Genomic DNA, 56,158 nt, shown 5'->3' with positions numbered 1-56,158 from the left:
GTACTTTGCCCCATTATAAATAAACGGAGAGTCCACAGAGTCAATTGTCGTTCCCGCAACATCAGAAACGATCATGCGATTGGAACCAAGAATGCAGTTACAGATAGAACTCTTACCAACGTTCGGCTTACCGACGATAGCGATGTTCATACCTTCTTTCACTGTTCCTGGATTTTCTGGAACTTGGTTTACGATCCACTCAAGGATCTCACCCACGCCTCGACGTTGTTCAAAGGAAGCCGCGATGATGTCGACACCGAACTCATAGAAGTCCGCTTTAAACATGTCTTCTTCAAAGACTTTGTCGACTTTGTTGATCACAAGCAAAAACGGTTTTCCCGTTTGTTTCGCGACACGAATGATGTCACGATCTTCAGGCACAAGTCCTGCGCGACCATCCATCACCGCCACGATCAAATCCACAGAGTGCAAAAACTCTGTGACTTGTTCACGGATGAGTTTAGAGAAAATATCTCCCGCTTCCGTGATACCGCCCGTATCAATTAAATCGAATTGTTTTCCCCAGATATCCACAGGCTCGATGATAATATCACGAGTCACTCCGGCTTGGTTTTTCACCACGGCTTTACGGCTGTCAGTAATGATATTAAATAACGTCGACTTACCTACGTTGGGACGACCGATAATCGCCACCTTCGGCGAAAACTCAGCCCTCTGATTTTGTTCCATAGCCCAACTCCTTCATCATTCTCTTATTCTCAAACCAGTCTGGTTTGCTGATCACTTGGAGGTCTAAGAAAATCTTCTCCCCCATCAGTTTTTCAATTTCTTTACGTGCTTCCATTCCGATTTGTTTGATCACTTTTGCTTCTTTACCAATCACGATCGCTTTGTGATTGTCTTTCACGACGATGATCTCGGCATGGATCTTTGGAACCGGCGCTGCGTTTTCATCAAATTTTATGATACGCACAGCCAGTGAGTACGGAATCTCTTGATGAAGAATCTCAAAACACTTTTCGCGAATCACTTCGCTAGCCATTTCACGCACGTTTTCGTTTGTGTAAAGCTCTGTATCGTAAAGAGGTGCTGGAGATTCAGGAAGAAGCTCAAGGAACTCAATAAGCATAGCTTCACGCTCTTCATTGTCACCTTCCGAATCTTTTACAGATACGGACATGGCTTTACCGCCCTTTTCTTCGATCATCTTTTTAAGAATCAAAACGCGGTGAGCTTTTTCTTCAATATCCGCTTTTGTGATCACGCCCATCCAAGGTTTGCCGCTTTTAGAAACCAGTTCGATCACTTTTTCAGCGTCTTCCGGTTTTTGTTCATCAATGCTGATCACCGCTAAAAGCGCGTCGGATTCAGAAATCACGTCTTCAGCTTCTTTTGCCAAGAAACCATTGAGGCCCTTATCTGCTTTGATAATTCCTGGAGCATCGACAAAAACGATTTGTCCTTGATCCGTGCTCCAAATACCTAAGATACGACGACGAGTCGTCTGAGGTTTTGCCGAAACGATAGAGACTTTTTCATCTACAAGGTAATTCATCAAGGTGCTTTTGCCAGCATTCGGCTGCCCGATGAGTCCTAAAAATCCCGCTTTATATCCCATTAATGAGTCTCCTTACATTTAACTTCCAGGGCGTTTTTCGCTGCTGATTGTTCCGCATTTTTTTTACTGCGCCCGCGCCCCTGGGCCCACACTTCTTCTTTTACTTTCACACACACTAAGAACTCACGATCGTGAGGAGGTCCTTCTTCCGCCAGAACCTCGTACTTCGGAGTCTCTTTCAAAGACTTTTGCACCAGTTCCTGCAAGCGTGTTTTATAATCTTTCTCAAAATCCTCACTGCCACAAACTCGCGCCGTGAGAGTTTCAAATTCGCGACGAATAAAATTCTTCGTCACTTCAAAACCACCGTCCAAATACAAAGCTCCGACAATGGCTTCAAATGAAGAGGCTGTCAGACGAGGCTTCTGCGCGCCTCCGGTCAAGGTCTCCCCTTTTCCTAAGTGCATGAGCTTATTCAGTCCCATATCGAGTGCGAGTTCAGAGAGAACTTCTTCATTCACGATACTGGCGCGTTTTTTAGACAAACCACCTTCGGTGTCGTTCGGGAATTTTTCAAAAAGAAATTCTCCGACAACTAAATCCAAAACAGCATCGCCTAAGAATTCCAACTTTTCATTGTGCTCCGTCGGACTTTTAAGCTCATTGGCAAAGCTTTTATGAGTGAGCGCTCTTTCTAAAAGAGCCGCATTTTTAAACTGGTATCCCAGTCTCTGCTCTAACTCCTTCATGATAGAACCTCGCCAATTAAGTGTCCTTCCATGTGCTGTTTATTAGAGTGATCATAGCCCGTGATTTTAACATCAATTTCTTGTCCCGCCCAATGCTCCAGGAAGCTTTCTGCTCCTGAAATGTCGACAGGCCAATAGTCGTGACTTAAACCTTGCCCGCCTTTGGCAGCATTTTTTAGAATCAAAACTTTTTTAATTGTTCCTAATTGAAGTTTTGCTTGTTCTTCGTAACGAGCAATACTCAAATCGCGTAAACGAGCCGCGCGCTCTGCACGAATGTGAGGATAAACCGAAACATCCATGGCTGCCGCACGAGTTCCCTGTCTTTCGCTATAAGGGAAAACATGAAGCTTCGTCCAAGGAAGTTCTGCAAGAGTTTTATACGTGTCTTCAAATTGTTCGTCAGTTTCTGTCGGGAAACCTGTGATCACGTCCATTCCGACAAAAGAACCTGGAACGCGCTCAGCAATAGCGTTGAGAGATTTACGAACGTCGTCTTGCGTATACTTGCGTTTCATATGGAAAAGCACGTCCGTATTCGCACTTTGAATACTCATATGGAAATGCGGGCACATGCGTTTGTCTTGATAAAGCTCCAAAAGTCTTTCAGAAACTTCGACAGGCTCTAAGCTTGCCAAACGGAAGCGCGGCACTTTTGTTTTTGCCAGAAGATTTTCAATCAAATCTTCCATAACATATTTTTTGCCACCGACTTCGTCTTCGTAATCACCGATATGAACTCCCGTTAATACGACTTCGCGGGAGCCTTCCGCATAGAGATCATTAATACGCTGAACAAGGTCCACCACCGGAATAGAACGGCTTTTCCCGCGCGCATAAGGAATAATGCAGTAAGTGCAAAAGCTATTGCAGCCATCTTGAATTTTTAAGAACGTGCGTGTGTGGGATTTTTCAATACCACCACCAGCTTCCAAATCTTCTTTTTTAAAGATATTGGACTTAAAGACTTTTTCAGTGAGTTCGCCTCTGAAGTGTTTTGTTAAAAGCTCCGGCAAAGATCCTTTGTGGGAATTTGCCACAATCAAATCAGCGCCCGGCAAACTTGAAAAGGAGCCGGTATCAACTTGTGCTGCACAACCTGTTACAACAACAGTGCAGAACGGATCTTTTACTTTAAGACGACGAATATAGCGAACCGCCTCTTTCGTCGCTTCGGCAGTCACTGCACAAGTATTAAGAACATGAATGCGCGCATCTTTCTGTCCTGAAACCACAGGAGCAAAACCATTCGCATTTAAATTCTTCTGGATCAAACCTGCGTCGTAAGTATTCACCTTACAACCAAAGGTGTGAACTTGATATTTTAGAGAGTGATCCATCCGCCTCCCACAAGTTCTTTGTCACGATAGAACACAGCTGCTTGACCTGGGGTCACCGCTCTTTGTGGCTCTTGGAATTTCAACTTATAGCCCGTCTCTGTTTTAAAGACTTGCGCCAAAGAACCTTTATGTTGATAGCGGATTTTTACGCTCATAAATTCGCCGTCTTGAACTTCACCCAAAAGTTTTGGATCAACCACATCCACTTCGTGAGCAAACAAGTGACTTTCGTCGCCCACCCATACCGTGTTGTCAGCGGCATCGATTTTAATCACGAAAAGTTTTTCGTGATGATCCATGCCAAGACCCTTGCTTTGTCCAATTGTGAAGTTGTGAATGCCGTCGTGATTCGCCATCACCTCACCTTGAGGATAGCGTTTGATTTTACCGGCTTTAGACGCCAACACCGTTTTATCCACTTGGCCTTTGATAAAATTCTGATAGCCCATATTCCCCACAAAGCAAATGCCTTGGGAGTCTTTCTTACGAGCCGTCACAAGACCGCGGCTTTCAGAGTAAGCACGCACCTCGGGCTTTTTCATATCGCCCACAGGGAAAAGAAGTTTTGGTACAAGCTCTGGATCAATCGTGAAAAGGAAATATGTTTGGTCTTTCCAGTCATCCGTGGACGTGTGAATCGCCGCTTTGCCATTTTCATCGTAAACGATTTTTGCATAGTGACCTGTTGCCAGGTAATCACACTCAAGCTCTTTCATCTTTTTCACAAGATGATCGAATTTTAGATAGGTATTGCAGTTCACACAAGGAAGTGGCGTTTGTCCTTCCAAGTAGGCCTTTAGGAATGGATCAATCACAGCCGCGCGAAATTTCGCTTCGCAGTTTAAAACATAAAATGGAATTCCCAAACGGTCTGCAACCGCACGAGCATCATCCACGTCGATGCTAGAACAGCATGTGCCGTTTCCTTCTTCGATATCGCATGTGGAATAATCCCACACTTGCATCGTAGCACCGATCACTTCATAACCCTGTTCGACCAAGAGCGCAGCCGCGGCAGAACTGTCCACGCCTCCGCTCATAGCAACAAGGACTCTCCCTTTAGACATGACAAGAGTCTCCTTCATTGTTGTTCAGTGAACGCAACCTTGCGACCACCACTTTTAATGCTTCAATAAAACCATTTACTTCTTCAGCCGTGGTCTCCCAACCAAGACTGATGCGCAAACTGTTTTGCGCTTCTTCACGAGTCAGCCCCATCGCTAAAAGCACAGGGCTGGGCTCTGGATTTCCGCTCGAACAGGCTGCTCCCGTAGAAACTGCGTAGCCTTTGATATCCAAAGACATCAGCATTGTTTCTCCGTCAGCCCCCTTCACCACCAAAGAACTTGTGTTAGGAAGACGAGGTGTTTCACCGGCTGTCACTGTGACGTCCGGAATTTCAGCAAGAATGCGGGCTTCCATGTGATCGCGAAGTTTTGCTAAAGCTTCCGCTTTTTCCGCAATCAAACCCACCCGCTTTGCAACCACTCCCAAACAACCGATACCCAACGTGTTTTCAGTCCCCCCACGACGGTGACGTTCCTGACCGCCACCATTGATCAAAGAGCTAAAGTTAGATCCTTTTTTTGAATACAAAAATCCAGATCCTTTGATCGAATAAAATTTGTGACCCGAGAAAGAAGCGAAATCAACCCCAAGCTCTTGCAAATTTACCGGCACTTTTCCAAAGCCTTGAACGGCATCGGTGTGGAACAAAGCCCCTTTTTTGTGAGCCATCTCCGCCATTTGTTTTATTGGAAACAATGTGCCTGTTTCATTATTGGCAAACATCACAGAGACCAAAGCGGTTTCTTCGCTAAGGTGCGCTTGATAAAATTCCAAATCAATTTCTCCGCGACGATTCACGGGAATAAAATCCACGCGGGCGCCCAGAGACTGAATGTGCTGCATGGCTTTGATCACGGCCGGATGTTCAACGGCTGAACACATGTAGTGCGTGCGCAGACGTTGCTCGGGAGTGAGGAATTGAGCTGTTTGATAATAATCAAAAAGACCTTTGATCACGGTGTTGTTTGCTTCACTTCCGCCGGAAGTAAAAACGATTTCAAGCGGACTGCTCGCGCCCACCGCATCGGCCACGGCTTTTCTTGCATCACGAAGAATATTCTTCGGCTGTCGACCGCCCCAGTGAATGGAACTTGGATTGCCCCACGCCTTCGCCAATTCTGGCAAAGCCTCAAGGACTTCTTTGCACACAGGGGTCGTGGCATTATGGTCGAAATAATGAAACACTTTTGACTGGATCATAGGTCGCAGGAAGGTAGCACACTTCTTAAGTATTGAAAACTTCTAAGAATATTTAAGCACTTAGGCTGTCTATCTATTCGCCTAGGCTGGAAATTATTCATGCGCGCTTGGCGCAGGAGGCTGCCGCCCGAAGGGCAGAAGCTGGACTAGACCTCGGATTTCCTTATGTTTTACCCCAATCTACCGATAAACAAAGAGATGAGTCATCACGTATGGTTTGAACATTTTAAAGAGCAACTTCAAGGACTTACAGAATCATTTGAACAAAGTGGTTCGCCTTTAAGTCTTTTAGGGTATGCCTTGAAGGAACAACGCCTCCGCTCGGATGATTATTTACCGTGGGCGATGACTCACTACAAACTACCGAAACTTCAGTCACGATTTTTTACAGAGACTCCTCTTTCCCAGGAAATGTTCGCAAAGTGGGCGACCCATTACCCGTGGTCTGTGGAGTGTCTGCCTGTGGCGGAGTGGGACGGTTCACTCATCGTAGCATGTCTTCAACCGCCACAGGATTTCCCTTCCACTCCTTCAAGCGTTATTGTCTTAGCAAGTTTTGAAGACTTGCAAGAGGCTTGGAGAAAACTTCATCCTGAAAAAACTGTGGCACCGGCTCCCGTTTCGTCGGCTGTTGAAGATGCACCGGAAGGCATTGATCTTTCTTTAGCGACCGTGACGAAGCATGGCGCTTCGGACAGTTTCTCGTTTGATGATCTTGGTGTTGATGAAGAAAAAGCTCCGGCTGCTCTTGATGAATCAGCCGAAAAGTCAGAGAGCATGGATGGTCTTTTTGACGGACCGACCGTGATTCGCTTAGAGGCATTATCTTCAAAAGAAGAAACTCCTCAGGCAAATTCAAATCCTTCTATTGAAGTCGTTTCTTCAACTTCCGATGCTGCTTTACAGGAATTTTCTGCGGAACTAGAGCCAAAAACACAAGTCGATGAATTGGTTTTAAGTGAAGATAAAACGCCGATTCCAGTTCCTATCGCGGCAGCCCCTGCTGCGGCTTCACCTGTTGCAGATTCTTCGGCGCCGAAAAAAGTTCCACCGCCTCCTCCAAAATCGGAGATGCCTCCGCCTTTTGAAGACAGCTTTGGAAACAAACCGATTCCTATCGTTCCCCGTCCTGCAGGCGTTGCTAAACCAACGATCAATCCTGTGGCGAGTGGAAATTTCTCGTTAGAGAAAATGAAAAAGAAAAATACCGCTTTGATGAACGAAAAGGTGAAACAAGCCTTGAGTGAAATGAAAGTGCATTTTGAAAAATCCATGATTTTGACTTTGGACGATCAAGAAACGCAATTGACGGCTTTTGCTTGGGATGAAAATTTCCAGGGAATGAAAGACACGTCAATGCGCGTTCCTTTGAAAACGCCAAGTATTTTTAATATCGTAGCTTCTACACAAAAATCCTTCCATGGCTATATCTCTTTAAACGAGATCAATGAAAAATTCTTTGAAGGCTGGAACCAAGGTCGTATTCCAGATCACGTGACGATTTCCCCTATTATTGTGAATGAAAAACTGGTGGGAATGCTCATGGGATTTGCGGAAAAATCTGCTTACAATAAAGTCTCCTTGAATTTGGCTGAAAAATTATCGACCGATTTTGTCAAAGGATTGCAGGCAGCTTAAAAACAAACAGGAGTTTCGGTGACGTTCTTTCTCCTCCTCATCAACTTAGTCTTCGCTCAAGGACAAAACGCCTGCTCCCAACACAATCCCATGAGTTCTGATGTGCCTGCATGTCCCACGACAGGCAGCACTCTTCTTTCCGAAAATTATCCGATTATGGCAGCCACAGTTTCTGACTACGAAGGCGGTCCTGAGTGGGTGAAGTCTTATGTAACAAAAGTCATGAAGGCCCAACCGCAAAAACCTCCGCAGTTTTTTCTTCATGTGACACCTGAAACTTATGAGTCCGTTGTTGCCGAACTTCGCAAACAAGCTCCTTCACCGCAAGTCGCCGACCAGTGGATCAAAGGTTTAACACGTGTTGAAGGAAACAATCGCTGGAACTGGCAGCAAGATTATTTCGACAACTTTTATAATCCTAAAACGGGCCAACCTGTTCTTCGTGAGGTTCAAGGTTACGGACGCCATGGAGATTCTTACACTTCCATGATCAACTCCACCGCCAAAGAATGTAATATTCATGCCGGCGTATTATTGGAAAATGCTCAGTACAAATCCGGTCACAGCGGTGGAAACATTGAGGCCGTCAATGGACTGTGTCTTTTAGGAGCGGATCACTTCAACAACAATGAATGGGACTCTTACGCTAAATCCACTTGCACTAACATGGACGCCGCAGTGAAAACGCCTTCTGATTTTCTTAAGGTGGGTCATACCGATGAGATGTTTAAAACTCTCAAAGATCCTTCGCAAAAACCACCTTGCGATTTTGCCTTGGCCTTTGCAAGCCCTAAAAAAGGTCTTGAAGTTTTAAAGGGAAATCCCGACGGAAAAGTTTTCGATTTCCCCGGTGTTTCTGGCGAAGAACTTATCACTCGTGTCAGACAATCGGGATATCGCGAAATTTGTGCTGCTTACACAGCCAGCAAGAGATCACAAAATCTGCCTCCTTCCCCAGGGAAAACCCGCTCAGGAAAAGGCGTTTCGCAACTGCTTTGGGATCTGTCGATCACAAAAGCTTTTGCCGGAGTTCTGTCAATCACAGATCCGAAAGTTGAAAACCTCTACAAAGAGCTTCAGGCCCTTGATGATATGGAACCGAAATCTGTGGAAGAAAGACAGCGACTTCTTGCTCGCAAAAATGAAATCCTCAACAAAATACAGCAGCAGATGAAAAAAGCAGGCTATTTGAAATCAAAGGCAAAAATGGATGAAGCTAAAGAGTGCCTTGAAATGACGAACAAGGATTTGGCGAAAATCATTGAGTCAGACAAAGAATTTAAAGATTTCAATGAGTCCGTTGAAAAAGCCATTCAACAATTCAAAAAAGATCTTTTAGCGAAACTAAAACAAAAATATCCTCAGTGCTCTCCAAAGACTCTCGATATTCCCGATATCTATCAAGGCATGATGGACTACGATAAACAACCAGCCTCGTATGCCATGGGTACAGGCCTTTCCTTATTTCCGAATCCTACAAATGGTGAAATTGTCGGAAATACCTACATCATGCCTGAGCCCGTGAATCCCGCGTTTAAAGCCGATATAGACAATCAAATAAAAGGTCTCGGATTAAAAACAGATTACATCGACACCCATTTCGCTCACGTCCAACAAGGCAACTTGCATTGTTCAAGTCACGCCATTCGCTACTGCCGTCCTCAAGGGGGTAAGAAATAATGAAAACCGCTCTCAGTACTTTTCTTTTCTTGGGGATTCTTAATACCGCCTCGGCCGCAGAGACGCTTTACTCTTGCAAAATCAATGATGCTTGGTTGGAAAAACAAAATCTTTCCGGCTTGGTGAACGTCAGCGATTTGGATCATGCGGAAATTAAAATCACTTCGTCATCTGACACCGTCACCTGCCCCATGGCTGTTGAAAGTGTGCAGGACAGTTCTTCGGGTAAAATTTCCGAAGTCATTTTTAAAACAATTCCGGAAGCTTGCAGTCCCTTTGAAAAATCGTTCAATCGTCATCTTCGCAAACGCATCACTTTAAATGTTTCCACTCAGCCCGGAGTACCCCCGTCTGCACAGATTGCTTGGCGAAATCGAACTGGTTATTCCGACTGTAAAGAAGTCACCAATAATCTGAAAGATCACGGAATTGGCGCCCGTTTTCCACAGTCACAGAAAAATCCTTTGAACAAAAGAAGCAAAGGCAGCAAGTAAAGCGTCGGTTTTTTAGACACTTTAGTATTTCCTACTGACTTAGAAGCCTCGTTTTAGAGGCTTCTTGCGTTTCCGGGTTTCGCGAATTAAGACTGCAATTTATGAATTACCTACGCAGTCTTTTATTATTGATCCTTCTTTTCCCTGCCACTCTTTTTGCTGAAGGCATTCGCTTGAAAGTTGTGAGCGTTCACGATGGCGATACTCTGACGGCTGTCGGCGTTGATGACGACGAAAGATACAAAGTGCGTTTGATGGGTGTGGATACCCCTGAAGTCGATTTCTATAAGAACACACAAGGTGACGTTTCCTTGAAAGCTCGCGACGCTTTAAGAGCGATGGCGCCTGAGGGTTCTATTCTTATTCTGTCTGAAGACAGTGACGTTGATAAACACGGTCGCATCTTAGGTCGTCTCTTAAAGGACGGAAAAGATTTGAATGAAGAAATGCTTCGCCAAGGTTGGGGCCTGATTTACTTCATCTACCCTTTTGATAAAGGTGTCGTGAGCAAGTTCAGCAAAGCCGCGAAAGAAGCTTTTGACAATAAACGTGGCGTTTTCTCGAATGAATATAAAGAAACGGAAGCTCCGTACTTATTCCGTTTAAGAGTTCGCAAGCAAGTAGGAAGAAATCCCGTGGGAGATTTCGAACTTAAAAAAGTTCTCTCTCCTGAAGACATCGAACAAATTCCAGTGTGGAAACGCGTTTTCTTTCCTGACTATGATTTAGCTTATAAAAACGGATACAACTAACGCAAGACAATGCAAAAAGGTACGGCGTACCTTTTAGATAGTTCGGCAGAGGATTTTTCGCGACTCTGCCGATGTTTTTTCAAACTTCACTTCGACTCTTTGCCAATTCAGTGGCAAATAATCAAAATCCAGGCGATTCGCCCATTCGATAATGATCAATCCTTGTTTCGGTGCGAAGAGATCCCAGAAGCCTGAGCTTTCCAAATCATCATCGTCTTTCAGACGATACAGATCGATATGATCTAAAGATTTTCCTTCGGCATTTTCATAACGCAGATGAATCGCAAATGACGGCGACTGAACATCGCGCATACCGAGAATTTCAGCGATCATTTGTACGGACGTTGTTTTGCCGGCACCGACGTCACCGCTCATCAGTAAAATGCAGCGCTCACTTAAGTGGGGCAAAAATTCTTTCCAGAACTCTTTAAGCTCAATGAGATTATTCACTGTTCTTTCCGAGTTCAGGATTTTCGACATTACTTTAAGATCTTTCTCATCTTACGAACAGAATCTTCAAGACCGTCTTCAAGAGCGTAACAGATCAACGAGTGACCGATATTCACTTCCTGAAGGTAGGGAAGCTTGTTGATAAGTTTTGAATGGTGATAATCAAGACCGTGACCCGCGTGAACATTAAGGCCCAAGTAATTAGCCCACTCCGCTGTATCTACCAGGCGATCCCATTCTTTTTGCTTACGAGGACCTGTGAGGTGAACCCATTTTCCCGTGTGAAATTCAACAGCATCAGCACCAATTTCATAAGACGCTTCAACTTGTTCCATGGAAGGCTCAATGAACATTGAGATCTCAATGCCGATACGTTGAAGTTTTTCAACCATCGGAGCCATTTTCTTAAAGCCTTTCTTTACATCAAGGCCGCCCTCGGTTGTAAGCTCCGCTCTTTTTTCAGGAACAAAGCACACCCAATCAGGACGATATTTTTTTGCAAACGAAACCATTTGTGGAGTCGCTGCCATTTCAAGATTTAAAGGCACGGGGCAAGCCTTCGAGAGAACCTTTAAGTCTTCCAATTGAATATGGCGACGGTCTTCACGAAGATGGATTGTGATTTGCTCAGCGCCACCTTTTACGGATTTTTTCACCATGTCCAAAAGATTTGGATAAGGTGTAGTTCCACCTCGGACCTGACGTAGGGTCGCTACGTGGTCCACATTCACACCAAGACGGATTTTATGTTTCATACTATGACAGCTCTTTTTCTAGGAAGGAGGCGATCTCTTCGGCAAACATACTGATTTGCGCTTTATCAGGTCCCTCGACAAGAACACGGATCACCGGCTCTGTGCCTGAGAAACGAACGAAAACACGTCCATCGCCATTGAGTTTCTTTTCAATTGTACGGATAAGGTCGTTGTAACCCGTCAGCTCGTGAAGCTCTGTACGACGTTTTACCCGGCAGTTGATAAGGACCTGAGGCACGTCTTCAAAAACGCGGTTCAGCTCACTCATCTTCTTGCCCGTTTGTTTCATTACCGCAAGAACTCCAAGGGCCGCTATACAACCATCCCCTGTTGTTGTGTGATCTAAGAAAATGATATGACCTGATTGTTCACCGCCCAGGTTGTAACCATTTTTTCTCATCTCTTCGACAACGTATTTATCACCGACACCTGTTTTCACAAGTTTGATGCCGGCTTCATTCATGCGTTTTTCAAGACCGAAGTTCGACATCTGTGTTGCCACCAATGTGTCACCTTTCAGAAGACCACGCTCTTTCATGTGCAGAGCGCAGATCGCAAGAATACGGTCTCCGTTTACGATTTCGCCTTTTTCATCCACCATGATCACGCGATCAGCGTCACCATCAAGACTGATACCGACATCCGCGCGATACTGTTGAACCGCTTCAGAAAGTTTTTGCGGATAAAGGGCTCCGACTTTGTCGTTGATGTTTGTGCCATTTGGATCATCACCCAACTGAATCACTTCCGCACCCAACTCTTGGAAGACGGAAGGAGCTACTTTGTAGGAAGCTCCATTGGCTGTATCAAGAACGATGCGCATTCCATCAAGTGTATACTCAAGTGGGAAAGTGCCCTTCACGTATACGATGTAACGACCTTGAGAGTCTTCAATACGTTTCGTGCGGCCGATTTCTTTGCTCGCTGGCAAAAGAGTGCTTAAGTCTTCTTCAAGAACCAGGCGTTCGATTTCTCTTTCCATCTCTTCGGAAATTTTAAAACCATCCGCACCGAAAACTTTAATACCGTTATCATGAAACGGATTGTGAGAAGCAGAAATCACGATTCCTGCCGCCGCTCTCATTGTGCGAGTGAGATATCCAATACCCGGAGTTGGAAGGGGGCCGACAAGTTGAACGAAAATTCCCATGGAATTCAAGCCACTCGCAAGAGCCTGTTCGATCATGTAACCAGAAAGACGCGTGTCTTTTCCGATAACGACTTTGCGAGACGCCGCTGGCACATTCAGAGATTGTTTTTGCAGAATATAACCAATCGCCTGACCGATTTTAACTACCATATCCGGAGTCATAGGCCACTGATTGGCAGTGCCACGGATGCCATCCGTACCGAACAACTTTGTAGATTTCTTATCAACCACTTTACTGACCTTTTTGTTCGTCATGAGTTGGGCCTTTCACTTTGACTACTTCCGCCTGAATCTGATTAGGACGGACACCCAGAATTCTTACACCAATGGGCACTTCTATTTTATTCAAAGGAATATCGACATAAACGACCCCTTCGCCCCTTTGTGAAATATCAAGAGAAATACTCTGAGATAAAGAACTCTCCAAGAACTTTTTTAGAGCCGATCTTGGGCCCGAAACTTTTACCTTGATGTGGTCTGTAGTCTGCGCCACGACATGGGTTCCTGGAGCTGTTACAAGCTCAATATCAATGTTTTTGCTTAGGACAAAGTCCCTGCGCCCTAGAATAGTGAGCCAAAGGATCAGGGAAATAAAAAGAGCGACGACTTTATAGCTGAAATTTTCAGTCAGCATACTCGACCAACGACGCTTCATTACGACACCTCCCCTTGCTGAGAGAAGGCTTTGTATTTAAGACCGAAAGTCTCATAGAGGGCTTTGCGAATGTCACCTAGTTCCACGTTCGGGCTCAAGTGGCCCCCTTGAACGATACCGATGGATTTATTTTCTTCAGAAACCACAAAGACTAGAGCGTCGGTTTCTTCTGTTAAACCAATCGCAGCTCTGTGGCGCGTTCCCAGGTTTTTATCAAGAGCTGGATTTTTACTCAGAGGCAGGAAACAACCCGCCGAGTGAATTTTTCCGTTACGAATCAAAACAGCCCCATCATGCATGGGGCTTTCCGGATGGAAGATGGAGGCTAAAAGTTCCGCTGAAACTTTTGAATCCATTTCAGTTCCGAACTCGATGTGATAGTCGATCACGATCTCACGCTCAACCACCACCAAGGCTCCGAAACCTTTTTGCGCTGTGAGGATCACACCTTTTGCGATCTCTTCGATCACCTGAGTTTCTTGAATTGTCGAAGCATCGCTAAAGAACGGATTGCTTCCGATATGAGCCAAGGCACGACGAATCTCCCCTTGGAACAAGACAACCACGATCACAAAAAGATTTGAGAAGAATTTTTCTAAGATCCAGTTAAAGGTGAAAAGCTCAAGCCAGATACTTAAGATGTATCCGATCGCGAGAACGCCTAGACCTGAAAGCATTTGGATGGTGCCGGTTCTTTTGATCAGAACCAGGATGCGATACACAACCATCCACACCAGAAGCATATCTATCGCGTCTTGAACGCGCAGATGCTGGACGATGAATACCAAGTTGTCGACAAACTGTTGCAACATCAAGATGCCTCTAAAACGTTAAAAGGCCCAGGCGATGTGCCTGAGCCGTTGTCTGCAAATTATTAAATTGTCACAGGACCAGTGTTACCAACGGGGTCGCCGGAAGTGTCCTTCTTAGGAGTCACCGCCACGCCCAGGCCGCCGTCCTTTTTGCTGTTACGGTATTTTTCAATCTCCGTCACAGCAGCACCGTTCACAAGCATTTCTACTTCGTGACCGTCGATAGTTTCGTACTCAAGAAGAGCTTGCGCCAATCTTTCCAAAGCGTCTTTGTAATCAGTCAAGATACGCACGGCTGTTTCATAACCGTGATCGATAAATTTAGAAACTTCCGCGTCGATTTCTTCAGCTTTTGACTCTGAATAATCTTTATGACCTTGATGACCGTATTGCATTCCCAAGAACACTTCGCCACCACGTTTTTCAAATGCCAAAGGTCCCAATTTACTCATACCCCATTCACACACCATACGGCGCGCGATATCAGTGGCACGTTCAATGTCGTTTCCAGCACCTGTTGTGACATCTTTAAAGATCACTTCTTCCGCGGCACGGCCACCGAACAAGAAAGCAATCATGTTTTCCGCTTTGCTCTTAGACAAAGACACGCTTTCTTTTTCAGGCAATGTTTGTGTCACACCCAAAGCCATTCCGCGAGGAATGATCGTCACTTTGTGAATAGGATCAAGACCCGCCAGTTTTTTACCAACAAGCGTGTGACCTGCTTCATGATAGGCCGTCACTTTTTTATCTTCATCCGAAATCACCATCGATTTTCTTTCAGAACCCATGATGACTTTGTCTTTGGCTTTTTCAAAGTCTTCCATCTCAAGATATTTTTTATCTGTGCGAGCTGCGATCAAGGCCGCTTCATTCACCAAGTTCTCAAGGTCAGCACCTGAGAAGCCTGGAGTTCCGCGGGCAATTTTCGTTGCTTCCACATCAGGACCCAATGGCGTCTTACGCATGTGAACGGCAAGAATTTGCTCACGACCTTTAAGGTCTGGCTTATTCACCACCACACGGCGGTCGAAACGACCTGGACGCAACAACGCAGGATCTAGAACGTCAGGACGGTTTGTCGCTGCGATTAAGATCACACCTTCAGAAGATTCAAAACCATCCATCTCAACAAGCAATTGATTCAGAGTTTGTTCACGCTCGTCATGACCACCCCCCATGCCAGCACCACGATGGCGACCTACGGCATCGATCTCGTCGATAAAGATCAAACACGGAGCATTTTTCTTACCTTGTTCAAATAAGTCACGGACACGGCTCGCACCGACACCCACGAACATCTCAACGAAGTCAGAACCAGAAATTGTAAAGAATGGCACACCTGCTTCACCCGCCACTGCGCGTGCAAGCAACGTCTTACCTGTTCCCGGAGGACCTACAAGCAAAACACCTTTAGGAATACGACCACCCAATTTTGTATATTTTTTTGGATCTTTAAGGAAGCTCACGATTTCTTGCAAATCTTCTTTCGCTTCATCCACACCAGCGACTTCTTTGAACGTCACACGGTTTTTATGCTCTGTCAGAAGACGCGCACGGCTTTTTCCAAAAGACATCGCTTTACCGCCGCCAACTTGAATTTGGCGCATGATAAAGAGGAACATCGCTACGATAAGAATCAATGGCAACCAATTCACAATAAATGTTTGGAAGAAGCCACCGCTATCGGCGCGTTCATAGTTTGGAGTGATTCCGTGTTCTTGAAGGAAGGCAAGGCCCTTATCGCCCGTGTTACCCACGATCGCAAAGTGCGTTCCGTTGTATTTCTTTTCGAATTCTGGTTTTAATTCGCCGACAATTTCACTTGTGTCTTGGCGGAATGTGACAGAAGCCACTTCACCAGATTTCACCGCTTCAGAAAATTTCGGGTAGTTAAAATCAGTGATCACTTTTTGGTGCTTACTCTCATAGGCTTGAAATAGAAAAACAGCCATGATGATCAGGAAGAACCAGAGAGCCAGCGTTTTCTGAGTTGATCGCATTACAGTTCCTTTCGGTCAGAGGTCAAGTCACCCTCAAGGGTAACACGGATGCCATCTCAAAAAAAGAAACTTCGCAAAGAGAATGACTCCCTCTCAAATCAGGACTGGACCTTGACTTGCTCTGCGTTAACTTCCCAGTGACAGCCACCTACTTTGAATGTGATCACTTTTTGTGACTTGTCCAGGCGCTTTTGAATTTCTTCAAGATGAGATTGGGAAAAATCGCGTTTTCCGAGGGCAAAAAGGTACTGCGCCAACAATCTTTTTTGTTCAAACGGGCTTAAAGTGAGATAAAAACCACGCGAAAGCCCCTGTGTCTTATAAGACTCATTTTGACTCAGGAGATCACCCCACGGACGATTTTCAATTTCAAGCGCAATAGTTTCCAGTGAGCGTGCTAAGGCCGCCGATGCACCTCGCGCGCGACGTTCTAACTCCTTTAACCACTCTTCACGAATCCAATTACGCAAAGGGTCCAGTTTGGAGTTCGAAGGATCCTCAAAAATGCGTAATTTTTCTTCACGCAAATATTTTTTCAGTTCTTTTTTTGTGATTTCTAAAAAGGGACGGAAGACGCTGTCTTTAAAAACGTGCATTGCTTGAAAACCTTGCGCGCCCGTTCCGCGAATCAATCTTAACAAACGCGTTTCTAAAAGATCATCCCGATGATGTCCCGTCGCTAAAATCTGAAATTTCTCGTCTTTCATCAAGCGATCCAAAGCTTCATAGCGAAGCTCTCGATACTCCGCTTCCGACTTGGCAAGCATCGAAGATTTCAGAGGGAAAAAGCTAATTCCCAATTTTTTGCAGAGCTTTTCGCAGAAAACCTGTGCTTCTTTGCGATACTCTTGATTGGAATCTTCACCATGATGGAAATAACAAGCACCGAGCAATTCTTTTTTATGAACTTTTGAAAGCACACGAAGAAGAGCAACAGAATCCGTGCCGCCGGAAAGAGCAACCAAGATCTTTTTTTCCTGTAAGGAGTGAAGTTTAATCAATTTCCAAACATGATGATCAAGATCCTGCTTTGCTCTTAGTAACTTCACTTCATTTCCCCTGCGACGGCCACCGTTTTAATATTGACGAACTCGAGAATTCCAAAATGTCCCAATTCCCGACCGTAGCCTGACTCTTTCACGCCGCCAAATGGAATGCGCGGGTCGGACTTCACATAATCATTCACCACGACAAATCCAGCCTGCAACTCTTTTTCTATGAGTTCTTTTCCTTTTTTAAGGTCGCGCGTGAAGATCCCACCGCCAAGTCCATACGGAGACGAATTCGCCGCTTTCAAGGCCTCCTGCGTGTTTTTCACAACAAGAATTGAAGCCACAGGTCCGAACACTTCCATTTTATGAAGCTCAGGATGGTCCTTTTCAAAAACAATCACGGTCGCAGGATAAAAAGCGCCTGCGCCCTGCGGAGCCGATCCGCCAAGAACCACTTTACCGCCCCAGGATTTTAGTTTTTCAACTTGCTCCATGATTTGTTTTTGAAATTTCACACTGGCCAACGGCGCGATTTCCGCTGCCTTCATTTCCCTTACGAAAATATCAATGAACTCTTTAGAGACTTTTTCATCAACAATAAATCTTTTTCCCGCAACACAGCTTTGTCCGCAATTCACAAGACGCGCTTTCACACAAGTTTTTGCGGCCATTTCTATATCGGCATCATCAAGAACCAAATAAGCATCACTGCCACCTAATTCCAAAACGATCTTTTTTAAATTTTTAGCTGCTTCAGTAGCAACAGCTCGCCCGCCAGCACTGCTTCCTGTGAAGGTCACTCCTCGCACATTGGCGTCGGCAATCACTTGCGCTGCCACTTCGTGATCCACTTGAATATTGCGCAAAAGTTTATAGTTGGGAGTGATGTCCGCAAAAATTTTCCCCAGCAACTCGGCTGTTCCCGCAGTGAGATCGGCGTGCTTTAAGACGATCACATTTCCCGCCATCAAGGCTGGCGCCGCAAAACGAATCGTCTGCCACACAGGGAAATTCCAAGGCATGATACTAAAAACAACTCCCAAGGGTTGAAAGCTGACTTCAGCAGAAGTGTAAGGCGAAGACACCGCCGGTTGATTGCGCAACATTCCCGGAGCTTCTTTCGCATAAAATTCGCAAGTGACAGCGCACTTTTCGATTTCTGCCTTGCCTTCACTTAGAAGCTTTCCCATCTCTTGATTCATCATCTGCGCAAATTCGGTCTTATGCTCACGCAACGCCGCCGCCAGCTTATGAAGAGCTTGCGAGCGCTCTTCCCAAGAAGCTTTTCGCCAAATTTGAAAATCTTGAGACGCGGCTTGAATCGCTTTCTGCGCTTCATCCCAAGTGACGTGTTGATAAGTTTTAAGGGTGTCTCCGGTTGCAGGATTGACAGTTGAAAATGAGCTCATAACAACCTCCAAGAAAAGGCTGCCATAAACAAAGCCCCAGGTAAACCGCGGAGCAGTAGAGATGTAATTAGAGAGCTGTAAAGACTTGTTGAAAGGACACAACAAGACCCACAAGGAAAGCACCTGTCATAGCACCCCAAGCGACAGACTTGTAGAACTTGCCAAGCTGCATTGCTGCACGCGCATAAGGTCTTTCAGAAGCCAGAAGCGGGATGGGTGTCACGATAGTTTTGATAAACTGGTGACAGCATCCGCAAAACAAAACGACTGAAATAAGGCTTAAGAGTTCGTGTTCCATCATAGAACTTATCGGCCAAAAGCGTCTCAACTTGAGATCGCCCTTGGTCGAGTTTTAGAGTTTTTCTGAAGGGTCTTTTTTAACGATATCGATTTCAGCTGTGATTTTAAACTTATGAGTTTCTGCAAACTTTGAAGCTTCTTTCACGAAATCGATTTTTTGAATGATACCGACGATTTCTTTTGTCACTCGTTGAGTGATTTCGTCCTTGGATTTATTTGCTCCCTGCAAAAGCAAATTCAAAGCTTCTTTCGGGAGTTTCAATTCAGAAACATACGCGCGCAAGCTTTCTTCAGTCATGAAAGCCGCACTGACCCCCGCCGTAAAAACCTTTTTTACGGTGTCACCCAGAAGACCTTTAAGATCTCCGGGTTGGTCTTTTTCGTCTTTCTTTTGACTGTCATCAGACGCCATAAAGCTGCTTTACTCTCTTGTGATAACTGCTGATCATATTCGGAAGATTCACGCTGACCAACGCATTTGCAATCGGGCCGGGAACAAACATACTGAACGTCGCTTCCACGGTGTAAGTCGCGCGCGTTTTACCAGCTTCATTATCAAGCTTCCAGGAACCGACAGAGGTTTTAAAAACATCGCCAGAGGCAAACTCCCAAGTGATACTGTTCGGGGCATTCTCCGTCATCCACAAATTGTATTTGAAAGATTTGATAACTTGAACGCTGTATTCCACAAGTTTTCTGTTGCCTTCGGTTTTTAAAACCGTGCACTTTTTCACTTCCGGAAGAAACTCGTGATACTTTTCGTAGTCAGAGATGATTTTAAAAAATTGCTCAGGAGTACAATTGAAAACTTCGGTGGTTGATGCTTTTGCCATAGGCTTTTAGTGTGTCTTTACAGTAACACTGAGTCAATCGCGAGCTGGACCATAAAGCGATTATGTTACATTTAAAATTCATGCGGACAACTGACATATTTCGTAGGAAGCGCTTGCGAGCACTCACTAACGGAAGCAAGCTTCGAGTGAAATATTTTTCGGAGGTGTTTATGAAGGTCGCAAGAATTTATTCTTATGGAAATTCAGATGAAATCAAAATCGAAGAATCACCACAACCCCAGGTGCATAGCGAAGACATTCTCGTGAAAGTTCACGATGCCGGTGTGAATCCCGTGGATTGGAAAATCCGCGAAGGCTTTATGAAACAAACAAGTCCGCACTTCCCTATCACGCTGGGACAAGATTTCGCTGGAGAAATCGTCGCTGTCGGCGATCAAGTTCGGGATTTTAAATCGGGTGATAATGTTTTCGGTTTTGCACCAGGCTCGTACGCTGAATACGCTTTGGTCTCTCCAAATAAAATCGCCCTAATGCCAAAGTCTTTAAATTATGAAGCAGCGGCTTCCATTCCCACCCCAGGGTTGACAGCATGGCAGCTTCTTGAGAAAGCCCAACTCAAGGCCAATCAAAATATTCTTATCCATGGTGCTGCAGGTGGCGTCGGATCTATCGCTTGTCAAATCGCTCTTTGGAAAAAAGCAAATGTAATTGGCACGGCTTCCGCTGATGACGTTTCATATTTAAAAAAATTAGGCGTGCAAAAAACGATCGATTATAAAAAAGACCGCTTTGAAGAATTCGCAAGAGACGTTGACGTCGTGATCGACCTTGTCGGAGGAGACACGCTGGCACGATCTTATCAAGTGATGAAAAAAGACGGCATTGCTCTGTCGACCGTAGGTGCCTTTAAAGAAACCGATGCTGCGAAGTTCGGCGTTCAAGGTGCAAACTTCGTGATGAGTCCTAACGCCAAGGATCTTTCCGAACTTGCTAAACTCTTTGATCAAAAAGTGATTCAAGTCCGCGTGGGCGAAGTGCTTCCTCTGAAAGAAGCAAAACAAGCGCAAGACATCAGTCAAAATGGACATGCTCACGGAAAAGTGATTTTAAAAATTTAGGATTTTTTAAAAAGAGCTTCGGCCGCAGCTCTTAAGGCTGCGGCTTTATCGACAGCTCCGGCGCCGCCTTTGCGGGGCTGAAAGAAATCACAGAAGTTCGCGCGGTCTTTTTCGCGCACAACGTCAGCCGAAGTTTCGCGGCATTCATTATAAACCTTGGGATCATAGAACTCACAGTTTTTGCAAACGTGCACATCCGCACGACAGTGAGGGCATTCCTCACGTCGCCCGATATTTCCAGAGAACGTCATCTCTTTGTTGCAATTAAAACAAATAAGTTTTGTATCCATAATCCCCGGGGAAAAAGGTACCTGGTACCTTTTTAGATTTTTGGTTTACGCTCAAGATCGTGTTGAGCTTCAATGGTACGGATTGTACCAGTTGCAGAACGCATGACAATAGAATGCGTTTTTGCAATACCATTACCCAGGAAGCGAACACCTTTAAGCAAGGAACCATCTGTCACTCCGGTGGCGATAAACATCACGGAACCAGAAGCCAGTTCATCAATTGTAAATTTCTTGTCTGGATCACTAAGACCCATGCGCTTGGCGCGAGATTTTTCTTCTTCGTTTCTGAATTTCAAACGACCTTGGAAGTCTCCACCCAGGCACTGCATCGCTGCTGCAGAGATCACACCTTCCGGCGCTCCACCAATACCCAAAAGCAAATCAATACCAGAGTCTTCCCACGCTGCTGCCACTGCCGCAGAAACGTCACCGTCACCGATCAAGTTAATACGCGCGCCGGTTTTGCGAGCTTCTGCAATCAAAGCCTCATGGCGAGGACGATTTAAAATCACCACAGTCACTTCGCTGACGGGCTTGTTCAGCGCTTGCGCGACAGCTTTGATATTTTCTGTCGCTGATTTATCAATATCAATTTTCCCGCGAGCCGCAGGACCGCACGCGATTTTATCCATGTAAGTGTCTGGTGCATGCAAGAATTTACCTTGCTCCGCCACTGCGATCACAGAGATAGAACCCGGTCCACCCGTCGCACAGATTGTTGTTCCTTCCAAAGGATCTAAAGCAATATCCAACGCCGGAGCGTCTTCTGTTTTGTGACCAACTTTTTCACCGATATAAAGCATCGGAGCTTCGTCACGCTCCCCTTCGCCGATCACAACAGTTCCATCCATGCGAATCACGTCGAAGGCTTTTCTCATGGCGTCTACGGCTGCCGCATCAGCTGTTTTTTCTTCTCCACGGCCCACCCAGCGAGCGGAAGCCAGAGCTGCTGCTTCTGTCACACGTACGAATTCTAAAGCCAGGTTTCTGTCCATTGTTCACTCTCCATGGCGGCTTTCATATCAGCCGGTAATCTTAAAAGTTTTAAATCAAGTCCCAATGACACGTGCACTGTTTTCGCCACCGAGCAAACTTCGCCGTTTCTTCCTCTTAAACGATATTGAAAGATGATGCGATTGCCTTCGGTTTTTCCCTGCACTTCAATTTCTAAATCATCACCGAAAAAAGTTGGTTTCATGTGCTTTACTTGCGTTTCATAAACAGCAAAGTGACTAGCTGAACCCGGTTTTTGATAATCAATCAGACCTTTTTCATGCGCCCATCCTACCCGCGCTTCTTCATAAAAACGCAAATAGTTGCTGTGGTGGACGATCCCCATAAGGTCGGTCTCGTAAAACTGCACTTTGTGACGATGAATAAACATTGATTCTTTCTAGTCTAAACTGATAGGTTGAAGCAACTAAAAGGACAAAAATGGCCGTCACAGAATTTCAAAAAAGTCTTCCTATGCGAATCACCATGAGTCGCATTTTCGCAGTGCCTGTTATTGTGGCAATGATGTGGCCCAACACGCTCTACTGGAATGTGGCTGCGGCAGTCTTTTTTATTTTCGCTTCTGCGACGGATTATTTCGACGGCTATTACGCTCGCAAATACAATGCTGTCAGCAATTTTGGGAAATTCATGGACCCAATTGCTGATAAGATTTTAGTGACGAGTGTTTTGGCGATGCTTTTAGCTCAAGGTAAAATCGATGCCTGGATGGTGATCATTATTCTGGCCCGCGATAACTTTATCGGAGGTATCCGCTCGGTTGCTGCGGCAGATCAAATCATTATTGCGGCCAAACCCGCCGGAAAATGGAAAACGGCGATGCAGATGGTGGCCATTCCCATTGTAATTATTGGAAATATGGACCCATATGTTCCGTATTTGGACAAAATTGGCTACGGCGTCTTGTGGATCAGCGTCATTTTGAGTATAACAAGCGGTATTGAGTACTATTTAGGATACCTTAAAAGCCGGAAGGCTTAGGGATTTTGCTTTATGCTTATGTACCTTTCACCAAGTAACTGGTTTCTGATTTTCTTAGCCTTTCTTTTAACAGGCTATTTGAAAATCGCGTCGGCGAAACCGACGAAACCTGTTTTCTTTGCGAGTTCTTCTTTCGCACAAATTCTTCGCTAATAGTATTTAAGGCGCTCCCTTTCTGAAGCGCCTTTTTCAAAAAAAATCTAATGCCCTCTTGGTTGAACCGTCTGCGCTTCCGGCTGTTGCTGTTGCGCTTGCGGATGGAATTGTTCTTCGGTTGAGCCTTTCAAAGCCCCCGTTGAAGCCTTTCCTTCCATCACGGTCTGCAAAACATGATCAAAGTATCCAGTTCCCACTTCTGCCTGATGCTTCACTGCTGTGTAACCGTGATCGGCCGCTGCGAATTCTTTTTCTTGAAGTTTCACATAAGCACTCATGCCGTCTGTAACATACTGATGAGCTAAATCAAAAGTATGATAGTTCACTAAGTGCCATCCCGCCAAAGTGATGAATTGAAACTTGTATCCGAGTTTTCCAAGACGATCTTGGAACTCGGCGATCTCTTGATCACTTAAATGCATTTTCCAATTAAACGATGGCGAACAATTGTAAGCTAAAATTTTTCCCGGGAACTCTTTATGAATTTCGCGAGCGAAAGTTTCAGCTTCTTTCATATCCGGCTTGGAGGTTTCAAACCACAGCACATCCGCCCAGCGAGCATACGACATCGCACGAGAGATCGCATAATCAAGTCCACCGCGAATGACGTAATAACCTTCCGGAGTTCTTTCTCCAGTCAGGAACGGACGATCTGCGGGATCAATATCTGAAGTCATTAGAGTCGCACTTAATGCGTCGGTTCTGGCGACTATCACGGTCGGAACATCCAAAACATCAGCCGCTAAACGTGCGGCTTGCAATGTACGAATAAAGTTGCTCGTCGGAACAAGAACTTTTCCAGCCAAGTGCCCGCATTTTTTTTCGGCCGCCAATTGATCTTCGAAATGGACTCCGGAGGCTCCCGCTTCAATCATTGACTTCATCAATTCAAACGCATGCAAAGGTCCACCGAATCCGGCTTCAGCATCGGCAATAATCGGCGCATACCAAGAAAGACCTTTTAAATCTTTTCCGGATTGATTGGCGATTTGATCGGCACGCATAAAAGCGTTGTTGATCCGCTTCACCAAAGAAGGAACAGAGTTTGAAGGATACAAGCTTTGGTCAGGATAAGTTTGTCCTGAGAGATTTGCATCGGCGGCGACTTGCCATCCGCTTAAATAGATCGACTGCAAACCGGCTTTCACCATTTGCACAGCTTGACCACCCGTCAATGCTCCAAAGGTGCTCAAATACCCGGGACTTGTTAGTCCTTTCCACAAACGGCCAGCACCCATTTCTGCCAGCGTGTGTTTCACCGGCACACTCGTGCGAAGTTTCACAACATCCATGGCCGAATAGTTTCTTTGAATTCCCGCCCAACGTTTATCGGTGGTCCAATTGAATTCGAGCTGTCGCGCTTGAAGCTCCGGATTTAAAATCATTGTACTCTCCTTTATTTTCTATTTGGTTTAAAATTTCAGAAGCGCTCGTTGTGAAGAACTCAGGAAACTGCTCCGTGAGAATTAATGAATTTAAAAAATTTGTCGCACGGTCCAGATGCGGAAGATTTTCTGGAATCAACTTCTTCACTTCATCGATTAAAATTTCCTGATACAGCTCGGGCGTGAACACACGACCGTCAGAAAGTTTCACGGCGTGATGGAGCCATTGCCACAGTTGACTGCGAGAGATCTCTGCCGTTGCGGCATCCTCCATCATATTGTGTAAAGCCGCTGCACCAACGCCTGAAAGCCAGCGGTCAAAATAAAGCAGACTGACATTGATATTGGTTCGCACTCCTTCTTCTGTGATTTTTCCTTCTACGGACGGCATTCTGAGGAGATCACTGTCATTGACCTTTCCAGGAGGAATCATTGATTTTTGATGTGGGCCTTTAGCGAGTGCGCGATTAAGTTCTTCCTCGGCAATAGGAATAAGATCCGGATGCGCCACCCAAGTGCCATCAAAACCAAGACACGCTTCTCGGAATTTATCTTGCGCGACTTTCATCATCGCTTTGCTATTGAGTTCAGAATCTTTTCTATTAGGAATAAACGCGGCCATGCCACCAATAGCATGGGCATCACGGCGGTGGCAGGTTTGCACCAAGAGCTGACAGTAAGATTCCATCATAGGAATGGCCATTGTCACCTGCGCGCGGTCTGGAAAAATCAAATCACTGTTAAAGTTGAATTTTTTGATGATACTAAAAATATAATCCCAGCGGCCGGCATTTAAACCTGAAGCATGATCTTTCAGAACGTAAAGAATTTCGTCCATCTCAAAAGCCGCCGTAATGGTTTCAATCAACACCGTGGCACGAATAGTTCCGCGGGGAATTTTCAAGCGGTCTTGGGCAAAATTAAAAACATCGTTCCACCATGCAGCTTCTTCGTGGTTTTCTAATTTGGGCAAATAAAAATACGGACCGGTATTTCGTTTTAAAAGTTCATAAGCGTTGTGAAAAAAATAAAGACCGAAATCAAAAAGTGAAGCGGAAATCGGTTCACCGCGGATTTGGAAATTTCGCTCTTCTAAATGAAGACCGCGCGGGCGCACCACAAGGGTCGCTGTTTTTTCGTTCAAAGAATATTTCTTACCGTCTTCACTTTCATACGTGAGCGTGCGACGCACGGCTTTTTTTAATGAATCTTGCGCAAGTAAAACGTTACTCCAGGTCGGAGAAAGTGAATCCTCAATATCCGCCATAAAAACTTTAGCTTTGGAATTAAGGGCATTGATCATCATCTTTGGCTCTGCAGGGCCCGTGATTTCGACACGGCGATCTTGAAGATCTGCAGGGGTCTTTGCCACCGTCCACGCCGCTTGGCGAATGCTCAACGTTTCTGCGGGAAAGCGGGGCTTCTGTCCTTGCGCGAATTGCTGCGCCTGAGTCCGACGTCGCAAAAGAAGATTGCGACGAAGATTGTCGAATTTTTCATGAAGAGAGATTAAAAACTCAGCGGCATCGGGCGTAATGATCTCAGTTTTTATTTTTGGTTCGTTCATGGCGACACTCCTTGACTAGCAATAAGAGTGTCTTTAGAGGCAAGTAATCGACAAGTGACGATCTTGCAATTTCTGCTGGTAGTGACCTGGAGATAAAGTTTTAACTTCGAAGCTTTTGCTCTAACAGTGCCGAGGGACACTGCTAGAGTTTTTAAGAATTAGTGAGCGTCGACAACCTTGTTGGTTTTTTCTTTGAAGCGCAACAAGTAAAGCGGAATGAAAGAGATCGCAAAAATAATCATCATCAAGAACATAAGCTGTTTAAAACTCAGCATGAAAACTTGATTTTGAATTCGTCCGTAAAGACTTTTTAGCGCTGCCTCATTGCCGCTTGCCATACCTAGACTATCGCTCATTTTTTGCGTCAAACCATTCGCTGAAGAATAATAAGCACTCTGAGCATTGGAGTTTAAGAGCGATACTTTCGTCGAGAGATCCAAGTAATTCTGATGACTGTTTTTATTCAACATCGTGCCAATCAAGGCAATACCAATACTGCCTCCGATTTGACGGGCGAGGTTTAACAAACCAGAAACCTGTCCCATCTCAATGCCTTTAAACTGACTTAAGATCGACGAATTGATCGGAACGAACAAGAAAGCCATTCCAAATCCACGCACGAAGAGCATTCTTAAGATTTCACCTTTTGAAGACAGTGGTGAAAGAAGTGTCATCAAATACAAACACACTTCTAAAGACAGAAGCCCCACAAAGATCAACCACTTCGGATTGGTTCCTTTGTACATCCGCTGCCCCACCCACGGCATGACCGCCACTGTGAGCAACGATCCCGGAATAAAGAGCATTCCCGTTTGCGTGGCATCAAAATGCAAAGTTCGCGAGACATAAATCGGCAAGATAAAGACCACTCCATAGAGAAAAAATCCCACCATACCCATTAAGAGAACGCCATTACTCACGATAGGTTTTAAGAATAAGCGCACGTCGATGATTGGATTTTTCACTTTCGTTTCCCACCAAACAAAGAGCGGCAAACTGACTGTGGCAACAACCGTATTGAATAAAATTAATTTTGAAGCAAACCAGTCTTCGGATTCTCCACGCTCAAGAACATATTGAAGGCAACCGATTCCCAAAACCAGGAACGTCAAACCCCAAATATCCAATTCGTGTTTTTCTTCCTTATGAGCCGGATCTTTCTCCCGATCAAAGATCACCATTGCACCAACGAAGAACGCTAGCAAACCTAATGGCAAGTTGATGTTGAAGATCGATCTCCAACCAAAAGTGTCCGTGAGGTAACCACCCAAAGTCGGTCCAAGTGTTGGTCCGATCATCACGCTCATCCCGAAGATCGCACCGGCAATACCGGCTTTTTCCTTTGGGAACTGTTCGTAAATCAAGGTTTGAGAAGTCGGAAGAAGCGCTCCTCCGGCAAGACCTTGCAAGATACGAAAGACCGTAAGAGTTGCAAGATTTGGAGCAAGTCCGCAAGCCACCGATGTCGCCGTAAACAACAAGATACAACCAAGGTAATACGTTCTGCGCCCAATGCGCTCACCCAGCCATGCTGAAACCGGAAGGACGATGGCATTGGCGATGGCGTAACCTGTGATCACCATACTGATGTCTTCTAAGGTCGCCCCTAGATTTCCCATCATCGATGGCAAAGCCACGTTCACGATCGAGGCGTCGATGATCTCTAAAAGAGAAGCCATCACCGCCACGACGACTATTAGAACACCTTCCTTTTTCATAAAATCCTTAGTGTTTGTGAACTTTCACAAACGCGGAAAGACCCGCTTTCAATGCTTCGATTTCTTCTTCAGAAACGTTAGCAAATTTGATTTTTACAGGAACGCGCTGAACGACCTTCGTGAAATTCCCGGTGGCATTGTCTGGAGGAAGCAAGGTGAATGTGGCACCCGTTGCAGAGCTGATAGACTCAACAATGCCTTCAAAACTTTTTCCAGAAATCGCATCCACGTCGATGTTAACTTTCTTACCAGGTTGAATGCCTTCGATTTCCGTTTCTTTAAAGTTCGCTGTCACCCAGCGCTCACCGGCATCAACAAAACCAATCAAAGGAACTCCTGGAGCCGCAAGCTGTCCTACTTCGACCGCTTTCTTAGCGATAAAACCATCGGAAGGGGCTTTGATGTGGGTATTTTCATAGTTCAATTCCGCTTGTGCCACTTGGGCAGACAGCGCTTCAAACTTGGCTTTCACTTCTGCCGCTGTTGTTGTTGTCGTGTCGTATTGTTGTTGAGAGACGACACCTTTAGAAAACAACTCAGAGATACGTTTTACGTTTTTCTCGGCATCACGCTTACGCGCTTCCAAAGAAGAGAGCTCACCCTTCATTTGACGAAGAGTGTTTTGATAATCTCGATCATCGATCTCGACCATCAAATCTCCTTTTTTTACTTTCATGCCTTCAGCGATGTGCACGGCCTTCACGTAACCGCCCACTTTCGCCGCAACCATCACAGAGTGCGCTTCAACCTGCGCATTGTCTGTTGTCACATACATAAGATGTTCATAAAGGAAATAAATCCCGATCAGAGCTGCAAGAACTCCCACACCTGACAATATCTTTTTCTTTTTATTCATTTTCCTAATCCTTAATTAAACTGAACCAATTTTTGACCGGTGCTCAACTCAAGATTCACGATGGCTTCAATCGCCCCGATCTGAGCATTCACGGCACCTGCTTTGGCACGATAAAGTTCCGCTTCGGCATCAAGAACGTCTGTGTTTGTTCTCGCTCCGACCTTCTGACCTTCTCGTGACAGACGCACACTCTCTTCGGCTTTCACGATGTCGTTCAAGCGTGCTTCATAAACAGAGATATAATAAACGTATTTTCTTTTCCAGAAATCAAAGTCGCGCTTAGCCTTAAGTTCTGCCTGACGTAAGGTCTTCTCGGCTTGATACTTTTGCTCAATACTTTGTTTTGAACGAGAAATCGAAGTCATACCGTCAAAGAGATTCCAAGTCAGACTCACACCATACTGGTAAGCATCTCTAAAATTGTCGTAGTCATCAAAACGATCATTGCGATTGTTGTAGTACTGATACTGACCGATCAAAGCAATGCGAGGAACCCAATATTTCTCCGCAGAATCTTCCTGATGACGGAAGCCTTCCGCCTTCTGGCGTAAAGATTCCAAGTCCTTGCGTTCTTCCATTTTAAACTCTTTAAGGTTCGCAACAAGATCCGCTTTAAGACGAGGCAAGGCCCCATCCACTTCGGCCACATCAGCATCCTGACCAAGAGATTCACTCAGACGCGCGCGTGCCACTTCCACATTATCTGTGGCATTGAGAAGCTCCGATTGAGCCTCACTCATTTGCACTTCCACGCGAAGCACATCATAGTTTGTGGAAGAGCCGACCTTTTTGAAAAGACGAACGTCTTTAAGATGATCTTCCAAAGCACGCACGTTTTGTTCTGCAACGGCTTTGAGTTCCTTGGCCGCGACAGCCTTATAAAAAAGAACCGTCACTTCACGCTCCACCGTGAAACGAGTCCAATCGTAATCACTTTTTGCGGAGTCTTCAAAAGCGCTCGAACTAAGATATCTATTTGTACTTGAGAAACCATCAAAGATCGACCACTGCGCCGTCAGATAAAGATTTGTCGTCGGCACCACTTGCGGAATCGACAGCGGAGCCCCGCCCAGATTCACGTCCACCAACGCATATTTCTTATCAAAGAGATACGTCGCATTTGCAGACAACGTCGGTAAAAAACCAGAGTACGACTCTGTCTTTTTCCAACTGGTTTCTCTGTACTGTGATTCGGATCTTTGAACTTTAGGAGAATTATTGAGGGCCTCTTGCAGTGCCTCATTCAGTCTCAAGACTTCAGCCTGAGCTTGAATGGAGGCGAGAGCGACGAAGCTACTAACGAACAGCTTGCTACACTTCATAATGGGATTCATACGCCACCTAATCTTGAAATGTTTTAACCGAAAACCGTTTGCGATGCAAACTATTTGTGTTACTATCAATTAACTCTCACTTCCTTTTCATTAAACAGGAGGATTATTTTGAAACGCAAGCAAGACGATCAGATGTGTGCAAGCTCACCTTGGGAAACACCCGGAGTGCACCCTGCCTTAAAGGTGTATTTTGGATACTGTCTCTCAAAAGCCGCACTCAAACACAAAAGCATGCTTGCGAAAGAACTTGAGAAATACAAAGTTGTCTCCCCACAGCTTGGAATTATGAAACTTCTTCAGATGAATGGCCCCGCTAGCCAGATCTCTTTAGGACAAGATATGCACATCGACAAAGCTTCGATGGTGAAGTTTATTGATGGTCTTGAGAAACAAAAATATGTTCGCCGCGTTCCTGACAAAAATGATCGCCGCATCAAACTTGTGGAACTCACAGAAAAAGGCGCAAAGGATCTCCAGAAACTCGCACGCATTCGTCAGGAAATAGAAGACGAGTTCCTCTCCCCGCTTTCAGCAAAAGAAAAAGAAACTCTTCGCGAGATCGTATCTAAACTTGTTTGAACAATTTGCACAGCTGCCCGCCGGAGATAATGTCACAGTTGTCATGAACACAAGATCGACCTTACGCAGTCAAATACGGTGACAAATCCAAGATCCTAAAATTACTCAAGTTTTTCAGATTCTCTCACTGAAATCGGTTAAGTTGCTAATATTACAATGGCTTTTGTTTATGGAAGTTCCTGGAATGAACCGGAACAAAATGCCTGAGGGGCTTAACTAGAGTGGTGACTCCAGACAAAAACTCCCCTACAACCCCGCCCATGGCAAAACATCACTATCGCGATTATATTTTAAAAGAACTTGAGCGCAGACAAAGAAAGAATCCCTCTTACTCCCTCAGAGCTTATGCTCGTGATTTGGAAGTTCCTTGCTCTCGCTTAAGCGAAATCATCAATGGCAAAGTGGGACTTTCTGAATCTCGCGCTATGAATCTCGCAGTGAAATTAAACCTGGCTCCTTCAGAAAGAGAATTCTTTGTTGATCTTGCTCTTTCCGAACATGCGCGCAGTGCGGTTCTTCGCGATATGGCTTTAAAAAGAGTTCAGGCGCGCGAAGAAGCTTTTGAAAAATTCGGCGAAGAAGAATTTGCAGTTATTTCTGACTGGTATCACACGGCGATCGCTGAAGTTTTAGGTTTGGATGGCTTCGAAGGAACTCTTGAAAATATCGGCAACCGCTTAGGCCTATCTGTTGAAATAGTTGAAAAAGCTTTAGAGCGCCTTGAAACTGTGAAGCTTATCTCTAAGGTCGGCGACAAATGGGTGCCGAACAATAATAATAATAAATACTCTTCATCTTATGGTGGATCTTCGCAAGCTGCACGCAATTACTTTATGCAGATGCAACAGAAAGCTAACGAAGCCATGGACATGGGAAATAAAAAACGTTGGGACATGGGCTGCACGATGGTGCCGACGAACTTACAAAAAGCCCGAGAGATTTCTAAAAAAATCCGTGAGTTCCGTCTTGAGATTATGCAAGAGCTTCAATCTGTCGATACCAAGGATACACTCTTTGCTCTGTCTACAAGCTTCTTTGAATTGACCGAAACGACACATTAATAAAATCGATAGGCGCATCAAATCGTTTAATTTTACGCATGCGCCGATCTTATCGTAAGACCTTCTGTAAACCGGGAGGTTCTTATGAAACTCGTCTTCACACTTCTTACTGGCATCCTAATTAGCGTTTCAGGACTTGCAGCACCCCACATGCATCACGACCCCGCAGCCGTGCATGGAATGCTACTTTTTGGAAGATCGCAGATCTATCTTTCTCACCTTCCGATGTTTCATACACCTCACGACTATCAGGTTATCTTGCAGGCGACCCTCAGCCGCGAAGGCCTTTACGCTTATCAAAAAAGCGTTAATAGCTCCGATGAAACGGTTTACACGCTGGTACCTGAGGCCTTCAGCTTACCAGAAATGCTAAGTCGTCCCGTTCCGTTTAAGGCGCAGATTTATAAAGGCCATTTTGAAAGAGGCGGCGTATTGATCGCTGACAATGTGAAAGTTGAGATTAAGATTCTTTATTTCAAAAAATTTTCTGGTGCTGAAATCAAACCTTCTGTAGGCACTTACATTCTGTTTGGAAATTCACAAGAGCAGTTTTTAGCTCATTCAATTACGGCGGCTCCTGACTTTGATCAGATTCTAAAAGTGAAGACAAATGCCCAAGACGTCGCTGTGGTTAGCTTTAAAAACTTGGGAAATACAGAACCTCTACAAGCCCATCAAGCCTTGGAGATGACTCTAGGAGAGACGGTCTGGCCTATCGAAATTGAATCGAGCCTCTATACTGAATTTGGCGATCTTTCATTTTAAAAAACATATTTTGCTCCTTGAAAAAGCTCTGCAGGATTCGTAAAATGAATCTTGCAGTGGCGCTGCGTTTTTTGCTGGGTGCAAAATTCAAAAAATTTATGCTCCTTTTCGTTCTATGGTTAACGAAGCTTTTCAGGAGTCATAAATGTCGCAAGACAAACAATTCTCAGACAATCAATCCGGTTACAATCAGTGGTCTTCTTTTTATGATAGCTATCCGAATCCAACGGTGGCGATGGATGAACTTTCTTTTCCTCGCTTCTGGCAAACTCTTACAGGAAAAGATGTTTTAGAGATCGGCTGCGGCACAGGAAGACACACGCAAAAGCTGGTCGCCCAAAACAATCACGTTGTGGGAATTGATATTTCTGAAGGAATGCTGCAAGTCGCCCGCGAGAAAATCGCCTCCGAAAAAGCGCAACTGATTCACGCAGATTTTATGACCTACGACGGCTTTCACGAAAATCAATTCGACGCCATTGTTGCAAGTCTCGTGATTGAGCACATCCAAGATCTTTCATCTTTCTTTAAAAGAGTCGCGAAGTTTTTAAAACCCGGTGGCGAGCTGTACCTTTCAGAAATTCACCCTGAAAGAACCGCGCAAGGCGTGGCCGCTCATTTTAAAAATGGAGATCATCAGGAGATCCACCTGAAAAGCCATCCGCACACGGACGAAGACTTTCAAAGAACCGCCGCGCAAGCCAGCCTTGAAACCGTGAAAAATGAAACCATCTATGGCACGGAAGAATTTGCGAACATCAATCCAAAATGGACACGCCATCTTGGAACGCCGATGATTGAAATCTGGGTGTTTCGTAAAGGAAATTAGTTTTTTGCCTCAGTGTCCGATTTGCGACTCTGCAAACCTTTAATATCAAAGAATAAATTCTAAAAACAAGGACGCTCAATTGCAGTGTTCTTACGGCAACTATTGACTAACTTTAATAAGTACGGTATATTACCGTACTAGAAGGGACACTACGTGACGATCATCACAACAGTGTTTGTTTCTAAGTTCGCCGAAAAACAAATAAGGAAGCTACCGATAAGCATCAAAGAGTCCTTAAGGTATTGGGTGGAATCGGTGCAACTTCATGGAATAAGATATGTGCGCACACTTCCTGGATATCATGATGAGCCTTTAAAGGGAAACCGCAAAGGCCAAAGATCAGTTCGACTCAATAGATCCTATAGAGCTATTTATTTGGAAACTGTAGACGGAATTGAAATAACTGTGATTGAGGTTCACAAACATGACTACTAAAAATCTCGCAAAAGTTTTAACAAAAGAGTTGGGCCCTGTTTCTTTTGGCGGATTTCTAAGAGCCGCAAGAACGGCAAAAGATTTAAGCCAAATAGAAATGGCAGACTTTCTTTCGATCTCAAAAAGCACCTTATGTGACATTGAAAAAGGCCGCCAATTCGTCAGTGTCGATCTCGCAGCCAAAATCGCCAAAAAGTGCGGACTATCTGAGTTACTGGCCGTGGAAGCTGCGATTAACGATCAGCTTCGAAGGTCGAATTTGAAGATGGAAGCTCATATAAAAAAGGCAAAGAAGACAGCGTAAGAAACGTCTATTGCGATTGCAAAGTCGGCACCGGGGTTGTCGAAGAGCTTTTTAAGTTCTGCTGGCCCCAAATATAGCCTACAAAATAAGCAAGACAGCCTATTAAAGCGAAAATCATCCATTTTTTGATGCGACTGTACAGTAAAGCCTTCATTTTTTTGATTTTTACCCGTTGACAATATCCGGTGGCAACTGTAATTTTGGTTTCTCTTCGAGCGCGGGAGTAGCTCAGTTGATAGAGCGATGCCTTGCCAAGGCATAGGTCGCGGGTTTGAGCCCCGTCTCCCGCTCCAAATTTTTCTTCGAAGACAGAATTTGGATCTACCCAATTAACTGGGGCAGTCAAAAACTCTCGGGATCTACCCAATTAGGATCTACCCAATTAACTGGGGCAGTCAAAAACTCTCGCTAAGAACAATACTCTAAAACTCTTAATCTAAAATTCTCAAAATTTCTAAATCCATAAGCTCGTCTTATAATTTCTTCCATCCTGTTGTGTAGTCCTTCCGTTATTGAATTGGTCTTACTAAAACGCCACATCCTGACGATTTCCTCCTGCCAAGATTCCAGGGTTTCACCAAGTATTTTCATGTATTTAAAGCCGCATTCTTTGAGCATTTTGATTCCTTCTAATAGATCTGGGATTAGATGGCTTGCTTGATCCTTCGAAGTTACTCTTGCAAGAATCACATTCATAAGAGTTTGCTTAAAGTCGTAAATCACCTCTAGTGCAGGATTTTGTTTAAGATATTTACGAAGCTTCGCTTCTTGTTCCGGTGAAAGATTTTTTCGATGTCTTCGCATGAGCGATAGTAGGCCTCGATTCTTTCTTCCTGCTTCATCAAGTTCAGACCACGTCTTTAGGAAGTGATGATTGATGAGTTTTACGACGTGAAATCGATCCGCCACGATCATCGCATGACTGAAATGTTTCTTCGCGATACTTCGGTAGGTTTCAGATAAATCCATCACGATCACACGACAATTCTTCTTATCGGGAAGCCTTCGCAAGTAAGCATTTAAAGACAGTTCCGATCGGCCCAATGTTACATCATAAACCTTATGTCTTTTAAGATCTGCAAGGGTCGTCATGTAGCCTTTACTTCTGGTAAAATGTTTTTCATCGATCCCTAAAACCTTGGGGCAAGAACCATTTTTCCGGTGGCTATCTTTCATCTTTAAATGGTGTTTATAGCAACGCTCGACTGTTGCTGGACTAATTCCTAAAAGCTTAGCGGTCATCGCACGAGAAAAGCCCCAGTGATGTTTTAATGCGGCTTCTTCACGAAACACTTCAGTGCACTGAAAGCGTGGCTTAACACCCGGAATGCGTTGATTAAAATACCTCTTACAGGCTCGACACTGAAATTTAAATGTTTTGATGATCAGGATGCTTTGATTGGTCCCGATGCTGAGATGTTTCAGGCGTCGTATAAAGGTATCTTTTTTGCGAAGATTATTGCTCGAACAAAATGGGCAGCGATGTTCTCCAACGAAATCAACGTTGAGCTCAACAGCGCCATGTTCTAAAGACTTATTGATCTTTATATCATTCAGTCCAATGATAGGGTCGTAATGGGGCATTAGGGGTCCTTTTGTAAAACTTGTTGTGGTAAACAAATCTTAGCAAAAGTCCTTAACTGCCCCTATTTATGATGTAGACCCCCCAATAGTAAATCTTCCTAACAGAATCTCCATCTATCTTAACGTAAAGAAACATGACTCTGGGGCCTTATGGACTAAAAACAAATCTCCGTCACAAGGAGAAGTCATGGTTTTAAAAGTCGGCGTTGCCGCTTGCGTTTTTGGTTTTCTGGCGTCTTTTGCTTCCGCTTCTACATTTGAAAACCTGGAAGGAACTTATAAGATTCTTTCGTGCACGAACGAGAGTGACTCCCCTTCCCGCGAAGATCTTGATCTTTGTGAGTATACGCAACTCACTGTCCACCCGAGCTCTTACGCCACTGTGATTTATTTTTCAGAGAATAAAAATTCGCAGAATGTGCGTGCCTTTGGACTTCCGAAAAACATGCGCGACATTCCAAATGGTAAATACAATGAAAACGGAGATTCCTTCGCTTCGTACGCTAACATCACAAAAAACTCCGGCGAGATTTTTATTTTAAGAAAAACGGGAACGGATCTTTTTCATTTTTCCATGCACCGCCGCTCCGGCCTTTTTAAAACACTGGATGTTTTTGAAATCGGGTTGCAAAGAGTTTCTCGCAAATCCACTCCCCCACCACCTCCACCGCCCATTGATGATGAAGGCGATCCTTGCGGAGAGCCTGACCACGACTAAGACAACGTCGTTTTAAATCTTTGCCAACTTGCCGTGATGGCGATCGTTGCCATGGCAGCAAGAATAAGAATGTTGAAGACAATCAACCGGGCGTCGCCACCTTTAAGCATTATGTTGCGCAGAAGTTCTATGAAATAGGTTAACGGATTGATGTAAGAAAAAATCCGCATCGCCCATGGCATGTTCTCAATGGGAAAAACCAATCCTGAAAGCAAGACCGAAGGGAAGAGATATAAAAATCCCCCCATCATTGATTGTTGCTGATTCTTGGCGATTGTTGAAATAAATAAACCAATTCCCACCGTACAGCAGACAAAAACAAAAGCTGATAAAAGAAGAACCAATAAACTTCCCCGCAAAGGCATTCCAAAAAGCGCCATCGCCACACCGACAATCAAAGGAATGTTGCTCATGCCTAATAAAACAAACGGAATGGTTTTACCTAAGATCACTTCCTCGGGTTTCACCGGAGCCGCGATCAAAGTTTCAAAGGTGCCGAGTTCTTTTTCTTTCGTGATCGACATGCTCGTTAAAAGAATCGTGATTAAACAAACAAGCAAACTCATCACACCAGGCACTAAAAACAATGCCGTTCGCAAAGCGGGGTTATAAAGGACACGCACGTCAAATTGTACGGGAGGATTTTGTGGATACAATGAACGAACGATGCTTAGAAAATATCGCTCAATACTCTGCCCTCGCGTTACATTTGTTGCGTTGACTAAAAGCTGCACTCTTCCCTCACCGCGCCCCAAGCTTTTATCCAATCCTTCTGATGGCGCCACCAAGACGGCATCAGCTTCTCCTGACTTCACCTGCTCATAGGGATCATTGGAAGTCACCTTGGCGGGAATAAACCACCCCGACGCCAAGGCTTTGCGATGAAGTTCTTGCAAAGATACGTCTGTGGGTGCGCCAAAGACGCTCAGACGAATGTTTTTGGCTTCCGTTGATAGAGCCACTCCAAAAATAGTGAGCTGCACGCAAGGTGCGATAAAAAGCAGCAACCGCATCCGTGGATCACGCAAAGTCTGACGAAATTCTTTCCTGATAAAACCAAGCAGTGTTTTAATCATGGCTCGACATCCTTTTTAAATTTCTTTGTCGCCAGAAAAATCATTAAAACAAACAGCGCACATAGAGCTAAAAACGACGGCAGAATATCCAAGAAACTTGCTCCCTGTAAAAAGAGCTCACGGCTGATTTTGATGAACCACCGCGCTGGCAAAAGCATCGTGAAATAATAAAAAAAGTTCGGCATGTGCTCGACGGGAAAAATAAATCCAGACAGAAGAATCGTCGGCAACAGTCCTGAAAGCATCGCAAACTGCATGCTAAGTTGCTGCTTTCTTGTCACCACCGAAATCAAAAGACCTTGAGCCAGATAGGTACTAAGAAAAATCAAACACGCCGCCAGATAAACCAGAAAATTCCCGCGAAAGGGAACCGAGAAAACCAACTGCGACATGATAAAAACAAAGAACACAGCAATGATGCCCATCACCGAGTAAGGCATAAGTTTTCCAAGAATGATTTCGACAGGCCGAACAGGAGTCGACAGGAGCAGCTCCATCGAACCATTTTCCCATTCGCGCGCAACCGTCAGTGCTGTCAGCAAAATAGAAAGAATCGCGATAATGGCGGCGGCCAATCCAGGCACCACAAACCAGCGACTGTTAAGTTCCGGATTAAAAAGAAAACGCGTCTGCACTTGCACGGGTTCGCGAAAGCGGCCAAATTCATTTTCAATCAATTTTTTTTGGATTCCGCCAAGATATCCAACGATCGAAGCCGCCGATGAATTATCAGAGCCATCAATCAAGATCTGCACCGAACTTTGAGAAAAAGGTTTGATATCCTGACTGTAGGTGGGGGGAATGACTAAAGCCGCATGAGATCTTCCCTCGTCCAAAGCTTGAATAGCCAAAGCAGGACTCATCACAGGACTTGAATGAAAATATCCCGAACTTGTAAACGCTTTTTGTAGATCCCATGAGTTCTGCGTTTTATTTCCATCAAAGACGGCCAGTCCAATACGCTCCATATTAAACTCAATGGCAAAACCAAAAAAAAGCACCATAACCACAGGCATTCCCAATGCCAAGGCCACGGTGAAAGGATCTCGCACCACATGAAAGACTTCTTTTTTGGCAATGGCCACGATGGAGCGAAATTTCATTTTCCCTCCACTTGATAAATAAAGACGTCTTCCAAGGTTACATCTTCGGGATCTTTTTCCGGGAAACTGTTTTTCTTTAAATTGAGCGGAGAATCCAAGGCAATAAGTTCGCCAGAGCGCATAAGCGCAATCCGCTCACAGTGTTCTGCCTCATCCATATAATGAGTTGTTACAAAAACTGTTTTTCCTTCATCGGCAAGCTCTTGAATCAGATCCCAAAATCTTTTTCGATAAGCAGGGCTCACTCCTGCCGTGGGTTCATCAAGAAAAACCAATTCAGGATCGTGAAGAACAGAAGCAACCAAACTGACCTGCTGCTTGACTCCACCGGGAATGTCACGCACTAAAACATCTTCGGCTTCTTTAAAGCGAATGAATTTTAATAACTTTTCTTTTTGTTCTTTAAATTTTTTATCGTCGATTTTTCTTAATGAGGCCGTGAATGCCAGATTTTCTTTCACGGTCAAATCATCATACAAAGTAAACTTTTGCGACATATAGCCAACTTTTTGTTTCACGGCGAAGGCGTCAGATAAAACATCAATATCACAAATTCGGGCTGTTCCATGAGAGGGCAATAAAAGCCCGCAGAGCACACGAATGGTCGTGGTCTTTCCTGCTCCATTGGCTCCTAGAAACCCAAAGATCTCTCCTTTTTCCACATTGAAAGAAATATTGTTCACAGCGTAGTAATCGCCAAACTTCACTGATAATTCTTTAACATCCACCACTTTCATGTGGACTCCAGGGACGAATCGTATTGCAAAAAGACGTCATCAAATGTTTTGCATTTCTGTTCTTTTAAAATTTCTTGCGGAGGACCTTCCAACAAAGTTTGCCCATCGAATAACAAGTGCACTTGCTGACATTTCAGCGCTTCATCCATATAAGACGTTGTAACTAAAATTAAAATTTCCTCTTGGTCGCGAAGATCATAAAGTAGTCCCCAAAAATCTTTGCGACTTAAAGGATCCACGCCATTAGTCGGCTCATCGAGCAGTAAAACTTTCGGCGACGACAACAACGAACAAATAAGCCCGAGCTTTTTGTACATTCCACCGGAAAGCTGTGATGCGAGACGGTCCGTAAACTCTTCAAGGCGGGCCATTTGCAGAAGTTTTTTTCTTCGCTCGACGTAAACATCGGATGGAACCTGATAAAGAGTTTTAAAAAATTCCAGGTGCTCGTGAATACTGAGTTCCGGATAAAGACTTTGTGTTTGCGGCATATAGGCAACGGATTCGCGAATAGCTTGAAACGAAATCTCTTTGCCGTCTTCATGAAATGTAATGGTCCCGGAATCTGCTTTCAAAAGTCCCATCAAATGTCTTAAGAAAGTCGTCTTGCCTGCCCCCTCCGGCCCAATGATCCCGTGAATCTGATGAGGCGCAAACTCCATGGAGAGACCTTTGAGCGCTTGCGTGCGTCTTAGTTCTTTTGAGAGATCTTGAACGCTCAATGATATCTCAGACATCTAATCCTCCGCCGGCCACTCCAAAGTCATGCCGGGCTTCAAAACACCTTCGGGATTCTCAAAATATATTTTCACGGCGTAGACCAATCGAGTTCGTTCATCGCGCGTTTGCACGTTCTTAGGTGTGAACTCAGCTTCGGGATTGATGTAAGAAACCACACCGGAGAATTCTTTTTTATCCAGTTCCGGAACCACCGCTTTAACTTTTTGCTGAAGCTTGAGTTTTGATATTTCATCATGAGGCAAATAGAAATACGCATACACTTTTTCTAGATCGCCCACGGTTAACAACTTCGCTCCGGGGGCTACCATCTCCCCTGGTTCAAAATAAGTCGTCAGAACGGTGCCTTTTAAGGGTGAAGCGATATCACACCAATTGCGACGAAGCTCGGTGTCTTCTTTTTTGGTTTTCACCTGATCAAAGGCTTCTTTCGCGATACTGCCACTGCGATACAGACGGTACGAACGATCATAACTGCTCTTGGCAAGTTCGTAAGCGATCTTGATATCCTCACAAGCCAGCTGCACGAGCATCTGCCCTTTATCAACGACTTGCCCTTCTTTGACAGGAAAAGAACTGATCACCGAAGACACGCGTGCCGGAATATCCACTTTTGTGACTTCCACCGTTCCTGCATAAGAAAATTTATTTTTAAAAAGAATCGCTTTTACAGCGTAGGCCAGAATCAAAAGAACAACTATCACGACAATAGGAAGAATCTTTTTCTTAGACATTCCCCAAGCATAACAGTTCAAAGAAAAGAGTAAACGGCGTTTGTGAGATCACAGGGCTTCAGACATAAAAAAACCGGAGTCTTTTGAACTCCGGCTTTCTTAAAATCTAAAAATAGATTTATTTAGTTTCTACCTGGGTAGAACCAGCAACGAGGACGAGCACCCGCCGCATCACGTGGCGCGTAGCAACTTCCTTGTTTGTAATCTGTATTGCTCAAAGCTTCGCTTTCTTTCGCTACACAGAGCATGCCTGCAAAGTATGTATCCAAACGACATTGAGTCTCTGGATGTTGGTCATTCATGCGAGATACTTCGCGCTTGTCTGGAGTTCCAAAGTTAGGAGCTGTCGCTTCTTTACGCAATGCTTGGAAAAGATTTGCAACAGATTGACCTGCCAAAGAACTTCTCAAGCAAAGAAGACGGTCTTGTTCATTTGGAAATTGCGCTTCACAAGCAGAGCTTGCCACTGGATCCAAATCAAGATCTTTCAAGATCGCTGCGTTGTCGTCTTCAGCAAAGAAACGACGAAGGCATTTCAAAGTCGCGTAATAGTCCGCGCCACCTTCGTTTGTTGCCCATGAACCCATCCAACCGCTGATTTTTGGAGCGCCACCGTTGTGGTGACCGAACTCATGACAAGCAACCAAGGCAAAACCTTCGATAGTTGTTGCTTGGTGACGAGCCAAACCGCCGTACATATTCAAAACTTGAGTGTTGCCTGATCTTTGTGCAGAAGCGTTCACAGTTGGATCATTCCACAAACGGTTGATCTTCAAAGTATCCCCAGCTCTTTGAACATCATCTTTGTAGATTTTCTCAATACGATCCAAAACGTCGTTGAATTGTTTTTCAGTGATTCCGCCCGCAGTGAAAAGTCCCACTGGAATTTTCAAATTATTCTCAGGCAAGAAGCCCGCGCAAAGCGTCTGATTTTCGATTGCTGTCTTATGCGTGAAGCCCAATGTCGCTACCAATGCGACGCCGGCAAAAACACGACTTACTGTCGTTTTTGTCATGACCACCCCTCCTTGAGTCTAGACTTATGAAAAATCGTATCAATAGGATGCGGACAAACTCAAACGATTAATATTTGTAATGAAGCACCGCACCTTTAAAAGAACTGACAAGAGTTTTTGATTAAAGGCCCGTAATAAAAAAGTCGACAAGTAAGAACACCCCTAATCTTGTAAATATGGTGTTGGAGGAGTCGATTCATGAATTCTTTTGGCAGTTGGTTTAAAGGTCTGAGAGGCAAATTACTGTTCTCAGCGATTTTGCCGATCATCGCTTTTACAGCGCTGACGACCGTTTCCCTAAAATCAATGAACACGTTAGGTGATATGCTCACAACCGCCTACACTGATGTGATACCTAACATGGACGGTCTTGGACAAATCGGAATGCAAAGAGCTCGCGTGGGATATTTTATTTGGGCGGCGCTTGCCAATAAAGAAGACCTTAAGTCTCGGACTAACTTTGTCAATAAAGCTAAAGATGCCTTTAATGAATTTAAAAAAGGCCAAGAGTTTTATGAATCAACATCACTCGATGACGAAGAACAGAAAAACTATGCGAGAGCCAAAGAGATCAAACCGCAATTCTATGCTTTAACAGAGGCCATGATCGCCTCTTTAGAAAAAAATACGCCAGAAGAGGATGCCAAGGTTCATAAAGCGATGAATGGTGGAGAATGGCACGTGCTCGCGATCGACACACAAAATGCGATTGCTGCGAATATGAAACTGTACAACGCAAGATCCGTTGAAGCAAACCGAACTCAGCAAGAGGTTCGCACTTTTCAAACACAGCTTCTTCTTCTGATTGCTGGTTTCTGTGCGACGTTGCTTTTCGGTATTTTGATGTGGATTGCTTATCGCGTTTCCAACACCGTAAGCGGCATTGCTTCGGGTCTCACTCAGTCCGGAAATCAAGTTGCTGAAGCGATCACGCAACTGACCGCCGCGGGACAAACTCTTTCTCACTCTTCAACAGAAGCTGCGGCTTCTCTTGAAGAAACCGTGGCGTCATTAGAAGAAATGTCTTCCATGGTAAAAATGAATTCTGACAACGCCAAGCAAGCAGCGGCTCTTTCTCAATCTTCCAAAGATGCGGCTGAACAAGGTCAAAACGAAATTCAACATCTGATTGAATCGATGCACGATATTTCGACGTCTTCTAAAAAGATCGAAGAAATTATCAGTGTGATTGACGATATCGCCTTTCAAACAAATTTGCTGGCTTTGAACGCTTCCGTGGAGGCCGCTCGAGCTGGCGAACATGGGAAGGGTTTTGCGGTTGTCGCCGAAGCGGTTCGGGCTCTTGCTCAACGCTCCGCAGTAGCAGCAAAAGACATCAATGGTCTTATCAAAGACAGTGTTGAAAAAGTCGAAAAAGGGTCTTCTATTGCCGATCGTTCGGGCGAAGTTCTCTCTAACATCGTTAATTCGGTGAAAAAAGTGGCGGATTTGAACAACGAAATTTCCGCAGCAAGTTCTGAACAAACAACAGGCATTCAGCAAATCAGCAAAGCCATGAACCAATTAGATCAAGGCTCTCAGGCCAATGCGGCGTCTTCAGAGGAAGTGGCGGCGTCGGCGGAGGAAATCAATGCTCAGGCTTTGCAAATGAAGAAGATGGTTCAAAGTCTTAATGAGGCTGTCTTAGGAGGAGAACAAGCATCGGCTCCAAAACGTGAGGCGCCTCCTAAAACATCTCCGAAAGTGGTGTCCATCACTGCTAAACAGACAGCACCCAAGGCAGCAAAAAAGCCTGCTCCCGTGACGAAAAAACCACAGGGCGCCGCGGCTGTAATTCCTTTTGATGACGACGAAAGCCCTCGTAAAGTCGGTACGACAGACGGCTTTTAATCCATTGCCCCCTCTTAAGCCTTGTACTACTATGAGGGGGCATGAAAATTCCATTTAATATTCCGCCAAAAAGCTCGAATGAAGAGAAATATATTTCTCAGGCCATCGCCAACAAAAAACTCAGCGGCGAAGGTTCTTTTAATAAAAAATGTTCCGAGTGGTTTAATAAAAATCTTCCGACAAAAATGACAGTGATCACTCCTTCTTGCACATCGGCTCTTGAAATGGCGATGGTGCTTGCAGATATCGGCCCGGGCGATGAAGTGATTCTTCCTTCTTTCACATTCACTTCAACGGCGAACGTGGTGGCTCTTTATGGTGCTGTTCCTGTTTTTGTCGATATCGATCCTTTAACAATGAATATTGATCCTGCAGAAATTGAAAAAGCGATCACTCCCCGCACGAAAGTCATCATGCCCGTGCACTATGCTGGAGTCGGTTGTGATATGGATGCCATCATGACCCTCGCCAACAAACATAACATCTGGGTTGTGGAAGATGCAGCTCAAGGCATCTTCGCATCTTACAAAGGTCGCGCTTTAGGAACTTTGGGCCACATGGCGGCTTTTAGCTTCCATGAAACAAAGAACATTGTCTGCGGCGAAGGTGGTTGTTTAACCATCAACGACGCTCGCTTGGTTGCCCGTGCTGAAATCGTTCGCGACAAAGGAACCAATCGTCAGCAGTTTTTAAATGGCCAAGTAGACAAGTACACATGGCAGGACAAAGGGTCTTCTTATCTGCTTTCTGAACTGTCGGCCGCTTTTCTTCTTTCGCAACTAGAAGAAGGCGAAGCGATCACGGCAAAACGTTTAGCGATTTGGAATCAATACCATGCAGGTCTTGCTGATCTTGAAAAACAAGGTCACTTGCAACGCATGACTGTGCCTGCTGATTGCAAGGCCAATGCGCATATTTATTATTTCCTTTTAAATTCCGCAGAAGTTCGTGCGGCTCTTTGGAGTTATCTTAAAGAGGCTGGCATTCAGTCGACGACTCACTACGTGCCTTTGCATTCGGCGCCTGCGGGTGTGAAGTACGGCCGCGTATCGGGTTCTATGAAAGTCACGGACGATCATGCCAACCGTCTTTTGCGTCTTCCGATGTTTGCAGATTTAAGCTCCCAAGACGCGGCTTTGGTTCTTGAAAAAATCCATTCTTTCTTTAAGAGGTAATCAATGAAGGGTATTATCCTTGCCGGAGGAGCCGGCTCTCGCCTCTACCCGATGACTCGGGTTATGACGAAGCAACTTCAATCGGTGTATGACAAGCCGATGATTTATTATCCTCTAAGTATTCTAATGCTTGGCGGAATCAAAGATATTTTGCTTATCACAACCCCAGATGACCAACCGTTGTTTCAAAAACTTTTGGGCGATGGTTCTCAGTTCGGCATTAAACTTTCTTATAAGATCCAAGAAAAGCCAAACGGTCTTCCTGAAGCATTCGTTTTAGGTGAAGACTTTATTGGCAACGACAACGTGTGCTTGATCTTGGGCGATAATTTGTTTTACGGGGACTTAGATTTCTTCCGTGCCGCGATCAAATCACAAGAAGCTATGCAAGATGATCTTCATGGTCGTGTGTTCGCATACTATGTCGCGGATCCTCGCGCTTATGGTGTTGTTGAGTTTGATAAGAATTCTAAAAAAGTAAAATCCATCGAAGAAAAACCGCAAAATCCAAAATCTAATTTTGCGGTCCCAGGACTTTATTTGTTTGATAAAACTGTGGCAAAACGCGCGAAGTCTTTGAAACCTTCTCCTCGTGGCGAAACAGAGATCGTGGATTTAATTTTGTCTTATCATAACGAAGGTAAGCTTGGCGTTGAGATGATGTATCGTGGTCTTGCATGGCTTGATACGGGAACACCAAGATCTTTGCTCGATGCTGCCGCATTTATTGGCGCGATTGAAGAACGTCAGGGTTTGAAAGTGGCTTGCCTTGAGGAAATCGCGTACCGCATGAAGTTTATTACTTTGGCGCAGTTACAAAAAATCACGAACGAACTTCCGAAGTGTTCTTACCGCTCTTATCTTGAAAAAATTATTTCTGAGGAACTATGAAGCAGACTGTTTTACTGACCGGTTGTGCCGGATTTATTGGAACTAATTTCGTTAAGACGATTGCCTGCCGCGAAGACGTAAAAGCAAAGTATGATTTTGTGATAGTGGATGCGTTGACTTACGCAGGACGCCTGGGAAATATTCAGCCGGAGCTGGATGCGCATTCGCATTTGAAGTTTTATCAGGAAGACATTCGTGACGCTCACAAGATGCATGAGCTTTTTAAAAAATATCAGTTCTCTGGTGTTTTGAATTTCGCCGCTGAATCTCACGTAGACCGCTCCATTGAAAGTCCCAACATCTTTGTTGAAACAAATGTTCTTGGAACTTTGAATCTTCTGAAAGAAAGCCTTTCTTTGTTTGAGAAAAACAGTTCGTTCAAATATCTGCAAGTCAGCACCGATGAAGTGTATGGAACTTTGCAAATGGAAGATCCTGCCTTTACTGAAGACACTCCCCTTGCGCCGAACAGTCCTTACAGCGCTTCGAAAGCCAGTGCGGATTTGATGTGCCGTGCGTTCTTTGAAACTTACAAGCTCCCTGTCGTAATCACTCGCTGCTCGAACAACTACGGTCCTTACCAAGTGGAAGAAAAGTTTATTCCTTTGATGATCAAGCGTGCGATGGCAAATGAACCCATGCCGATCTATGGAACTGGCATGAACATCCGCGATTGGATTTACGTCGATGACCACAATGAAGGCGTTTGGAAGGCTTTCACGAACGGCAAGGCCGGCGAAGTTTACAACTTAGGCGGCGATTCCGAGAGACAGAACCTGGATGTGGCAAAGTTGATCTTAAAACAACTTGGAAAGCCCGAGAGTTTATTAAACTTTGTTCAAGACCGCAAAGGTCACGACTTCCGCTATGCGATCAACTTTGGCAAATCGCAGAAGGAACTTGGCTGGACGCCGAAAGTGAAGTTTGAACAAGAAGGACTTCTTCGCACGATTGAGCATTATAAAAAACTATGGGCGAAGTAAGAGTTCTTCACTGCATCCAGTCCCTTTCTTGGGGTGGACTTGAGCTTTACACTGTGGAGCTGATTCAAAACCTGGCAAAAGCCGGCGTGAATCAACGCGTGTTTTGCTCTGCTCACTCACGCGTCGCTGAGGAACTTCGTCATTCCGATGTCGAGTTGATCACGTTTCCAGAAAAGAAAATTTCAAAATTCAAAGCGGCTTTGCTGATTCGAAAAATCAGCCGCGAGCACAAGATCACTCACCTGCACTCTCACACCCGTATTGATATGTGGTGCTGTGCTTTGTCGCGCTGGAACTCTGCCGTTCCAAAGCATGTCTACAATCTCTACATGAATGCTCTACCGAAAAAAGACCTGGTTCATCGCTGGCTTTTTTCGAAAGTGGATGCCTTGTGCAGTTCTTCTGAATGGGTGCTTAGCGAAGCTCGCAAGAACTTTCCTATTGCGCCTGAGAAACTGCGTTTGATGCGCTATGGACGTAAGACAGAAGACTATCATACAAACCCTGTCCAACGCGAAGAACTGCGGGCAAAGATGGGTTTTGCTCAAAGTGATTTAGTTTTTGGAACTCTTTGCCGTATTGATGCGGGCAAAGGTGTTCGTGAACTCGTTGAAGCTTTAGACTATCTCAGCGATGAAGAAATTAAAAAAATTCACATGGTGATCGTGGGTGATCCGACAATCTTGGGGAAAAATTCTGAAGGTCAATTGACTTACGAAACTCAATCGTTGGAATTGTCCGAGTGGATCAACCAAAAAGCCTCCGAGCCTCGCTTAAAAGGTCACTTGCACCGCGTGCCGTTCCAAAAGAACTTCATTCCTTATATTGATATTTTGGACGTATTCATTCTAGCGTCTTACAACGAAACTTATTCATTGAGTGTTCTTGACTCTATGTTGATGGAAAAACCTGCCATTGGCACAAATGCCGGGGGAACAACAGAACAAGTTGGAAAAAATGAACGCGGATTTTTAACAGAGCCACGCAACGCCAAGAGTCTCAGTGAAGCCTTGCGATTTTATATTCAAAACCCCGATCAGGTTCCTCAACAAGGAGCCACGGCCCGGCAATGGACCTTGGGGCAACACTCCTGGAATCAAACTCTTACAAAAACCCTCGCTTTGTATAAAGAGCTGGAGGCAAGGTAGTTTTATTTAGATTGGTTGTGGATTTTCGCAACCATCTCTTGCATGCTTTTTAATTCGCGCTCCACGTCCTTAGGAAGATGAACCCCTGAAGTTCCTGTGTAAGCTAAAGTGACTAAGTCTTGGTACTCCTTCAAACAGGCTGGAGCAATGCGGGACTTTGTATATTCTAAAACGCATTGTTTTAGGTAAAGCTCTGGGAGCGAATAAAAAGCTTTCTTGTCCAAACGTCTTTCACAGAAAGAGAGCCAATACAAAATCTCTGGCTTTAACGGAGTGTCTGGATATTGCTCTAGATATTTATATAGAACAGACGCCGTTCGCAGATAAGAAAGCTCTCTTTCTGGTGTAATCTCAAACTCCCCGTGCAGTTCCTTTTTTAAGTTCTTTTCTGCATAGTCGCGCACTTCATCTTGCTGATTTTCCGAAAAAGAAGGAAAAGACTCTTTTGCAAGAGAGCTGCTGGCTTTTTTTAGACCCGCAATTTTCTTTACAATAAAGGGCGGAAGATTTTTATTCTTTTCGTTCTCATTTAATGAATCACTAAGTCCCTTAAAATCCCTTTTGACACGAACAAAGTAATACACTTTTCTGGCAAGAGCCTTCTCCAAATTGTCCGCCGCTGTTCCATTCTTTGGAAAACCATTAAGCACCTGATCATACAATGGGATGGCTTTATCAAAGTTTCTAACAATAAATAAAAACTCCGCTTCATCAAACGGCTTAGTCAGATAGTGATCTTTTTGGGAGAAATCAAATTTCGTGGAAGCAGAGGGAAGCTGTGTATGACAGGACATACAAACGCTTAAAGTCGAACGCAGCATCCACAGCGAATAATCTTTATTTCCCGTGCGGTACACCAATTCAGTTTCACGCAGCTGCTGATTTAAAACTTTTCCGGAAACGGCAAATCCCGACTGACGTATTTTATTTTCATGAGAAATTTTCTCGCTGAGGTCGCCCATCTTTTTTAGCGCCTCATCAACTATTTGAAAATTTTTAGGATCGCGATATTCGGCATCTGAAACGATATAAGGCTTAAGAACGTAAATTTGCTGAAGCATTTGATCCATATAAGGTTTAACTTCAGCCTTTGCCAATGAACAAACGACTCCCAAAATCAGGATGCCAATCGAAAATCTCATGTAATTTCCTCCGCTGCGCTTAAGCTTAAATTTCCCTATTTAAAATTCAATGAAATTAATTTATCTCCACCCGGGAGGCGGAGATATTGAGATGTTGTTTGCTAAAATGAAAGAAAGTAGACTGCGACAGGGAGATTGTCATGACTCAGTTTGTATCCGCAGAAGAAGCTCTGAAAGTTGTTAAATCCGGACACGGTGTTTTTATTCAAACGGCCGCAGCAACTCCACAGCGCTTAGTGAAGGCTTTAACTGCCCGCGCGCCTGAAGTACAAGGTGTAAAAATATATTCTATTCACACCGAGGGAGATTGTTCCTATGCGGCTCCGGAACTTGAAGAGAGCTTCGACGTCCACAGTTTTTTCAATGGCGGGAATCTTCGTCACACACGTAAAAACTTAAACTCCATTTTTGTGCCGATGTTTTTAAGCGAAATTCCTCATTTATTTTACAGTGGCGCTGTTCCTTTAGATGTTGCTTTAGTGCAAGTCTCGCCTCCGGATAATCACGGTATGTGCAGCCTCGGTCCTTCCGTGGATATTTCAATTTCAGCCGTTCGAACTGCCAAAGTTGTTATTGCGCAGGTGAATCCCAAAGTTCCAAGATCTTTTGGTGACGCGCAAATAGAGTTCAGCAAAATTCACTATGCCGTTGAGGTCGACGAAGAGCTTTATATCGCGCCTCGGACAGAAACCAGTGACATTGAAATTCGTGTCGGACGCAATGTCGCAAGCCTTATTGAAGATGGAGCCACTTTGCAGATGGGAATTGGCGCTATTCCGGATGCGACCCTACGGGCGTTAACAGGACATAAAGATCTAGGAGTCCACACAGAAATGTTTTCAGACGGTCTTGTTGATCTTTACAAGACCGGTGCGATTTCAAACCGCTTTAAGGCACGTATGGGCGGGAAGATCGTTTCCAGTTTTGTTTTAGGATCTAGAAAAGTATATGACTTTATCGATAACAATCCCATGGTTGTGATGATGGACGCGGCCTATACTAACGACTCGCATATCATCCGACAAAACCCCAAGGTTGTCGCCATCAATAGCGCCATCGAAGTGGATCTTACTGGGCAAGTGTGCGCGGATTCCATTGGTTCACGCATCTACTCGGGCATCGGTGGGCAAATGGATTTCATGCGAGGAGCCGCCTTGTCTCCCGGTGGAAAACCGATCATCGCCTTACCTTCCAAAACCTCTAAAGGGCAAAGTAAAATTGTACCCTTTCTTAAAGAAGGAGCCGGGGTCACCACCACCCGCGCCCATGTTCACTATGTGGTCACCGAGCATGGCATCGCCCACTTATATGGCAAAACGCTGAAAGAACGCGTGGAAGCGCTTATTGCGATCGCAGATCCAGAGTTTCAAGAGGAGCTGCTAAGATGCTCTCAAAAGGTTCTCGGCTTTTAAAAGTATTTTGCTCAAAACAAAATATTTTACCTGGCCGTGAATCCCCGTTTGAAAAGAATTTGCTTAGTGGCATTCAGCTCTTCTTGGTTTTTTACTTCCGTCACAAGGGATTCATTAAGGCAGAAGAAAAAATCGTTAAGGTCACTATTAGGCACCAACTGATTGAGCGTCAGCATTGATATCCTCAAAGCTTTTTGGAATCCCAAACGCTCTTTCAGATCCCACAAAACGCCACTTACAATTCCTGAATCATGATAAAGTCCGCCATTTTTATCTGAGATCTTTACATCATTCACAACGGATCGGCGAAAAGGTCCTTTCAAATAAGCCACCTCTCCCATATTTGGATGTCCTAATTGCATGGCGGTCAGAAAATCCGCAAATCCTTCGTTAATCGATCCGCCTTCTCCCTCAAAAGGAAGATGAGCAATAGAATCGACAAGCGCATGAACACTCTCGTGAATGACAATCGATGGATCCTGAGAAATGTGCGAATAGGTTTCTCCATCCCCTTCGCCCAGACGAATTTTTCCTTGATAATAAAAAGCCGAATTTGTTTTTTCCGGAGCGCCGACATGCACTTCCGTTTGCAGCTGAAAAGGAATCTTAAAGCCCAACTGAGATTCAAACCAGCTTAAGGATTCATCTAAATAATAAAATACCTGAACTTGGTCAAAACGCGCATCGGTCGGATTAAATTTTAAAGGCTCCTTCGTGCTGGATACTTTTAGTGCAGCTTGGGAGCCAACCCAAAGGCGCGCATTTGCCAAAGCGGGCTCTGCACTTAAATTCTTGAATGTGACGTCCTGGATGTGGGATCTTTTCGGTCCTTGGGGAAAAACGGAGGCCACCGTATCGTGAAATTGCGATCCGACTCTCTTTACCCCCTGCACCTGAAGATGGTTATTCAAACGAACTTCCCAAGAGACACCTTGAGAATCTGCGTAGACAACGCGCCACAAGGGTTCGTAGAAAGTTCCGCGAGCCACGACAATGACTTCGATGACCTCAGGTTTATAACGACGAAAAACAGGAAAAGCCGATTGTAGATCCTGCCTCAAACGATCCCGGTTTTTTAGAAAATCCGCAACTTTCAGTTGTTCCATTTTTTTTTGATTAAAAGACACAAGAGCTCTTATCAGAACATTTTCCCCAGCTTTGTTGCGCAGCTTTTTTACGAAGGCATTTTCAATAGGAACGCCCGAAATTTCTTGCTGTTGAAACACAATGCTTTGATCGAGGGACTTAATTATTTTCTCATGAGAAAGGTCAAGCGAAGACAGCCCCTGAAGAGCTTCTTCGCCGCCGCCTTGTCGCCATTCAACAGGAACAAAATCGGATTTGGGGGAACAAGAAGAAAGAACTAAAAAACACAAACAAAAAGTCTTTCTCATAGATCTTTCCTTGTTTCGGTTTGACCTTATTCGACCAGCAAAGTTTTTTCTAGATAAGTTCCGTCGCCGTTTTCAAATCGCAAAATGTGTTTGCCCGCAAGAAATTTTCCTAGACGAACTTCTTTCTGAAAAGGTACGAGGACCATAACGCACATCCCGCCTTCAGACACAGAAGCTATTGATTTAACTTGGTGGGTGAAATCATCTCTGTGGTTAACTTCAGCACGTTTCCACTTGTAACAACCATTTTGAAAAACGCCATTAACGACAACGTATACATCCGATGCAGAATCAAATCCGCCCGGAACGTAAACGCCACTGATACCAATCTGAACTTCTCTTTGAGACTGAACAGGAGTCTCGGCATTTGCTAGAACCCCAAGACCTAAAAATACAGAAAATACGATCGCTGACAGTTTCATAAAAACTCCTTTTAAAAAAATTCCTGTTTTTATGAATACGGCGCTCCTCCTCCGGTAAGGATGATGAGGATCATGAATGATACGGAGAGCAATGAAAACACACCGTGGGGGTGGAGAACCCCCTACGAAACACCTATAGCTCTTAATCCTTGAACTAGCAGAACGACAAGAACATAGGCAAAGACGTTAAAGGCGATAAGCTGTGTGACTGCAAACTTCCAAGAACCACTTTCACGAATTTGCACACCGACTGTGGACATACACTGCAAAGCAATTAAGAAGAAAATCATAAGACCAATCACAGAACTCACCGTAAATATTTTTTCGCCCGCAGAATTCACGGCGGTACTCATCTGAGTCAGAAGAGCTTGTTGCTGAGTATCTTCATTTGTATCAGTGATATTGAAGGTTAAGGCTAAAGAAGAAACGAAAACTTCACGGGCCGCAAAAGCCGAGATCAAGCCCACACCCACGCGCCAATCAACACCCATGGGATGCATGACTGGCTCAATAGCTTTTCCTAATTGTCCGACGTAACTTTGCTCTAATTTTTGATGTGCGTCTTCCAACTGATAATGAGGGAAGGTCGTTCCCGCCCAGACAATCACGGCAAATGTGAAGATCACAGGTCCCGCTCGTTTCACGTAAGATAAGGTGCGAGTCCAAGACTGGCGAAGCAAGACTCGAACTTTCGGACGGCGATAGATGGGAAGCTCCATCATAAACAGAGATGGATCGTTTGCGGTTTTTGGAATAAATCTGCTGACAACACCTGCAGCAAAAGACCCAATAACGATCGAGCCTAAGTACAAAGCCGCAAGAGCCAAGCCCGCCTTCAAAGCCGACTGTCCATGAAATAAAAATGCAATAAATAGCGCATACACAGGTAGACGAGCCGAACAGCTCATCAATGGAATCACAAACTGTGTGATCATGCGGTCTTTTTTAGAAGGGATATTACGAGTCGCAATAATGGCAGGCACTGCGCACGCAAAACCTGAAAGCATTGGAACAAACGAACGCCCGCTCATGCCCAAGGCCGAAAAAGGGCGATCAATCAAAGTCGCCGCACGCGCCAAGTAACCTGTACTTTCTAAAATTCCGATTCCCATAAAGAGAATAAAGATCTGCGGAATAAAAACAAGAAACGCCGAGAAACTGGAAACAACACCATTAGCTAAAAAATCCGCCCACAGAGTTCCTGGTCCCCATCCTGCGACGATTTCATTAAGTGACGTAAACCAGCCGTCAATCAGATCCATGAACGGTGTTGCGAGCCAGAAGACACACGAAAACAATCCACCCATAATGAGAATAAAAAATAGGAACCCCAGAACCGGATGCAAAAGAACGCGGTCCAACTTTTCAGTTGTTTCAACAATTTTATTTAAGCGATCTTGAGCATGATCGGTTTTATGAGTGAGCGCTTCTTTCGCGATTTGCTCACACTCTTGAAGTTTTTTTTCTTGAAGTTCAAATCCCCAAGGAACGGGGCGAGAGGGTGTTTTTGTGATCGTCAGCTTTTTCGCTTCAGCAACGATTTCTTTAAGCCCCCCAGCCAACAAGCCATCAAATTGCAAAACAGGACAGCCCAAAGTTTTACGCAAGTAATCCATGTCGATCTCAATGCCTTCACGGCGAAGAAGATCGGCCATCGTGACCACCACGATCATCGGGAATCCGGTTTCTTTTAACTGCATCACAAGTTGCAAGTGACGGGAAATTTGCGTCCCATCAACAACAACGATGATTCCATCAACTTGTTTGATTTTTGGATTTTCATAGATCGCACGAAGCGTAACCCACTCATCAGCAGACTTCGGATGAAGACTGTACGTGCCCGGAGTATCCATCACTTGCACATAGGATTCACCTAAGTGCGAAGCCAAGTGCCCCAAGGAAAACTCCACGGTCGCTCCCGGATAGTTCACCGTTTTAAAACGGGAACCTGTTAGCCAATTATAAAGAGTTGTTTTACCAGAGTTCGGTGCACCAACAAGAGCAACGGCCTTACTATCAATAACTAATTCTGCTTCACTCTCGCGCATGCCGCTTCCTCATTTCGCAATGCCAGAAAACTCGTATTAAAGCGGATCAAAAGCGGTCCACCAAAGGGGGCTCTGCCTAAAATCGTAAGAACAGTTCCTACGCGCAAACCCATTTCGTGAAGGCGTTCACGGAAAACGTCTTCCCCTGCAAAACCCGTAATTTCAACGGTGTGGCCCGGCTTTAGTGCGGTATCGAGTAAATTCATGACTTCCTCTGGATCGGTGAGCTTCTAGTTAAAGGCATGTGCAGGCAAATGGAAGTCCTTTAACTCCCCGCAACGTAATTGAAAACCTATTGAGAATGAACCTCAATAAGACCCGGTGGGATCCCCTAACTAAGGTCGTGTTTTTAAGACCAAGGGTTAAGTTCGATCCAGCAAGACCGATCTGAAGTCTGTATGGATTTTAGTATTAAGACCACCCTTGGAATTAGCAGCTTTGTCCTTCTTACCTCTTTGTCCGCGCAGGCCTCAGATGTCGTCTATGTTCCGGCCTACTGCGCGCCACAAGCACTCACAGTGTTTGTGACGAACAAAACTTCGGAACCACAAAGACTGTGGACTCAAGTGCGTTTTGATGGAGAACTTCAAGAGCTTCATCACGATATTGATGCAAAGTCGCAGATTAAGATCGCGGGAACTCAGTTTCTTCCCTCTCAAATGGGTTTTTCCATAAAATCTTGGACCAAGAATTCACTGCAAATCACCACCCGCTGCGATGAGAGTTTAAGTATTCCTTTAAGCGATCTCACATCTCCCCAAGTGAGCCACTGGCTTCCTTCCAATGTAAAGTCCGTGAAAGTGCATTTGTTAAACCTTTTCTTAAAGTCTAATTCCGTAAAACTTCAAGCCTTCAATAAAGCAGGCTCTGTGATTGGCGAGAAAGAAGTTTTGATCGAGAAGTATTATGATACGTCCTCTTTCAAATGGACTTTGCCTGAAAATGCCGCGCGCATCGAAGTCGTTGGTCAAGAGCGTCTTCATTCGTTGATGTTTTACGATCAATTCGGTGAAGAGAAACTAAGTCCGGCTGTAGCTTTAAAACCAGTGAGTTTTTCGTTAGACGATCAAAAAACATATTTCTTGGTTTCAACTAAAGATGCTCGTCCTGAAGAATCTTTTGTGATTGCTCTCAAAGACGATCAACAGATCGCAACGGCTCGTGAGCAAATCAAGAACCCTGCTTTAGAGAAAATCATCGTCGCAGGTATCGAGCTTGGAAACGGCGGTTTTAACCGTGCCTTTAAATCCCGAGACAAATCCCCTTATTCTTGGTCTGTGAATCGCGTGGATGCATTTGCTGATTTCGCGCATATCGACTGCGACGGCAGTCCCGATCTGACAGAAGAACGCCTTGAACAAAAACTCAATGAAGGCGGTCGCATCTGTTTTTGGCGCTACCGTATCATCAAAGAGTTGAGTGCCTCAGAGGTCGCTTCGGGAACATTGAAGCCCTAAGCATCGTTTATGCTCTGACTTCGCCAGAATAGAAAATCCGCGTTGTGAATTGACAGTCATAATGAACTGCACTTTGATACTAAAACTCATAAGAGTTTAGCATTAAAGGAGTTCATCATGTTTTCTAAAGTATTTGCAGCCGCTATCGTGCTTGCATCGGTTAGCGCTCACGCTGCTGACAGCGAATTTTTCTTCCAATCTAAAGCGGGACAAAGCGATCTTACACCGCGCATTGGGTATGTTTCTACGAAGACAAAACCTAAAGGTGGCACTACAGAAACTAAGTACAGTGGTCTGTACAAATCAGGTGTTTCTTACGAATACGGTATCAACGAGATGTTTTCAATTGAAGGGTCTTTGCTTTTCTCTTCTTACGA

General features: G+C 44.7%; 59 protein-coding genes and 1 tRNA gene (2 of these 60 running past the window's edge). 22 read left to right on the top strand and 38 right to left on the bottom strand.

What is annotated here, in order from left to right; translation table 11 throughout:
• The 6 genes in view from der to AAAA78_RS09050 are tightly spaced (each overlapping or abutting the next) and all read right to left on the bottom strand, a layout consistent with a single transcriptional unit that may run on beyond the window.
• Positions 1-690: the 5' portion of a ribosome biogenesis GTPase Der gene (gene der / locus AAAA78_RS09075; protein WP_340591604.1), read on the bottom strand. Its footprint begins 660 nt before the window's first position; only the first 690 of its 1,350 coding nucleotides appear in the window; its start codon is at positions 688-690; the stop codon falls past the left edge of the window.
• Positions 668-1,579, bottom strand: a complete 912-nt coding sequence (gene era, locus AAAA78_RS09070; protein ID WP_295903665.1) for a GTPase Era — start codon at positions 1,577-1,579, stop codon at positions 668-670. The genes der and era overlap by 23 nt, the downstream gene beginning before the upstream one ends.
• Positions 1,579-2,268, bottom strand: coding sequence for a ribonuclease III (gene rnc / locus AAAA78_RS09065; protein ID WP_295903662.1), 690 nt, complete (start codon positions 2,266-2,268; stop codon positions 1,579-1,581). The genes era and rnc overlap by 1 nt, the downstream gene beginning before the upstream one ends.
• Entirely contained in the window at positions 2,265-3,608 is a 1,344-nt protein-coding gene (gene mtaB / locus AAAA78_RS09060) for a tRNA (N(6)-L-threonylcarbamoyladenosine(37)-C(2))-methylthiotransferase MtaB (RefSeq protein WP_340591603.1), read from the bottom strand. The genes rnc and mtaB overlap by 4 nt, the downstream gene beginning before the upstream one ends.
• Positions 3,593-4,675, bottom strand: coding sequence for a tRNA 2-thiouridine(34) synthase MnmA (mnmA, locus tag AAAA78_RS09055; RefSeq protein WP_340591602.1), 1,083 nt, complete (start codon positions 4,673-4,675; stop codon positions 3,593-3,595). Before mnmA ends, mtaB begins: the two co-directional genes overlap by 16 nt.
• Positions 4,668-5,876, bottom strand: coding sequence for a cysteine desulfurase family protein (locus AAAA78_RS09050; RefSeq protein ID WP_340591601.1), 1,209 nt, complete (start codon positions 5,874-5,876; stop codon positions 4,668-4,670). Before AAAA78_RS09050 ends, mnmA begins: the two co-directional genes overlap by 8 nt.
• Positions 5,877-6,074: 198 nt before the next feature.
• On the opposite strand from AAAA78_RS09050, the gene AAAA78_RS09045 reads away from it, so the two are divergent.
• The 4 genes from AAAA78_RS09045 (at position 6,075) to AAAA78_RS09030 (ending at position 10,440) form a co-directional block, all read left to right on the top strand.
• A complete protein-coding gene (locus tag AAAA78_RS09045; RefSeq protein WP_340591599.1) occupies positions 6,075-7,514 on the top strand; it encodes a hypothetical protein in 1,440 nt (479 codons plus the stop codon).
• A gap of 18 nt (positions 7,515-7,532) precedes the next feature.
• Entirely contained in the window at positions 7,533-9,194 is a 1,662-nt protein-coding gene (locus AAAA78_RS09040) for a protein-arginine deiminase family protein (RefSeq protein ID WP_340591598.1), read from the top strand.
• Positions 9,194-9,688 (top strand): hypothetical protein, encoded by a 495-nt coding sequence (locus AAAA78_RS09035; protein WP_340591596.1) that lies wholly within the window; start codon positions 9,194-9,196, stop codon positions 9,686-9,688. Before AAAA78_RS09040 ends, AAAA78_RS09035 begins: the two co-directional genes overlap by 1 nt.
• A 101-nt stretch (positions 9,689-9,789) precedes the next feature.
• Entirely contained in the window at positions 9,790-10,440 is a 651-nt protein-coding gene (locus tag AAAA78_RS09030) for a thermonuclease family protein (RefSeq protein ID WP_340591595.1), read from the top strand.
• Positions 10,441-10,473: 33 nt separating this feature from the next.
• On the opposite strand, the gene tsaE is transcribed toward AAAA78_RS09030, so the two are convergent.
• The 11 genes from tsaE to AAAA78_RS08975 form a co-directional block, all read right to left on the bottom strand.
• Positions 10,474-10,920: a tRNA (adenosine(37)-N6)-threonylcarbamoyltransferase complex ATPase subunit type 1 TsaE gene (tsaE, locus tag AAAA78_RS09025; protein ID WP_340591593.1), complete on the bottom strand. Its 447-nt coding sequence runs from the start codon at positions 10,918-10,920 to the stop codon at positions 10,474-10,476.
• Positions 10,920-11,645 (bottom strand): pyridoxine 5'-phosphate synthase, encoded by a 726-nt coding sequence (locus tag AAAA78_RS09020; protein ID WP_340591591.1) that lies wholly within the window; start codon positions 11,643-11,645, stop codon positions 10,920-10,922. Before AAAA78_RS09020 ends, tsaE begins: the two co-directional genes overlap by 1 nt.
• A gap of 1 nt (position 11,646) precedes the next feature.
• Positions 11,647-13,050 carry a phosphoglucosamine mutase gene (gene glmM, locus AAAA78_RS09015; RefSeq protein ID WP_340591589.1) on the bottom strand — a complete coding sequence of 468 codons (1,404 nt, stop codon included), beginning with the start codon at positions 13,048-13,050 and terminating at the stop codon, positions 11,647-11,649.
• Positions 13,028-13,450 (bottom strand): hypothetical protein, encoded by a 423-nt coding sequence (locus AAAA78_RS09010; RefSeq protein ID WP_340591588.1) that lies wholly within the window; start codon positions 13,448-13,450, stop codon positions 13,028-13,030. Before AAAA78_RS09010 ends, glmM begins: the two co-directional genes overlap by 23 nt.
• Complete coding sequence (gene cdaA / locus AAAA78_RS09005; protein ID WP_295905014.1) at positions 13,450-14,262, bottom strand: diadenylate cyclase CdaA; 813 nt, start codon at positions 14,260-14,262, stop codon at positions 13,450-13,452. The genes AAAA78_RS09010 and cdaA overlap by 1 nt, the downstream gene beginning before the upstream one ends.
• 62 nt (positions 14,263-14,324) lie before the next feature.
• Positions 14,325-16,265: an ATP-dependent zinc metalloprotease FtsH gene (gene ftsH, locus AAAA78_RS09000; RefSeq protein ID WP_340591586.1), complete on the bottom strand. Its 1,941-nt coding sequence runs from the start codon at positions 16,263-16,265 to the stop codon at positions 14,325-14,327.
• Between the two features lie 98 nt (positions 16,266-16,363).
• On the bottom strand, positions 16,364-17,314 hold the full coding sequence (tilS, locus tag AAAA78_RS08995) for a tRNA lysidine(34) synthetase TilS (protein ID WP_340591585.1): 951 nt from the start codon (positions 17,312-17,314) through the stop codon (positions 16,364-16,366).
• On the bottom strand, positions 17,311-18,666 hold the full coding sequence (locus tag AAAA78_RS08990) for an aldehyde dehydrogenase family protein (protein WP_340591583.1): 1,356 nt from the start codon (positions 18,664-18,666) through the stop codon (positions 17,311-17,313). The genes tilS and AAAA78_RS08990 overlap by 4 nt, the downstream gene beginning before the upstream one ends.
• Before the next feature lie 67 nt (positions 18,667-18,733).
• Positions 18,734-18,967 (bottom strand): hypothetical protein, encoded by a 234-nt coding sequence (locus tag AAAA78_RS08985; protein ID WP_340591582.1) that lies wholly within the window; start codon positions 18,965-18,967, stop codon positions 18,734-18,736.
• 51 nt (positions 18,968-19,018) lie between these two features.
• Positions 19,019-19,378, bottom strand: coding sequence for a hypothetical protein (locus AAAA78_RS08980; protein ID WP_340591580.1), 360 nt, complete (start codon positions 19,376-19,378; stop codon positions 19,019-19,021).
• The gene (locus tag AAAA78_RS08975; RefSeq protein ID WP_340591578.1) at positions 19,368-19,799 is read right to left on the bottom strand and encodes a type II toxin-antitoxin system RatA family toxin; all 432 of its coding nucleotides are present in this window, start codon (positions 19,797-19,799) and stop codon (positions 19,368-19,370) included. The genes AAAA78_RS08980 and AAAA78_RS08975 overlap by 11 nt, the downstream gene beginning before the upstream one ends.
• Positions 19,800-19,969: 170 nt before the next feature.
• Here AAAA78_RS08975 and AAAA78_RS08970 point away from each other — a divergent pair, with 170 nt between their 5' ends.
• Positions 19,970-20,878, top strand: a complete 909-nt coding sequence (locus AAAA78_RS08970; protein ID WP_340591577.1) for an NADP-dependent oxidoreductase — start codon at positions 19,970-19,972, stop codon at positions 20,876-20,878.
• Here AAAA78_RS08970 and AAAA78_RS08965 read toward each other — a convergent pair.
• Genes AAAA78_RS08965 through AAAA78_RS08955 form a run of 3 tightly spaced genes read right to left on the bottom strand, consistent with a single transcriptional unit; the run spans position 20,875 to position 22,552 of the window.
• A complete protein-coding gene (locus AAAA78_RS08965; RefSeq protein ID WP_295906202.1) occupies positions 20,875-21,168 on the bottom strand; it encodes a hypothetical protein in 294 nt (97 codons plus the stop codon). The two genes, AAAA78_RS08970 and AAAA78_RS08965, sit on opposite strands and share 4 nt — an antisense overlap.
• A 32-nt stretch (positions 21,169-21,200) precedes the next feature.
• Positions 21,201-22,163 carry a class II fructose-bisphosphatase gene (glpX, locus tag AAAA78_RS08960; RefSeq protein WP_340591576.1) on the bottom strand — a complete coding sequence of 321 codons (963 nt, stop codon included), beginning with the start codon at positions 22,161-22,163 and terminating at the stop codon, positions 21,201-21,203.
• Complete coding sequence (locus AAAA78_RS08955) at positions 22,142-22,552, bottom strand: acyl-CoA thioesterase (RefSeq protein ID WP_295906200.1); 411 nt, start codon at positions 22,550-22,552, stop codon at positions 22,142-22,144. Before AAAA78_RS08955 ends, glpX begins: the two co-directional genes overlap by 22 nt.
• 50 nt (positions 22,553-22,602) lie before the next feature.
• Between AAAA78_RS08955 and pgsA the strand changes: the two genes are divergently transcribed.
• The gene (gene pgsA / locus AAAA78_RS08950) at positions 22,603-23,163 is read left to right on the top strand and encodes a CDP-diacylglycerol--glycerol-3-phosphate 3-phosphatidyltransferase (RefSeq protein ID WP_340591574.1); all 561 of its coding nucleotides are present in this window, start codon (positions 22,603-22,605) and stop codon (positions 23,161-23,163) included.
• Positions 23,164-23,363: 200 nt separating this feature from the next.
• Here the strand turns inward: pgsA and aceA are convergent, their stop codons facing one another.
• From aceA to AAAA78_RS08925, 5 genes are all read right to left on the bottom strand, one after another.
• Positions 23,364-24,704, bottom strand: coding sequence for an isocitrate lyase (gene aceA / locus AAAA78_RS08945; protein WP_340591572.1), 1,341 nt, complete (start codon positions 24,702-24,704; stop codon positions 23,364-23,366).
• The gene (gene aceB, locus AAAA78_RS08940) at positions 24,646-26,271 is read right to left on the bottom strand and encodes a malate synthase A (protein ID WP_340591571.1); all 1,626 of its coding nucleotides are present in this window, start codon (positions 26,269-26,271) and stop codon (positions 24,646-24,648) included. The genes aceA and aceB overlap by 59 nt, the downstream gene beginning before the upstream one ends.
• A gap of 158 nt (positions 26,272-26,429) precedes the next feature.
• Positions 26,430-27,989 (bottom strand): DHA2 family efflux MFS transporter permease subunit, encoded by a 1,560-nt coding sequence (locus tag AAAA78_RS08935; protein WP_340591570.1) that lies wholly within the window; start codon positions 27,987-27,989, stop codon positions 26,430-26,432.
• 7 nt (positions 27,990-27,996) lie between these two features.
• A complete protein-coding gene (locus AAAA78_RS08930) occupies positions 27,997-28,845 on the bottom strand; it encodes an HlyD family secretion protein (RefSeq protein ID WP_340591569.1) in 849 nt (282 codons plus the stop codon).
• Positions 28,846-28,856: 11 nt separating this feature from the next.
• Positions 28,857-30,167, bottom strand: coding sequence for a TolC family protein (locus AAAA78_RS08925; protein WP_340591567.1), 1,311 nt, complete (start codon positions 30,165-30,167; stop codon positions 28,857-28,859).
• Between the two features lie 120 nt (positions 30,168-30,287).
• Here AAAA78_RS08925 and AAAA78_RS08920 point away from each other — a divergent pair, with 120 nt between their 5' ends.
• From AAAA78_RS08920 to AAAA78_RS08895, 6 genes are all read left to right on the top strand, one after another.
• Positions 30,288-30,758, top strand: a complete 471-nt coding sequence (locus AAAA78_RS08920; protein ID WP_340591565.1) for a MarR family winged helix-turn-helix transcriptional regulator — start codon at positions 30,288-30,290, stop codon at positions 30,756-30,758.
• Between the two features lie 260 nt (positions 30,759-31,018).
• Entirely contained in the window at positions 31,019-31,819 is an 801-nt protein-coding gene (locus AAAA78_RS08915; protein WP_340591563.1) for a TIGR02147 family protein, read from the top strand.
• A gap of 84 nt (positions 31,820-31,903) precedes the next feature.
• A complete protein-coding gene (locus AAAA78_RS08910) occupies positions 31,904-32,584 on the top strand; it encodes a hypothetical protein (protein ID WP_340591561.1) in 681 nt (226 codons plus the stop codon).
• A 145-nt stretch (positions 32,585-32,729) separates the two neighbouring features.
• A complete protein-coding gene (locus tag AAAA78_RS08905; protein WP_340591560.1) occupies positions 32,730-33,413 on the top strand; it encodes a class I SAM-dependent methyltransferase in 684 nt (227 codons plus the stop codon).
• A 153-nt stretch (positions 33,414-33,566) separates the two neighbouring features.
• On the top strand, positions 33,567-33,848 hold the full coding sequence (locus tag AAAA78_RS08900) for a hypothetical protein (RefSeq protein ID WP_340591558.1): 282 nt from the start codon (positions 33,567-33,569) through the stop codon (positions 33,846-33,848).
• On the top strand, positions 33,838-34,152 hold the full coding sequence (locus tag AAAA78_RS08895) for a helix-turn-helix domain-containing protein (protein ID WP_340591557.1): 315 nt from the start codon (positions 33,838-33,840) through the stop codon (positions 34,150-34,152). Before AAAA78_RS08900 ends, AAAA78_RS08895 begins: the two co-directional genes overlap by 11 nt.
• A 7-nt stretch (positions 34,153-34,159) precedes the next feature.
• On the opposite strand, the gene AAAA78_RS08890 is transcribed toward AAAA78_RS08895, so the two are convergent.
• Positions 34,160-34,306: a hypothetical protein gene (locus AAAA78_RS08890; RefSeq protein WP_340591556.1), complete on the bottom strand. Its 147-nt coding sequence runs from the start codon at positions 34,304-34,306 to the stop codon at positions 34,160-34,162.
• Between the two features lie 63 nt (positions 34,307-34,369).
• Here AAAA78_RS08890 and AAAA78_RS08885 point away from each other — a divergent pair.
• Positions 34,370-34,445, top strand: a tRNA-Gly gene (locus tag AAAA78_RS08885).
• Positions 34,446-34,560: 115 nt separating this feature from the next.
• Here the strand turns inward: AAAA78_RS08885 and AAAA78_RS08880 are convergent.
• Positions 34,561-35,736, bottom strand: a complete 1,176-nt coding sequence (locus tag AAAA78_RS08880) for an ISL3 family transposase (RefSeq protein WP_340591554.1) — start codon at positions 35,734-35,736, stop codon at positions 34,561-34,563.
• Between the two features lie 187 nt (positions 35,737-35,923).
• Between AAAA78_RS08880 and AAAA78_RS08875 the strand changes: the two genes are divergently transcribed.
• Positions 35,924-36,454: a hypothetical protein gene (locus AAAA78_RS08875; RefSeq protein WP_340591553.1), complete on the top strand. Its 531-nt coding sequence runs from the start codon at positions 35,924-35,926 to the stop codon at positions 36,452-36,454.
• On the opposite strand, the gene AAAA78_RS08870 is transcribed toward AAAA78_RS08875, so the two are convergent.
• From AAAA78_RS08870 to AAAA78_RS08845, 6 genes are all read right to left on the bottom strand, one after another.
• Positions 36,451-37,530, bottom strand: a complete 1,080-nt coding sequence (locus AAAA78_RS08870) for an ABC transporter permease (RefSeq protein WP_340591551.1) — start codon at positions 37,528-37,530, stop codon at positions 36,451-36,453. The genes AAAA78_RS08875 and AAAA78_RS08870 overlap by 4 nt on opposite strands.
• On the bottom strand, positions 37,527-38,633 hold the full coding sequence (locus AAAA78_RS08865) for an ABC transporter permease (protein ID WP_340591550.1): 1,107 nt from the start codon (positions 38,631-38,633) through the stop codon (positions 37,527-37,529). The genes AAAA78_RS08870 and AAAA78_RS08865 overlap by 4 nt, the downstream gene beginning before the upstream one ends.
• Positions 38,630-39,370, bottom strand: coding sequence for an ABC transporter ATP-binding protein (locus tag AAAA78_RS08860; RefSeq protein WP_340591548.1), 741 nt, complete (start codon positions 39,368-39,370; stop codon positions 38,630-38,632). The genes AAAA78_RS08865 and AAAA78_RS08860 overlap by 4 nt, the downstream gene beginning before the upstream one ends.
• Positions 39,367-40,107 carry an ABC transporter ATP-binding protein gene (locus AAAA78_RS08855; RefSeq protein ID WP_340591546.1) on the bottom strand — a complete coding sequence of 247 codons (741 nt, stop codon included), beginning with the start codon at positions 40,105-40,107 and terminating at the stop codon, positions 39,367-39,369. The genes AAAA78_RS08860 and AAAA78_RS08855 overlap by 4 nt, the downstream gene beginning before the upstream one ends.
• Entirely contained in the window at positions 40,108-40,842 is a 735-nt protein-coding gene (locus AAAA78_RS08850; RefSeq protein ID WP_340591545.1) for an efflux RND transporter periplasmic adaptor subunit, read from the bottom strand.
• Positions 40,843-40,964: 122 nt separating this feature from the next.
• Positions 40,965-41,858: a hypothetical protein gene (locus tag AAAA78_RS08845; RefSeq protein ID WP_340591544.1), complete on the bottom strand. Its 894-nt coding sequence runs from the start codon at positions 41,856-41,858 to the stop codon at positions 40,965-40,967.
• Between the two features lie 198 nt (positions 41,859-42,056).
• On the opposite strand from AAAA78_RS08845, the gene AAAA78_RS08840 reads away from it, so the two are divergent.
• Genes AAAA78_RS08840 through AAAA78_RS08820 form a run of 5 tightly spaced genes read left to right on the top strand, consistent with a single transcriptional unit; the run spans position 42,057 to position 47,906 of the window.
• A complete protein-coding gene (locus AAAA78_RS08840; protein ID WP_340591542.1) occupies positions 42,057-43,709 on the top strand; it encodes a HAMP domain-containing methyl-accepting chemotaxis protein in 1,653 nt (550 codons plus the stop codon).
• Between the two features lie 41 nt (positions 43,710-43,750).
• Positions 43,751-44,884 (top strand): dTDP-4-amino-4,6-dideoxygalactose transaminase, encoded by a 1,134-nt coding sequence (gene rffA / locus AAAA78_RS08835; RefSeq protein ID WP_340591540.1) that lies wholly within the window; start codon positions 43,751-43,753, stop codon positions 44,882-44,884.
• A gap of 3 nt (positions 44,885-44,887) precedes the next feature.
• Positions 44,888-45,775, top strand: coding sequence for a glucose-1-phosphate thymidylyltransferase RfbA (rfbA, locus tag AAAA78_RS08830; RefSeq protein WP_340591539.1), 888 nt, complete (start codon positions 44,888-44,890; stop codon positions 45,773-45,775).
• Positions 45,772-46,758: a dTDP-glucose 4,6-dehydratase gene (gene rfbB / locus AAAA78_RS08825; protein WP_340591537.1), complete on the top strand. Its 987-nt coding sequence runs from the start codon at positions 45,772-45,774 to the stop codon at positions 46,756-46,758. The genes rfbA and rfbB overlap by 4 nt, the downstream gene beginning before the upstream one ends.
• A complete protein-coding gene (locus AAAA78_RS08820; protein WP_340591535.1) occupies positions 46,746-47,906 on the top strand; it encodes a glycosyltransferase family 4 protein in 1,161 nt (386 codons plus the stop codon). Before rfbB ends, AAAA78_RS08820 begins: the two co-directional genes overlap by 13 nt.
• A gap of 2 nt (positions 47,907-47,908) precedes the next feature.
• On the opposite strand, the gene AAAA78_RS08815 is transcribed toward AAAA78_RS08820, so the two are convergent.
• Entirely contained in the window at positions 47,909-49,048 is a 1,140-nt protein-coding gene (locus AAAA78_RS08815; protein WP_340591533.1) for a hypothetical protein, read from the bottom strand.
• Positions 49,049-49,188: 140 nt separating this feature from the next.
• Between AAAA78_RS08815 and AAAA78_RS08810 the strand changes: the two genes are divergently transcribed.
• A complete protein-coding gene (locus AAAA78_RS08810) occupies positions 49,189-50,460 on the top strand; it encodes an acetyl-CoA hydrolase/transferase family protein (protein WP_340591532.1) in 1,272 nt (423 codons plus the stop codon).
• A gap of 26 nt (positions 50,461-50,486) precedes the next feature.
• Here the strand turns inward: AAAA78_RS08810 and AAAA78_RS08805 are convergent, their stop codons facing one another.
• The 4 genes from AAAA78_RS08805 to AAAA78_RS08790 all read right to left on the bottom strand — a co-directional run bounded on the left by AAAA78_RS08805 (position 50,487) and on the right by AAAA78_RS08790 (position 54,530).
• Entirely contained in the window at positions 50,487-51,854 is a 1,368-nt protein-coding gene (locus tag AAAA78_RS08805; protein WP_340591530.1) for a hypothetical protein, read from the bottom strand.
• A 26-nt stretch (positions 51,855-51,880) separates the two neighbouring features.
• Positions 51,881-52,276 carry a hypothetical protein gene (locus AAAA78_RS08800; RefSeq protein WP_340591528.1) on the bottom strand — a complete coding sequence of 132 codons (396 nt, stop codon included), beginning with the start codon at positions 52,274-52,276 and terminating at the stop codon, positions 51,881-51,883.
• Positions 52,277-52,398: 122 nt separating this feature from the next.
• On the bottom strand, positions 52,399-54,324 hold the full coding sequence (feoB, locus tag AAAA78_RS08795) for a ferrous iron transporter B (protein ID WP_340591526.1): 1,926 nt from the start codon (positions 54,322-54,324) through the stop codon (positions 52,399-52,401).
• Positions 54,300-54,530 carry a FeoA family protein gene (locus AAAA78_RS08790; protein WP_295904389.1) on the bottom strand — a complete coding sequence of 77 codons (231 nt, stop codon included), beginning with the start codon at positions 54,528-54,530 and terminating at the stop codon, positions 54,300-54,302. The genes feoB and AAAA78_RS08790 overlap by 25 nt, the downstream gene beginning before the upstream one ends.
• 192 nt (positions 54,531-54,722) lie before the next feature.
• Between AAAA78_RS08790 and AAAA78_RS08785 the strand changes: the two genes are divergently transcribed.
• Positions 54,723-55,781, top strand: coding sequence for a BP74-related protein (locus AAAA78_RS08785; protein ID WP_340591524.1), 1,059 nt, complete (start codon positions 54,723-54,725; stop codon positions 55,779-55,781).
• A 117-nt stretch (positions 55,782-55,898) separates the two neighbouring features.
• Positions 55,899-56,158 carry the 5' portion of an outer membrane beta-barrel protein gene (locus AAAA78_RS08780; protein WP_340591522.1) on the top strand. 580 nt of this gene lie beyond the right edge of the window, so only the first 260 of its 840 coding nucleotides appear in the window; it begins with the start codon at positions 55,899-55,901; its stop codon lies off the right edge, out of view.

Origin of the sequence: Bdellovibrio sp. BCCA (genome assembly GCF_037996825.1) — a bacterium.
Classification (GTDB): Bacteria; Bdellovibrionota; Bdellovibrionia; order Bdellovibrionales; family Bdellovibrionaceae; genus Bdellovibrio.
This window is presented reverse-complemented; position numbering and strand designations above follow the sequence as displayed.

Excerpts from the sequence above, each read along its gene's own strand:
- AAAA78_RS09045 (WP_340591599.1), top strand. The coding sequence starts at position 6,075 with ATGAGTCATCACGTATGGTTTGAACATTTTAAAGAGCAACTTCAAGGA.
- AAAA78_RS08815 (WP_340591533.1), bottom strand. The coding sequence starts at position 49,048 with ATGAGATTTTCGATTGGCATCCTGATTTTGGGAGTCGTTTGTTCATTG.
- AAAA78_RS08895 (WP_340591557.1), top strand. The coding sequence starts at position 33,838 with ATGACTACTAAAAATCTCGCAAAAGTTTTAACAAAAGAGTTGGGCCCT.
- mtaB (WP_340591603.1), bottom strand. The coding sequence starts at position 3,608 with ATGGATCACTCTCTAAAATATCAAGTTCACACCTTTGGTTGTAAGGTG.
- AAAA78_RS08990 (WP_340591583.1), bottom strand. The coding sequence starts at position 18,666 with ATGAGCTCATTTTCAACTGTCAATCCTGCAACCGGAGACACCCTTAAA.
- AAAA78_RS08875 (WP_340591553.1), top strand. The coding sequence starts at position 35,924 with ATGGTTTTAAAAGTCGGCGTTGCCGCTTGCGTTTTTGGTTTTCTGGCG.
- AAAA78_RS08850 (WP_340591545.1), bottom strand. The coding sequence starts at position 40,842 with ATGTCTAAGAAAAAGATTCTTCCTATTGTCGTGATAGTTGTTCTTTTG.
- AAAA78_RS08855 (WP_340591546.1), bottom strand. The coding sequence starts at position 40,107 with ATGTCTGAGATATCATTGAGCGTTCAAGATCTCTCAAAAGAACTAAGA.
- AAAA78_RS08965 (WP_295906202.1), bottom strand. The coding sequence starts at position 21,168 with ATGGATACAAAACTTATTTGTTTTAATTGCAACAAAGAGATGACGTTC.
- rffA (WP_340591540.1), top strand. The coding sequence starts at position 43,751 with ATGAAAATTCCATTTAATATTCCGCCAAAAAGCTCGAATGAAGAGAAA.
- AAAA78_RS09020 (WP_340591591.1), bottom strand. The coding sequence starts at position 11,645 with ATGAAACATAAAATCCGTCTTGGTGTGAATGTGGACCACGTAGCGACC.
- AAAA78_RS08980 (WP_340591580.1), bottom strand. The coding sequence starts at position 19,378 with ATGGCGTCTGATGACAGTCAAAAGAAAGACGAAAAAGACCAACCCGGA.
- AAAA78_RS08810 (WP_340591532.1), top strand. The coding sequence starts at position 49,189 with ATGACTCAGTTTGTATCCGCAGAAGAAGCTCTGAAAGTTGTTAAATCC.
- rnc (WP_295903662.1), bottom strand. The coding sequence starts at position 2,268 with ATGAAGGAGTTAGAGCAGAGACTGGGATACCAGTTTAAAAATGCGGCT.
- AAAA78_RS09035 (WP_340591596.1), top strand. The coding sequence starts at position 9,194 with ATGAAAACCGCTCTCAGTACTTTTCTTTTCTTGGGGATTCTTAATACC.
- era (WP_295903665.1), bottom strand. The coding sequence starts at position 1,579 with ATGGGATATAAAGCGGGATTTTTAGGACTCATCGGGCAGCCGAATGCT.
- AAAA78_RS08910 (WP_340591561.1), top strand. The coding sequence starts at position 31,904 with ATGAAACTCGTCTTCACACTTCTTACTGGCATCCTAATTAGCGTTTCA.
- aceB (WP_340591571.1), bottom strand. The coding sequence starts at position 26,271 with ATGAACGAACCAAAAATAAAAACTGAGATCATTACGCCCGATGCCGCT.
- AAAA78_RS08970 (WP_340591577.1), top strand. The coding sequence starts at position 19,970 with ATGAAGGTCGCAAGAATTTATTCTTATGGAAATTCAGATGAAATCAAA.
- tsaE (WP_340591593.1), bottom strand. The coding sequence starts at position 10,920 with ATGTCGAAAATCCTGAACTCGGAAAGAACAGTGAATAATCTCATTGAG.
- AAAA78_RS08790 (WP_295904389.1), bottom strand. The coding sequence starts at position 54,530 with ATGAATTTACTCGATACCGCACTAAAGCCGGGCCACACCGTTGAAATT.
- glpX (WP_340591576.1), bottom strand. The coding sequence starts at position 22,163 with ATGGACAGAAACCTGGCTTTAGAATTCGTACGTGTGACAGAAGCAGCA.
- AAAA78_RS08930 (WP_340591569.1), bottom strand. The coding sequence starts at position 28,845 with ATGAATAAAAAGAAAAAGATATTGTCAGGTGTGGGAGTTCTTGCAGCT.
- AAAA78_RS09010 (WP_340591588.1), bottom strand. The coding sequence starts at position 13,450 with ATGAAGCGTCGTTGGTCGAGTATGCTGACTGAAAATTTCAGCTATAAA.
- glmM (WP_340591589.1), bottom strand. The coding sequence starts at position 13,050 with ATGACGAACAAAAAGGTCAGTAAAGTGGTTGATAAGAAATCTACAAAG.
- AAAA78_RS08935 (WP_340591570.1), bottom strand. The coding sequence starts at position 27,989 with ATGAAAAAGGAAGGTGTTCTAATAGTCGTCGTGGCGGTGATGGCTTCT.
- AAAA78_RS08890 (WP_340591556.1), bottom strand. The coding sequence starts at position 34,306 with ATGAAGGCTTTACTGTACAGTCGCATCAAAAAATGGATGATTTTCGCT.
- AAAA78_RS09050 (WP_340591601.1), bottom strand. The coding sequence starts at position 5,876 with ATGATCCAGTCAAAAGTGTTTCATTATTTCGACCATAATGCCACGACC.
- AAAA78_RS08840 (WP_340591542.1), top strand. The coding sequence starts at position 42,057 with ATGAATTCTTTTGGCAGTTGGTTTAAAGGTCTGAGAGGCAAATTACTG.
- AAAA78_RS08880 (WP_340591554.1), bottom strand. The coding sequence starts at position 35,736 with ATGCCCCATTACGACCCTATCATTGGACTGAATGATATAAAGATCAAT.
- rfbB (WP_340591537.1), top strand. The coding sequence starts at position 45,772 with ATGAAGCAGACTGTTTTACTGACCGGTTGTGCCGGATTTATTGGAACT.
- pgsA (WP_340591574.1), top strand. The coding sequence starts at position 22,603 with ATGGCCGTCACAGAATTTCAAAAAAGTCTTCCTATGCGAATCACCATG.
- cdaA (WP_295905014.1), bottom strand. The coding sequence starts at position 14,262 with ATGTTGCAACAGTTTGTCGACAACTTGGTATTCATCGTCCAGCATCTG.
- AAAA78_RS08975 (WP_340591578.1), bottom strand. The coding sequence starts at position 19,799 with ATGGCAAAAGCATCAACCACCGAAGTTTTCAATTGTACTCCTGAGCAA.
- AAAA78_RS08905 (WP_340591560.1), top strand. The coding sequence starts at position 32,730 with ATGTCGCAAGACAAACAATTCTCAGACAATCAATCCGGTTACAATCAG.
- ftsH (WP_340591586.1), bottom strand. The coding sequence starts at position 16,265 with ATGCGATCAACTCAGAAAACGCTGGCTCTCTGGTTCTTCCTGATCATC.
- AAAA78_RS08915 (WP_340591563.1), top strand. The coding sequence starts at position 31,019 with ATGGCAAAACATCACTATCGCGATTATATTTTAAAAGAACTTGAGCGC.
- AAAA78_RS08860 (WP_340591548.1), bottom strand. The coding sequence starts at position 39,370 with ATGAAAGTGGTGGATGTTAAAGAATTATCAGTGAAGTTTGGCGATTAC.
- AAAA78_RS08955 (WP_295906200.1), bottom strand. The coding sequence starts at position 22,552 with ATGTTTATTCATCGTCACAAAGTGCAGTTTTACGAGACCGACCTTATG.
- mnmA (WP_340591602.1), bottom strand. The coding sequence starts at position 4,675 with ATGTCTAAAGGGAGAGTCCTTGTTGCTATGAGCGGAGGCGTGGACAGT.
- AAAA78_RS08820 (WP_340591535.1), top strand. The coding sequence starts at position 46,746 with ATGGGCGAAGTAAGAGTTCTTCACTGCATCCAGTCCCTTTCTTGGGGT.
- AAAA78_RS08925 (WP_340591567.1), bottom strand. The coding sequence starts at position 30,167 with ATGAAGTGTAGCAAGCTGTTCGTTAGTAGCTTCGTCGCTCTCGCCTCC.
- AAAA78_RS08870 (WP_340591551.1), bottom strand. The coding sequence starts at position 37,530 with ATGATTAAAACACTGCTTGGTTTTATCAGGAAAGAATTTCGTCAGACT.
- AAAA78_RS08805 (WP_340591530.1), bottom strand. The coding sequence starts at position 51,854 with ATGAGAAAGACTTTTTGTTTGTGTTTTTTAGTTCTTTCTTCTTGTTCC.
- feoB (WP_340591526.1), bottom strand. The coding sequence starts at position 54,324 with ATGCGCGAGAGTGAAGCAGAATTAGTTATTGATAGTAAGGCCGTTGCT.
- AAAA78_RS09030 (WP_340591595.1), top strand. The coding sequence starts at position 9,790 with ATGAATTACCTACGCAGTCTTTTATTATTGATCCTTCTTTTCCCTGCC.
- rfbA (WP_340591539.1), top strand. The coding sequence starts at position 44,888 with ATGAAGGGTATTATCCTTGCCGGAGGAGCCGGCTCTCGCCTCTACCCG.
- aceA (WP_340591572.1), bottom strand. The coding sequence starts at position 24,704 with ATGATTTTAAATCCGGAGCTTCAAGCGCGACAGCTCGAATTCAATTGG.
- AAAA78_RS08985 (WP_340591582.1), bottom strand. The coding sequence starts at position 18,967 with ATGATGGAACACGAACTCTTAAGCCTTATTTCAGTCGTTTTGTTTTGC.
- AAAA78_RS08865 (WP_340591550.1), bottom strand. The coding sequence starts at position 38,633 with ATGAAATTTCGCTCCATCGTGGCCATTGCCAAAAAAGAAGTCTTTCAT.
- AAAA78_RS08785 (WP_340591524.1), top strand. The coding sequence starts at position 54,723 with ATGGATTTTAGTATTAAGACCACCCTTGGAATTAGCAGCTTTGTCCTT.
- AAAA78_RS08845 (WP_340591544.1), bottom strand. The coding sequence starts at position 41,858 with ATGACAAAAACGACAGTAAGTCGTGTTTTTGCCGGCGTCGCATTGGTA.
- AAAA78_RS08800 (WP_340591528.1), bottom strand. The coding sequence starts at position 52,276 with ATGAAACTGTCAGCGATCGTATTTTCTGTATTTTTAGGTCTTGGGGTT.